This window comes from Mesorhizobium sp. P160927, assembly GCF_057766385.1.
Map to the genome: position 1 here is coordinate 2386941 of NZ_JBYMDW010000001.1, position 57671 is coordinate 2444611.

At 62.4% G+C, this 57671-nt stretch carries 46 protein-coding genes and 1 tRNA gene (2 of these 47 cut by a window edge); 21 read left to right on the forward strand and 26 right to left on the reverse strand.

Translation table 11 applies throughout. The annotated features are described in order from the left end of the window. Both AC3CB8_RS11545 and AC3CB8_RS11550 read left to right on the forward strand, forming a co-directional pair. A protein-coding gene (locus AC3CB8_RS11545; protein ID WP_032922464.1) for a GlxA family transcriptional regulator crosses the window boundary here: on the forward strand, positions 1-4 show its end. 995 nt of this gene lie to the left of the window's left edge; 4 of the gene's 999 nt are visible here — the last part of the coding sequence; its start codon lies off the left edge, out of view; the stop codon is at positions 2-4. Positions 5-116: 112 nt separating this feature from the next. Then, positions 117-1781, forward strand: a complete 1665-nt coding sequence (locus AC3CB8_RS11550) for a vWA domain-containing protein (protein ID WP_352565912.1) — start codon at positions 117-119, stop codon at positions 1779-1781. A gap of 66 nt (positions 1782-1847) precedes the next feature. On the opposite strand, the gene edd is transcribed toward AC3CB8_RS11550, so the two are convergent. The 3 genes from edd to zwf form a co-directional block, all read right to left on the reverse strand. Further along, positions 1848-3671 carry a phosphogluconate dehydratase gene (gene edd, locus AC3CB8_RS11555; protein WP_023772819.1) on the reverse strand — a complete coding sequence of 608 codons (1824 nt, stop codon included), beginning with the start codon at positions 3669-3671 and terminating at the stop codon, positions 1848-1850. A gap of 73 nt (positions 3672-3744) precedes the next feature. Beyond that, positions 3745-4461 carry a 6-phosphogluconolactonase gene (gene pgl / locus AC3CB8_RS11560; protein WP_352565910.1) on the reverse strand — a complete coding sequence of 239 codons (717 nt, stop codon included), beginning with the start codon at positions 4459-4461 and terminating at the stop codon, positions 3745-3747. Further along, complete coding sequence (zwf, locus tag AC3CB8_RS11565) at positions 4443-5912, reverse strand: glucose-6-phosphate dehydrogenase (RefSeq protein ID WP_023772821.1); 1470 nt, start codon at positions 5910-5912, stop codon at positions 4443-4445. Before zwf ends, pgl begins: the two co-directional genes overlap by 19 nt. A 309-nt stretch (positions 5913-6221) precedes the next feature. On the opposite strand from zwf, the gene AC3CB8_RS11570 reads away from it, so the two are divergent. Next, a complete protein-coding gene (locus AC3CB8_RS11570) occupies positions 6222-6968 on the forward strand; it encodes an SDR family oxidoreductase (protein WP_031241153.1) in 747 nt (248 codons plus the stop codon). Between the two features lie 92 nt (positions 6969-7060). Next, positions 7061-8365, forward strand: coding sequence for a Mur ligase family protein (locus AC3CB8_RS11575; protein ID WP_352565907.1), 1305 nt, complete (start codon positions 7061-7063; stop codon positions 8363-8365). Between the two features lie 42 nt (positions 8366-8407). Here AC3CB8_RS11575 and AC3CB8_RS11580 read toward each other — a convergent pair whose 3' ends face one another. From AC3CB8_RS11580 to AC3CB8_RS11590, 3 genes are all read right to left on the reverse strand, one after another. Then, positions 8408-9289 carry an SH3 domain-containing protein gene (locus AC3CB8_RS11580; protein ID WP_352565905.1) on the reverse strand — a complete coding sequence of 294 codons (882 nt, stop codon included), beginning with the start codon at positions 9287-9289 and terminating at the stop codon, positions 8408-8410. 284 nt (positions 9290-9573) lie between these two features. Further along, complete coding sequence (locus AC3CB8_RS11585; RefSeq protein ID WP_352565903.1) at positions 9574-10860, reverse strand: NAD(P)/FAD-dependent oxidoreductase; 1287 nt, start codon at positions 10858-10860, stop codon at positions 9574-9576. A 6-nt stretch (positions 10861-10866) separates the two neighbouring features. Then, positions 10867-12303: a glutamine synthetase family protein gene (locus AC3CB8_RS11590; RefSeq protein ID WP_023772826.1), complete on the reverse strand. Its 1437-nt coding sequence runs from the start codon at positions 12301-12303 to the stop codon at positions 10867-10869. Positions 12304-12451: 148 nt separating this feature from the next. Here AC3CB8_RS11590 and AC3CB8_RS11595 point away from each other — a divergent pair, with 148 nt between their 5' ends. Beyond that, a complete protein-coding gene (locus AC3CB8_RS11595) occupies positions 12452-13168 on the forward strand; it encodes an HAD family hydrolase (RefSeq protein ID WP_023783704.1) in 717 nt (238 codons plus the stop codon). A 70-nt stretch (positions 13169-13238) separates the two neighbouring features. Here the strand turns inward: AC3CB8_RS11595 and AC3CB8_RS11600 are convergent, their stop codons facing one another. The 3 genes from AC3CB8_RS11600 to aceA all read right to left on the reverse strand — a co-directional run bounded on the left by AC3CB8_RS11600 (position 13239) and on the right by aceA (position 15511). Further along, the gene (locus tag AC3CB8_RS11600) at positions 13239-13652 is read right to left on the reverse strand and encodes a response regulator (protein WP_435053060.1); all 414 of its coding nucleotides are present in this window, start codon (positions 13650-13652) and stop codon (positions 13239-13241) included. A 269-nt stretch (positions 13653-13921) separates the two neighbouring features. Next, on the reverse strand, positions 13922-14164 hold the full coding sequence (locus AC3CB8_RS11605; protein ID WP_127384318.1) for an SMc00767 family acetate metabolism repressor: 243 nt from the start codon (positions 14162-14164) through the stop codon (positions 13922-13924). 57 nt (positions 14165-14221) lie between these two features. Next, a complete protein-coding gene (gene aceA, locus AC3CB8_RS11610; RefSeq protein WP_352565899.1) occupies positions 14222-15511 on the reverse strand; it encodes an isocitrate lyase in 1290 nt (429 codons plus the stop codon). A 225-nt stretch (positions 15512-15736) separates the two neighbouring features. On the opposite strand from aceA, the gene AC3CB8_RS11615 reads away from it, so the two are divergent. The 6 genes from AC3CB8_RS11615 (at position 15737) to AC3CB8_RS11640 (ending at position 22730) form a co-directional block, all read left to right on the forward strand. Further along, a complete protein-coding gene (locus AC3CB8_RS11615; protein ID WP_352565897.1) occupies positions 15737-17185 on the forward strand; it encodes a helix-turn-helix domain-containing protein in 1449 nt (482 codons plus the stop codon). A gap of 136 nt (positions 17186-17321) precedes the next feature. Then, positions 17322-18293, forward strand: coding sequence for a DMT family transporter (locus tag AC3CB8_RS11620; RefSeq protein ID WP_023772831.1), 972 nt, complete (start codon positions 17322-17324; stop codon positions 18291-18293). Positions 18294-18621: 328 nt separating this feature from the next. Beyond that, positions 18622-19719: a polyamine ABC transporter substrate-binding protein gene (locus tag AC3CB8_RS11625; protein WP_023772832.1), complete on the forward strand. Its 1098-nt coding sequence runs from the start codon at positions 18622-18624 to the stop codon at positions 19717-19719. A 75-nt stretch (positions 19720-19794) separates the two neighbouring features. Continuing rightward, a complete protein-coding gene (locus AC3CB8_RS11630; RefSeq protein WP_352565895.1) occupies positions 19795-20937 on the forward strand; it encodes an ABC transporter ATP-binding protein in 1143 nt (380 codons plus the stop codon). A gap of 9 nt (positions 20938-20946) precedes the next feature. Then, positions 20947-21915 carry an ABC transporter permease subunit gene (locus AC3CB8_RS11635; protein WP_031241149.1) on the forward strand — a complete coding sequence of 323 codons (969 nt, stop codon included), beginning with the start codon at positions 20947-20949 and terminating at the stop codon, positions 21913-21915. Continuing rightward, positions 21912-22730 carry an ABC transporter permease gene (locus AC3CB8_RS11640; protein ID WP_352565892.1) on the forward strand — a complete coding sequence of 273 codons (819 nt, stop codon included), beginning with the start codon at positions 21912-21914 and terminating at the stop codon, positions 22728-22730. The genes AC3CB8_RS11635 and AC3CB8_RS11640 overlap by 4 nt, the downstream gene beginning before the upstream one ends. 25 nt (positions 22731-22755) lie before the next feature. On the opposite strand, the gene AC3CB8_RS11645 is transcribed toward AC3CB8_RS11640, so the two are convergent. Then, complete coding sequence (locus AC3CB8_RS11645; RefSeq protein WP_023772836.1) at positions 22756-24609, reverse strand: AsmA family protein; 1854 nt, start codon at positions 24607-24609, stop codon at positions 22756-22758. 204 nt (positions 24610-24813) lie between these two features. Here AC3CB8_RS11645 and AC3CB8_RS11650 point away from each other — a divergent pair, with 204 nt between their 5' ends. Then, positions 24814-26772, forward strand: a complete 1959-nt coding sequence (locus AC3CB8_RS11650) for an acetoacetate--CoA ligase (RefSeq protein ID WP_023783700.1) — start codon at positions 24814-24816, stop codon at positions 26770-26772. A 245-nt stretch (positions 26773-27017) separates the two neighbouring features. On the opposite strand, the gene AC3CB8_RS11655 is transcribed toward AC3CB8_RS11650, so the two are convergent. Beyond that, entirely contained in the window at positions 27018-30914 is a 3897-nt protein-coding gene (locus tag AC3CB8_RS11655; RefSeq protein WP_023783699.1) for a PAS domain S-box protein, read from the reverse strand. Positions 30915-31156: 242 nt separating this feature from the next. On the opposite strand from AC3CB8_RS11655, the gene AC3CB8_RS11660 reads away from it, so the two are divergent. The 5 genes from AC3CB8_RS11660 (at position 31157) to AC3CB8_RS11680 (ending at position 34742) form a co-directional block, all read left to right on the forward strand. Further along, positions 31157-31615 carry a phasin gene (locus AC3CB8_RS11660; protein ID WP_023772839.1) on the forward strand — a complete coding sequence of 153 codons (459 nt, stop codon included), beginning with the start codon at positions 31157-31159 and terminating at the stop codon, positions 31613-31615. 350 nt (positions 31616-31965) lie between these two features. Then, a tRNA-His gene (locus AC3CB8_RS11665) sits at positions 31966-32042 on the forward strand. Positions 32043-32215: 173 nt separating this feature from the next. Beyond that, positions 32216-32383, forward strand: coding sequence for a hypothetical protein (locus tag AC3CB8_RS11670; protein WP_023772840.1), 168 nt, complete (start codon positions 32216-32218; stop codon positions 32381-32383). Positions 32384-32410: 27 nt separating this feature from the next. Next, the gene (locus tag AC3CB8_RS11675) at positions 32411-33490 is read left to right on the forward strand and encodes an OmpA family protein (RefSeq protein ID WP_023772841.1); all 1080 of its coding nucleotides are present in this window, start codon (positions 32411-32413) and stop codon (positions 33488-33490) included. Between the two features lie 7 nt (positions 33491-33497). Beyond that, complete coding sequence (locus AC3CB8_RS11680) at positions 33498-34742, forward strand: caspase family protein (RefSeq protein WP_023772842.1); 1245 nt, start codon at positions 33498-33500, stop codon at positions 34740-34742. Positions 34743-34748: 6 nt separating this feature from the next. On the opposite strand, the gene AC3CB8_RS11685 is transcribed toward AC3CB8_RS11680, so the two are convergent. Continuing rightward, entirely contained in the window at positions 34749-35321 is a 573-nt protein-coding gene (locus AC3CB8_RS11685) for a DUF6931 family protein (protein WP_198030222.1), read from the reverse strand. 188 nt (positions 35322-35509) lie between these two features. Here AC3CB8_RS11685 and AC3CB8_RS11690 point away from each other — a divergent pair, with 188 nt between their 5' ends. Continuing rightward, positions 35510-36046 (forward strand): OmpA family protein, encoded by a 537-nt coding sequence (locus AC3CB8_RS11690; protein ID WP_352565943.1) that lies wholly within the window; start codon positions 35510-35512, stop codon positions 36044-36046. 314 nt (positions 36047-36360) lie between these two features. Here the strand turns inward: AC3CB8_RS11690 and AC3CB8_RS11695 are convergent, their stop codons facing one another. The 9 genes from AC3CB8_RS11695 to tagH all read right to left on the reverse strand — a co-directional run bounded on the left by AC3CB8_RS11695 (position 36361) and on the right by tagH (position 50111). Beyond that, complete coding sequence (locus tag AC3CB8_RS11695) at positions 36361-36939, reverse strand: caspase family protein (RefSeq protein ID WP_352595208.1); 579 nt, start codon at positions 36937-36939, stop codon at positions 36361-36363. Beyond that, entirely contained in the window at positions 36855-37055 is a 201-nt protein-coding gene (locus tag AC3CB8_RS11700) for a hypothetical protein (protein WP_352565888.1), read from the reverse strand. The genes AC3CB8_RS11695 and AC3CB8_RS11700 overlap by 85 nt, the downstream gene beginning before the upstream one ends. 196 nt (positions 37056-37251) lie before the next feature. Then, positions 37252-39669 carry a M23 family metallopeptidase gene (locus AC3CB8_RS11705; RefSeq protein WP_023783694.1) on the reverse strand — a complete coding sequence of 806 codons (2418 nt, stop codon included), beginning with the start codon at positions 39667-39669 and terminating at the stop codon, positions 37252-37254. Further along, positions 39666-40076 carry a DUF1036 domain-containing protein gene (locus tag AC3CB8_RS11710; protein ID WP_023772850.1) on the reverse strand — a complete coding sequence of 137 codons (411 nt, stop codon included), beginning with the start codon at positions 40074-40076 and terminating at the stop codon, positions 39666-39668. The genes AC3CB8_RS11705 and AC3CB8_RS11710 overlap by 4 nt, the downstream gene beginning before the upstream one ends. A 108-nt stretch (positions 40077-40184) precedes the next feature. Next, on the reverse strand, positions 40185-42758 hold the full coding sequence (locus AC3CB8_RS11715) for a serine/threonine-protein kinase (protein WP_352565885.1): 2574 nt from the start codon (positions 42756-42758) through the stop codon (positions 40185-40187). Further along, a complete protein-coding gene (locus AC3CB8_RS11720) occupies positions 42758-43537 on the reverse strand; it encodes a PP2C family protein-serine/threonine phosphatase (protein WP_023783692.1) in 780 nt (259 codons plus the stop codon). The genes AC3CB8_RS11715 and AC3CB8_RS11720 overlap by 1 nt, the downstream gene beginning before the upstream one ends. 159 nt (positions 43538-43696) lie before the next feature. Next, positions 43697-47260: a type VI secretion system membrane subunit TssM gene (gene tssM, locus AC3CB8_RS11725; protein WP_352565883.1), complete on the reverse strand. Its 3564-nt coding sequence runs from the start codon at positions 47258-47260 to the stop codon at positions 43697-43699. Between the two features lie 22 nt (positions 47261-47282). Continuing rightward, positions 47283-48767 (reverse strand): type VI secretion system protein TssL, long form, encoded by a 1485-nt coding sequence (gene tssL / locus AC3CB8_RS11730; protein WP_023783690.1) that lies wholly within the window; start codon positions 48765-48767, stop codon positions 47283-47285. A 294-nt stretch (positions 48768-49061) separates the two neighbouring features. Continuing rightward, a complete protein-coding gene (tagH, locus tag AC3CB8_RS11735) occupies positions 49062-50111 on the reverse strand; it encodes a type VI secretion system-associated FHA domain protein TagH (protein WP_023772856.1) in 1050 nt (349 codons plus the stop codon). A 250-nt stretch (positions 50112-50361) separates the two neighbouring features. On the opposite strand from tagH, the gene AC3CB8_RS11740 reads away from it, so the two are divergent. From AC3CB8_RS11740 to AC3CB8_RS11750, 3 genes are read left to right on the forward strand one after another with little or no spacing between them, the layout of a single operon-like run. Continuing rightward, positions 50362-52689 carry a type VI secretion system Vgr family protein gene (locus AC3CB8_RS11740; RefSeq protein WP_352565880.1) on the forward strand — a complete coding sequence of 776 codons (2328 nt, stop codon included), beginning with the start codon at positions 50362-50364 and terminating at the stop codon, positions 52687-52689. 9 nt (positions 52690-52698) lie between these two features. Next, positions 52699-53127 (forward strand): DUF6484 domain-containing protein, encoded by a 429-nt coding sequence (locus AC3CB8_RS11745; protein ID WP_023772858.1) that lies wholly within the window; start codon positions 52699-52701, stop codon positions 53125-53127. Then, positions 53127-53462 (forward strand): hypothetical protein, encoded by a 336-nt coding sequence (locus AC3CB8_RS11750; RefSeq protein WP_023772859.1) that lies wholly within the window; start codon positions 53127-53129, stop codon positions 53460-53462. Before AC3CB8_RS11745 ends, AC3CB8_RS11750 begins: the two co-directional genes overlap by 1 nt. Before the next feature lie 66 nt (positions 53463-53528). Here the strand turns inward: AC3CB8_RS11750 and AC3CB8_RS11755 are convergent, their stop codons facing one another. Next, on the reverse strand, positions 53529-54434 hold the full coding sequence (locus AC3CB8_RS11755) for a hypothetical protein (RefSeq protein ID WP_023783688.1): 906 nt from the start codon (positions 54432-54434) through the stop codon (positions 53529-53531). 53 nt (positions 54435-54487) lie between these two features. Continuing rightward, positions 54488-55555, reverse strand: coding sequence for a PAAR-like domain-containing protein (locus AC3CB8_RS11760; RefSeq protein ID WP_023772861.1), 1068 nt, complete (start codon positions 55553-55555; stop codon positions 54488-54490). Further along, the gene (locus tag AC3CB8_RS11765) at positions 55552-56577 is read right to left on the reverse strand and encodes a beta-ketoacyl synthase N-terminal-like domain-containing protein (protein ID WP_023772862.1); all 1026 of its coding nucleotides are present in this window, start codon (positions 56575-56577) and stop codon (positions 55552-55554) included. Before AC3CB8_RS11765 ends, AC3CB8_RS11760 begins: the two co-directional genes overlap by 4 nt. Further along, a complete protein-coding gene (locus tag AC3CB8_RS11770) occupies positions 56574-57671 on the reverse strand; it encodes a DUF2169 family type VI secretion system accessory protein (RefSeq protein WP_023783687.1) in 1098 nt (365 codons plus the stop codon). The genes AC3CB8_RS11765 and AC3CB8_RS11770 overlap by 4 nt, the downstream gene beginning before the upstream one ends. After that, a protein-coding gene (gene tagF, locus AC3CB8_RS11775) for a type VI secretion system-associated protein TagF (RefSeq protein ID WP_023783686.1) crosses the window boundary here: on the reverse strand, position 57671 shows a 1-nt sliver of it. The gene runs 542 nt beyond the window's last position; only 1 of the gene's 543 nt is visible here; its start codon lies beyond the right edge, outside the window — the gene reads right to left on this strand; its stop codon straddles the right edge of the window (only 1 of its three bases is visible, at position 57671). Before tagF ends, AC3CB8_RS11770 begins: the two co-directional genes overlap by 1 nt.

The window sequence follows — 57671 nt, forward strand, 5'->3', positions numbered from 1 at the left end:
CTGAATTGGGTACGCACGGGCCCCATGCGGGCTATCGTTGATAGCGGTGGCTTGTGTCCCGGCACGCGCTCAAATAGCTTCGGCCAGCGGACGGGGTGGCTACTCAGGAGATTTCGATGGCGATACTTGCGCGGAGCATCGCTGCGGCGATCCTCCTTTTGTCGACGACGACATTCGGCTTTGCCGCAAACAAGGTCATCATCATCCTCGACGCGTCGGGATCGATGTGGGCGCAGATCGACGGCAAGCCCAAGCTGGAAATTGCCCGTGAATCGCTGAGGACCGTGCTTCAATCGGTTCCCGTCGACGACGAGATCGGCTTCATGGCCTATGGCCATCGCGAAAAAGGCAGCTGCGACGACATTCAGCTGATCGTGCCGCCCCAGGCGGGCTCGGCAAGCGCCATCTCGGCAGCCGCCGACAGCATGAAGTTTCTCGGCAAGACGCCGCTGACGGCAGCCGTCAAGCAGGCGGCCGAAGCGCTGAAATACACCGAGGACAAGGCAACTGTCGTTCTTATCACAGATGGGCTCGAAACTTGCGGCGGCGATCCTTGTGCGCTTGGCAAGCAACTCGAAGCCTCCGGCGTCGATTTCACCGCCGACGTCGTCGGCTTCGGCCTGACCGCCGACGAAGGCAAGCAGATTGCCTGCCTCGCCGACAACACCGGCGGCAAATACATCCAGGCTTCCGATGAGAAGGCGCTGCAGGAAGCGCTGGTCGAGACCGTCGCGGCGCCGGCACCAGCGCCCGAGCCAGCACCAGCCCCCGCTCCGGCGCCAGCGCCCGAGCCGGCCAAGTCCGAGTTCAATTTCATGCCGACCGTGGTGCTGGCCGAGGGCGGCGATCCTGTCATCGAAGGCAATGCCTGGGAAGTCTACAAGGCCAAATCAGACGGCACGCGCGGCGACAACGTCACCACCGAATATGGGGACTACAAAGCCAATCTGGAACCGGGCGACTACGTCGTCGTCGCGCGCGACGGCGAGGCCAAGACGGAGCAGAAGATCAAGATCGAGGCGGGCCAGGTCTACAAGCCGCTGTTCACCTTGAATGCCGGCACGCTCATCCTGCATCCGCGACCGAGCCAAGGTGCCGATGTGGCCAGCGGGGCCTCTGTCGTGATCGCCTATCCGGGCGTCGACAACCCTCCGACCTATTATGGAGACACGAAAGTCGTGTTGCCGGCCGGCGACGAGAAAGTGACCGTCACGATCGGGCAGGGCGTGGTCACCGAAACGATCCCGCTCGCCGCAGGCAGGGTGATCGACAAGGACATCATCGTGGGCGTGGGCCATGTCGTTGCCAACGCATACTATGTGGCCGGCGGCGACAAGGCTGACGGTTCAGGCACCGGCTTCAAGGTGCTCAAAGCCAAGAAGAAGATCGATGGGACCCGCGACGAGGTCACCTATGCCTATGGCCCCGACAGCAAGTTCGATCTGCCGCCCGATGACTATGTGCTGATCGCGACGGTCGATCTCGCCGTCGTGGAACAGCCTTTCAGCGTCAAGGTCGGCGAATTCCAGGACCTCAAGGTCGCCATGAATGCCGGCGTGCTGGCAATCACGGCGCCCGGCACCTCCAAGATCGAGATCTTCGAGACGAAGAAGGACATCAATGGCAATCGCAAGTCGATCGGCTATGCCTATGACGAGAAGTATCAGGCCGCGATAACGGCGGGCGATTACGCGGTGGTTTCGGAGAAGTCGGACAACAGCAAGAAGGAAGGCGCAGTGACCGTGAAGGCCGGAGAGCGGGTTGAACTGACGGTGCAATAAGGATTGCGATTTCGACGGGCAACAAGGGCGGCCGCGTGCCGCCCTTTTTATGCCGGACAGAATGCGTCAGGCAGTGCCGAACGCGCTGGCACCGTGATCGGCGCGGCCCACCAATTGACGGAAGCCGGCGAACAACTCGCGTCCGAAGCCGAATTCATTGCCGATGAGATCGACTTCGGCCGTGCGGCGCAGCGCGAATTCGGTGCCTGGCACCAGCACTTCCAGCGTGCCGGCATCGGCGTCGAGGCGGATGATGTCGCCGTCATGGATCCGCGCGATCGGCCCGTCCTCGACCGCTTCCGGCGTCACATGGATTGCCGCCGGCACCTTGCCGGAGGCGCCCGACATGCGCCCGTCGGTGACCAGCGCCACGCGCTGGCCGCGATCCTGCAGGATGCCGAGCACGGTGGTCAGCTTGTGCAGTTCCGGCATGCCGTTGGCCCTCGGACCCTGGAAGCGGATGACGGCGATGAAGTCGCCGGTGAGTGTGCCCGCCTTGAAGGCGTCGTTCAGCCCCTGCTGGCTGTCGAACACCTTGGCCGGCGCTTCGATGACACGCCGCTCCGGTTTGACGGCTGATGTCTTGATGACGGCGTGGCCGAGATTGCCCGCCAGCACCTTCAGTCCGCCCGTCGCCTGGAAAGCCTTGTTGAACGGCGCCAGCACCTTTTCGTCGCCGCTTGCACGCGGCGAAGCCTCGCGCAGCACACCGCCATCGGCGCCGAGCTTTGCCTCGACCGCATAGGGCCGCAGGCCTTCGCCCCACACCGTCCGCACATCCTCGTGCAGCACCCCTTCGTCGAGCAGTTCGCGGATCAGGAAGCCGAGGCCGCCGGCGGCATGGAAATGGTTCACGTCGGCAAGTCCGTTCGGATAGACCCGTGCCAACAGAGGCACCGCTTCCGAGAGGTCGGAAATATCCTGCCAGGTCAGCGCGATGCCGGCGGCGGCCGCCATGGCGATCAGGTGGATGGTGTGGTTGGTCGAGCCGCCGGTGGCATGCAGGCCGACGACGCCGTTGACGAACGAACGTTCGTCGATCATCCGCCCGACCGGCGTATAGGCGTTGCCGAGCGCGGTGATCGCCAACGCCCGTTTCGTCGCTTCGCGGGTCAAGGCGTCGCGTAGCGGCGTGCCGGGATTGACGAAGGACGCGCCCGGCGTGTGCAGGCCCATGATCTCCATCAGCATCTGGTTGGAGTTCGCCGTGCCGTAGAAGGTGCAGGTGCCCGGCCCGTGATACGACTTGGACTCGGCTTCCAAGAGCTCGGCGCGGCCTGCCTTGCCCTCGGCATAGAGCTGGCGGACCTTGGCCTTCTCATCGTTGGGCAGGCCTGTCGTCATCGGGCCGGCAGGAATGAACACCGCCGGCAGATGGCCGAAGGTCAGTGCGGCGATCACCAGCCCCGGGACGATCTTGTCGCAGACGCCGAGATAGACGGCGGCGTCGAACATGTTGTGCGACAGGCCGATCGCGGCTGCCATGGCGATCACGTCTCGCGAAAACAGCGACAGCTCCATGCCGGGCTGCCCTTGGGTCACGCCGTCGCACATCGCCGGCACTCCTCCGGCCACCTGGGCGATGCCGCCCGCCTCGCGCGCGGCCTCCTTGATCAGGGCAGGGAAGGTTTCGAAGGGCTGATGCGCCGACAGCATGTCGTTGTAAGAGGTGATGATGCCGAGATTGGGCACCTTGTCGGCGCCGAGCGCCAGCTTTTCCGAGGGGCTGCAGACCGCAAAGCCATGGGCAAGGTTGCCGCAGGACAGCACCGACCGGTTGGCCGTCTGGTTCGACGCTTCGGCGATACGGCTGAGGTAGCGCTCCCGGCCCGGTTTGGAGCGCTGGCGTATCCGTTCGGTGATGGCTTCGATATCGCGTCTTGCGGTCATGGGATCAGGTCCTTTCAGGCGAGGTCCCGGAAACATCCTCCCGCCGTTGCCGGGACCACTTGTAAGATTGCAATCAGGGCGCCCAGAAAACCTCCACGGGCTTGGGCGATGCGTCGAGCACGACACGGATCGGCTTTCGCGGCCCTGGCGCGGCCGCACCGTCGAAGGCGGTTCGCTTGTCCTCGCCCTCGATGTGCAGCGCGATGAAACCGGCGTCGATGATCCGCGCCAGGGTCAGGGTCAGCCGAGGCTCACCCGCACTTGCAGCATGAACCGGCAGGATGATCCTGTCAGAGGCGGGATCGAGCAGCTTCGGCAGATCGTCGGCATCGGGAAAGAAGGAGGCGGTATGGCCGTCAGGCCCCATGCCGAGGATCACGACATCAAGCGGCCAGGGCAGGGATCGCAGGGCCGCATCATCGGATGCCGCGGCATCCTCGATGCCGACCGCCTCGTGGTAGAGCGGAACGAAGCGGGCCGCCTTGGCCGCGTTCTGCAGCAGGTTGGCGGCAACCAGCCCGGCATTGGATCGCGGCGAGGAGGCCGGCACGAAACGTTCGTCGACCAGTGTCACGATCACCTTGTCCCAGGCGATCGGCGCCGCGGAGAGCGCGGCTAAGAATTTTGCCGGTGTCGTGCCGCCGGAGACCGCCAGCAATGCCGTGCCGCGCCCGGTGATCGCCTTGGTCAGGGCATCGGCGACGCGGCCAGCCAGCGCCGAGGCCAGTTGCGAACGGTCGGGAAAAGCGTTCCAGTTGTAGCTGGCGCTGTTCAATTGCTCTCGTGCCATGTCCGCCCGTCACGTTCGATCAGTGCTATCGAGGCCGACGGCCCCCAGGTGCCTGCCGTATAGCCCTGCGCTTCCTGCTTGGCGCCTTCCCAGGCATTCTGGATCGGGTCGATCCATTTCCAGGCGGCTTCCACCTCGTCGCGGCGCATGAACAGCGTCTGGTTACCGCGGATGACATCCATGATCAGCCGTTCGTAGGCGTCGGGCGCGCGGCCGTCGAACGATTGCGCGAAACTCATGTCGAGCGAGATCTGGCGCAGCCGCATGCCGCCCGGGCCTGGGTCCTTGATCATGATGAACTGCTTGACGCCTTCATCCGGCTGCAGCCGGATGACAAGTTGGTTGGCGAAGATCGGCCCGGCGCTGTCGCCGAAGATCGAATGTGGGATCGGCTTGAACTCGATGACGATTTCCGAAACCCGGGTCGCCAGCCGCTTGCCGGTCCTGAGGTAGAACGGCACGCCCGCCCAGCGCCAGGTGCCGATCTCGGCCTTGATGGCGACGAAGGTTTCGGTGTTGCTGTCCTTGCCGAGTTCCTCGACATACCCTTTCACCGGTCCCCCGGCCGAGGCGCCGGCGCGGTACTGGCCGCGCACGGTGTGCTTCGGCGCCTCGTTGCCGTTGATGCGCTTCAGCGCCCGCAGCACCTTGAGCTTCTCGTCGCGCACCGCGTCGGCGTCCATCGACGAGGGCGCTTCCATGGCGACGAGGCAAAGCAGCTGCAGCATGTGGTTCTGCACCATGTCGCGCAGTGCGCCGGCCTTGTCATAATAGGTGACGCGGTCTTCCAGGCCGACGGTCTCGGCGACCGTGATTTGCACATGGTCGATGTGGGCGGAATTCCACAGCGGCTCGTAGAGCGCATTGGCAAAGCGCAGCGCCATCAGGTTCTGCACCGTCTCCTTGCCGAGATAATGGTCGATGCGGAAAATCTGGCTTTCGTGGAAGTCGTCGCCGACCAAGTCGTTGAGCGCCCGCGCCGAGGCAAGATCGCGGCCGATCGGCTTCTCCAGCACGATGCGCGAATTCGGCGTGATCAGGTTATGCTCTTTGAGCTTGTGCGAGATGTCGCCGAACAGCGCCGGCGCCACGGCAAGGTAGAAGGCGCGGATGTGGTCGCTTTCGCCGATCGCCTTTTTCAGCTTGTCGAAACCGGCGCCGCTCGTTGCATCGGCCGGGACGTAGGAAAGCCGGGCGAGGAAGGTCTTCAACTCCTTGGCATCGATATCGGCCGGCTTGACATGGTCCGAAATCGCCTGCTTGGCGAAGGCTTGGAACTCCTCGTCGCTCATTTTCGAGCGCGACGTCCCGATGATGCGCGTCGGCTCGGAGAATTGATGGTCGCGCTGGCGATAGTAGAGCGACGGCAGCAGCTTGCGTTCCGACAGGTCGCCGGTACCGCCGAAAATGATGAAGTCGAAAGGATCGACGGGAATGATCTGGCTGGTCATGGTCTGTCCGCTTTGACGCCGGTCGCAAGTACGCGGATGATATATTCTAATCGATTTAAATTTTCCAGTGCCATGGTGTCACATCGAGGACCAATCGCTGGATATTGATTGAGTCCACCTGTGCGCTTGACACTGGCGCCAGCCGGAGGCTTGTCGATGAACGAAGACTCCGGAAGCTTTCGCAGTTGCAGCATAGAACGTGAATGTGACGAAAGCTAAGGGAGAAATGGGCGCTTGTCTGTCGCGGCGTGGGCCACGGCCGTCGGCAGCCTTGTTGGTCGCGGGAAGATATCGATGAGCGGGGAAAGCATGCGTCTGGAAAACAAGGTCGCCATTATCACCGGGGCGGCATCGGGCTTCGGCGAAGGCATGGCCAAGCGCTTCGCGCAAGAGGGCGCCAGGGTCGTTATCGCCGATCTCAACGCCAAGGGTGCGAAACGCGTCGCCGATGAGATCGGCGAGGCGGCGATCTGGACGCAGACCGACGTTTCGTTGCGCTCCGAATTCGACGAAATGGTCTATGCCGCAAAAAGCGCCTTCGGGCACATCGACATCATGGTCAACAACGCCGGTTACACCCATCGCAACGGTGACATGCTCGAGGTCGATGAGGAGACCTTCGATTTGATCACCGCCGTCAACATGAAGGCGATCTATCATGCCGCCCTTGCCGTGGTGCCGATCATGGAGCGGCAAGGCGGTGGCGTCATCCTGACCACGGCCTCGACTGCCGGGCTGAGGCCACGACCCGGCCTTACCTGGTACAATGCCTCGAAAGGCTGGGCGATCACCGCCACCAAGTCGATGGCGGTGGAGCTCGCGCCGAAAAACATCCGCGTCAACTGCCTCTGCCCGGTCGCCGGCGAAACCGGCATGCTGGAGAAATTCATGGGCGCCGACACGCCCGAGATCCGCGAGGCGTTCCGCGCCTCGATCCCGCTCGGGCGGCTGTCGACCCCGCTCGATATCGCCAACGCGGCTTTATGGCTGGCCTCGGACGAGGCCGCTTTCATCACCGGGGTCGCGTTGGAGGTCGATGGCGGGCGCTGCATCTGAGGCAATCGCCGACTTGACCGCGACTCGGGCATCGACTTGACTTGAAGTTACGGGGCCTCAAGTTCTTTCCGGGGAACGGGATTGTTGGCGCGATGAAGTCGAAATTACGCAAAGCTTTCAAAGATCTGCGGTGGCGCGTCAGTGTCTACAGGGCGAAGCGTGCCCGCGCGAAAAGCAAGGCGACTTTCATCGGCGTCACCGGCAGCTCGGGAAAATCGACCGTCACGGCACTGCTTGGGCACATATTGGCCGCTCATCGACCAGTCTACACGCAGGTTCTGGCCAACACCATCCATTCGGTCGTCAGCACGCTCTACAGGCGCATGAAGCATGTGGAACAGGCCGACTATGTCGTAATGGAAACCGGGGCGTACGGCGTCGACACGATCCGGCCAATGGCGGAAATGCTGCAGCCGCATGTGGCTGTCGTCACCATGGTTCGTCTGGAGCACGTTGCCAGTTTCAGGACACTGGAAAACGTCGCCATCGAAAAGCGTGCATTGGTCGCGGCATTGCGTCCGGGGGGCCTTGTAGTCCTTAATGCCGACGATCCCTATGTCGCTGACATGGCTACCGGCGCTGGATGCCGCGTCGTCACCTTCGGCGCGGCACAGATGGCCGACTATCGTGTGACCGACATCCACGCCGCCTATCCGGACCGGCTAACCTTTTCGATCCATTGGCGAGGAGGGCTGCTGCAAATCCAGACGTCTTTTCCCGCCGAATATTTCTGGCTACCCACCGTTGCCGCCGTCGCTACGGCGCTCGAACTCGGTGTTCCTCCACACAAGGTTGTGGCCCAGGTGGCAACGTTCCAGCCAGTCGTGAATCGCTGTGCCGTGCTGATCACCGAAGGCGGTCCGCAATTCATCGTCGATGCCGCCAAGGCGCCCTGGCACTCGATCAATCTTGCCCTGGACATGATGGCCAAGGCTACTGCCAGCCGCAAGCGCATCGTAATTGGCCAGATTTCGGACTACACAGGCTCGTCCAGGAAATACGCTCACGCCTACCAAACCGCGCGGGAAATCGCCGATCAGGTGATCTATACCGGAGACAACGCACATCGCTCGCGTGCTAGTCAGAGCGATCGCGACAACGGCCAGTTTGTCGAGCTTCGGACGGTGAAGGAAGTCTCCGACCATATCAAACGGACGGCGGTGCCCGGCGAACTGATCCTCGTCAAAAGCTCATCCAACCTTCACCTGGAGCGCATCGCGCTCGCCTGGACGCATGACGTCAAATGCTGGATCCCAATCTGTGGCAAGAAGGAAGGCTGCCAAACCTGTGGTATGTATGAATTGCCCTACGAACAGCATCGCGCCCACGTCATGCTCCGCAGGCGCACCAGAATGTGGCGGCAGTTCCGCGGCATGTTCAGAGGCAGGTCGTCATAAGGCTGGGCCCGGCACCCAAGCCGGTCCAAACGCGCCCTCACATTACGTGCCGGGCTTGACGTAGCTCTTGTACACCCAGCCGTGCTTGCCGTTGTAGACGATCTCGCACCACTTCTTGCAGCCCATCAGTTGCACCGAGGTCCGGGCAGGGACCGTACCGATGGGGGTGGCACCCTTCTTTGGAGCACTGCGCATGGTCACCGCTCTCAGGATGCGTCCGTTGCCGGCCGCTGTCACCATGCGCGGATTGGCCTTGGCCTTGCCGCCATCGTCATCGGTCGCCGCCGGCTGCTGTTCCGGTGCTTGCGGCTGCGTCTCCGGAATGGCGGCGGTCTGCGCGCCATCGGGATTGCTGCTATCGGCAGGCGGGCTCGGTGCGGCGACCTTGGCAAGTTCGTCGGTGGCATCGGTATCGGTAGACGATTGGGCGAATGCCGCCGCTGTTTTGTTTGGCGCCGGCTCGGGCTGCTTGGCTACCTGGCTGGGAGCCGCGGTTTGATCGGGATCAGTTGCCGCGGCAGCCTTCGGCTGCGCCCCTGTCCAGCGCGGATCATTGGCCGCAAGCGCTGGTATGTTCACCGCCGCCGCTGCCGTGGTCGGTGACACCTGGCTGGACTTGCGCTCCGCCTGAGGCGTCACGGCAGCCGCCGTCACCGTCGTCCCCGAGGAGGGAACTTTCGTCGTTTTCACCGGAATGGTCGGAATGCTCTGCTCGGGACTGGCGGCTGCTTGCCTCTCGCCGGTCGGCAACGCCAGCCAGAGCGCCACTGCGGCAACGCCAAGCAGTGCCGCGGTGCCTATTGCCGCAATAACCAGGTGCGAGTTCGAACGGACGCCCTGCCAGAATGACGGGCGCATGTCATAGCCGAACTGCATGGCGAAGCGCCGACGTTCCGGAGCACCGAAACTGAAGGGCTCTCTCACTCCTGCCACCTCCATAAGCGGGCCGGTGTTCTTTCGATCAAATATCGCAAGTCACGCGTTCGATCAGCATCGGTCCCAAAACGCGGGCGGGCCCGCAACATCTCCGAACAATCGCCCAGATGCGGACGTTTCGCCCGCGATTGTGGCGTCAGTACGCCATTACCAGGGGTTCTGCGCCTTTGCCGGCATTTCCGCAATGTGCCGCTGAGGCAACAAATGTTACAATGAATATACAATATCACATCAGCTCGTGACGGTTTGGGATCGTGGCGATCCGATGTCGCCTAGATTCTGTCGCGCAGAGCGAACCAGTTGAGCGCCAGGAAAAGCAGCGGCGCGCGGAAACGGCGGCCGCCGGGAAATGGCGGAATTTTCAGGTCTTCGATCAGCTTCAGCCGGTCGCGATTGCCGGCAATCGTTTCGGCATAGAGCTTGCCGAAGAAGTTCGACAGCATGACGCCATGGCCGGAATAGCCGCCGGCCGAGATCACATTCGGCATCACTTCGCGCACGAACGGTTTGCGCGGCACCGTGATGCCGACATAGCCGCCCCAGCCATGCGTGATCTCGACATCCTTCAATGCCGGATAGAGCTCCGCGATCTGACGGCGAATGTGGATGTGGATATCTTTGGGATCGTTGACGCCGTAGACCTCGCGTCCGCCGAACAGCAACCGGCCATCCCTGGATTTGCGGAAATAGCGCACGACGAAGCGGGAATCGTCGACCGATTCGCCCCCCGGCAAGATGTTCGAATCCGGCCCCAGCGGCACGGTCGCGCCGATGAAGGATCCAATCGGCATGATGTGCGCGGCACTCACCGGCTCGAGCGTGCCGCCATAGGCGTTGACCGCGATCAGGCATTTTTGCGCCGAGATCGTCCCTCTTGGCGTGGAGACCTTGACCTTGCCGCCCGCCGAGACGATGCCGGTCGATGGCGTCCCTTCGAACAAGTGGGCGCCGGCTTGTGCCGCCACCCGCGCCGTGCCAATCACCAGCTTCATCGGATGGATATGGCCGGTCCCGATATCGCGCGTGCCGCCGAAATAAGCGCTCGAGCCCAATCGATCCGCCGTCTCCTTCGCATCCATGAAGGAGATGTGCGGGTACGAGAAGCGGCCGGCCATGATTTCGGCATGCGCCTTGTAGTCGTCGACATAGCGCGGCTTGTGCGCGACCGAGAGCTGGCCCGGCATATAGTCGATATCGATATGGTTTATGGCGGCGAAGTCGATGAGATGCGCCTTCGCCTCTTCGGCGAGATCGAACAGTGCCCTGGCGCGGGACAGACCGTATTCGGCCTCTAGGTCCTCGGCCCAGGCACGCTGCCCGGTGCCGAGCTGGCCGCCATTGCGCCCCGAAGCGCCGTCGCCAAAACGATATGCTTCGATCAGGACAACGTTGCTACCGGCCTTGGCCAAATGCGTCGCTGCCGACAGGCCGGTAAACCCGCCGCCGATAATAACGACGTCGCAGGTCCGATCACCGTCGAGCGTTGGATATTCGGGCCGCGGCCCAGCCGTGTCCTCATACCAGGATCGGCCGGGGGAAATGGGCGATTGGTAGTTCATGATTGGTCAGACGTTGAGCAGCAGATATTCCCGCTCCCACGGACTGATCACTTCCATGAACGTTTCGAATTCCGCCCGCTTGATCGCCGCATAGGTGGCGGCGAAGGACTTGCCCAGCAATGCGCAGAGTTCCTCGTCGCCCTCGAACAGGTCGACGGCTTCGAGCAGGCTGCGCGGCAGGTCGATCTCGTGTGCGTTGGCAGTGGTCAGCACGGGAGGCTCGGCCTTGATCTTCCCGGTGATGCCGATCAGCCCGCAGGCAAGCGAAGCCGCCAGCGCCAGATAGGGATTGGCATCGGAGGACGGGATGCGGTTTTCAACGCGCCGCGCCGCAGGGTCGGAACGCGGCACGCGGAACGCCGTGGTGCGGTTATCGTAGCCCCATTTGTTGTTGACCGGGGCTGAGGCCGCCTGCGTCAGCCGCCGGTAGGAATTGACGTAGGGCGCGAACATAACCAGCGCATTCGGCACGTGCTTCTGCATGCCGCCGATGAAATGGAAGAAGTCCTCGGTCTCCGAACCATCCTCGGCCGAAAAGATGTTCCTGCCCGTCTTCTTGTCGACGATCGACTGATGGATATGCATGGCGGAGCCCGGCTGGCCCTGAATCGGCTTGGCCATGAAGGTCGCGTAGATCTCATGCTTGAGCGCGGCTTCACGAATGGTGCGCTTGAACATGAATACCTGGTCGGCGAGCTCGATCGGGTCGCCGTGGCGCAGATTGATCTCGAGCTGGCCGGCGCCCTCTTCGTGGATGAGCGTGTCGATCTCCAGGCCCTGGCTTTCGGAGAAATGGTAGATGTCGTCGATCAGTTCGTCGAACTCGTTGACGCCGGCGATCGAATAGCCGGCGCCGCCGCCGATCGCGCGCCCCGAGCGGCCGACAGGCGGGGTCAGGGGATAGTCCGGGTCTGGATTCTTGCGCACGAGGTAGAACTCGATTTCGGGTGCCACGACCGGCTTCAGCCCAAGCTTGTCATAGGCCGCCAGCACGCGCTTCAGCACATTGCGCGGCGTGAACTCGACCGAGCGGCCGTCCTGGTGGACGAGGTCGCAGATGACGGCGGCCGTCGGGTCTTCTTCCCAGGGCACCACGGTCAATGTCGACAGGTCCGGCATCAGCTTGAGGTCGCCGTCGTCTTCCGGATAGTGAAAGCCGTTGCCGTCCTCCGGATAGCCGCCGGAAATCGTCGTCATGAAGACGGCCGAAGGCAGCGCCAGTGAGGTGTTGGAAGTGAATTTCTTCGAAGGCATCATCTTGCCGCGCGCCACGCCAGCCTGATCAGGCGTGATGCATTCGATATCCTCGATGCCGCGCCATTCCAGCCAATCGCTGACCTCCTTCCAGTTCTTCACACCTCGCAGGTTTTTCACGAAGGCAGGTGTGCGCGTTCGTCCTCCGCGGCTCGACGGACGGACTTCCTTTTTTGCAGGCGGCATCATTCACCAGTTTGGGTTGCGGATTTTCAAGTATAGCCGTGCCGTGCGATGGAAGGGAAGGGGAGCCGCCGCTGGCATTTGCCGTCTCGGGTTGAAAACCGATTGCCGGTCGGCATAGGTTTGGCGTCTTTCCGCACTCGAGAAGCCGGCGATGAGACCCAGCAGCGAACTGACCACGATCGGCTTCGATGCCGACGACACGCTTTGGCAGAACGAACGGTTCTTCCGAATGACGGAAAGGCGCTTTGCCGCCATGCTGGCCGATCATGGCGAGGGCGAGCAGATCTCGGCTCGACTGTTGGAAGCCGAGAGGCGCAATCTCGCGATCTACGGCTTCGGCATCAAGGGATTTACGCTCTCGATGATCGAGACGGCGATAGAAGTTACCGACGGGCGCGTGCCGGCTTCCGTCATATCGGAGATTCTCGACGCCGGCCGCGAGATGCTGGGCCATCCGATCGAGCCCTTGCCGCATGCACGCGAGACGGTCGAGAAGCTCGCCGGCACTTTCCGCCTCGTGCTGATCACCAAGGGCGATCTGTTCGATCAGGAGCGCAAGCTAGCCGGCTCCGGGCTGGGCGAGTTGTTCGATGCGGTCGAGATCGTCAGCGACAAGACCGCCGCGACCTATGCGCGCCTGTTCAACCGCCATGGCGATGGCCCGGCAAGGGGCATGATGGTCGGCAATTCGCTAAAGTCGGATGTGGTGCCCGCCATCGAGGCTGGCGGCTGGGGTGTCCATGTGCCACACGAATTGACTTGGGTGCTCGAACATGTCGAGGCGCCGGTTGCCGAGCCGCGTTTCCGCCAGATATCGGATCTCAGCCAATTGCCCGCGCTGGTCGAAAGCATCAAAAACAGAGTTTGATCGTTGACCTCCGGCTGATTTTTCGCGCAGTCCTGGATGGAAAAACGGTTCTCGCCTTTTTGGAATCGTTTTAGCGGCCGGTCAGGCGATCGATGACCGGTTGCAACCGTTCGGGGGTGATCGGCTTGGCCACCACCACGTCGACGACATGCGCCAGGCCCAGGCTCTCCGGCGTGTCATTCTTGGTTGAAAGCAGGATCACGGGAGGAAGTGCCTTGCCCGTGGCTCGCCGCAACGTGTCGATGCTGGACATCAGCGTGTCGCAGTCTTTGTTGTCGGGGCCACCATCGAGGACAACCGCCCCGGGGATAAGCGAACGCAAGGTCTTCACCGCCATTTCAGGCGATTCCGAGAGTGGCTTGAGCCCGGAACGCTCAACGATTTTAGACACCACGACGCGATTGATCGGCGACTTCCCGACAACAAGCACCCGCGAGGAATCTCGGATCGTCTCAATGTTTGCCCCCCGAGTCGCCAGATTCAGATGTGTTGTACTCTTCCCCTTGTCACTCACTGGGCACCCAAGTCGGCCAAGAATCTCGCCCCTATTTCAATGCAGAGTTGAATCTGGGGACAATTGGCGTGAGATCGCGCCCTATGTCAAGTTGAAATAAAGGACTTCTGAAAGCATCTCCTACACAGTGGATTCAAGCAACAGCACTGTACTACCCTGTACATAGCTTGGTTACATAAAAATAAAATTCACCTGCGCATACGCGGCGCGGGCAAATGGCCGGTTGTAGCGCTTCCGGGTCAGCCATGGCTTTGTTGCGTAACGATCACCGGGATCAGCAGGTCGCCCCAATTGCCGTCGCCGCCATGGTGCCTCGCGGAGCGCACGAGCTCCACCGAGACGCCCGCCTCGACCGCCTTCATCACCGACTGGTTGAGCCTGTGCAGGTCGTTGGCCAGCATGCGGATTGTCGCCTGCTGGTCGACGTTCATCGTGGTCGATTGCTCTTCGGCCCGTTCCTTGACGCGACTTATCGATGCCATTGGTCTTCTCCTATGTCTGAGGCCCTGTTGGGCGTTTCTTCGGTATTCCCCTGGTCGCTATTCCGCGGCCGGTTTGAACTGCGCGTGCTCGGTTGATTCATGCATGGCCGTGGTCGACGACCGGCCGCCGGTAATCGCCATCGAGACGGCGTCGAAATAGCCGGTGCCGACCTCACGTTGGTGCTTGGTCGCGGTATAGCCATTGGCTTCCGCCGCGAATTCCGCTTCCTGCAGCTCGGAATAAGCCGCCATCTGCCGCGCCTTGTAGCCGCGGGCGAGTTCGAACATGCCGTAGTTGAGCTGGTGGAAGCCGGCCAGCGTGATGAATTGGAACTTGTAGCCCATGGCGCCCAGTTCCCTCTGGAACTTGGCGATCGTCGCGTCGTCGAGATTCTTCTTCCAGTTGAACGACGGCGAGCAATTGTAGGCGAGCAGCTTGCCCGGATGGTGCCTGCGCACCCCCTCGGCGAATTTCTTGGCCTGCGCCAGGTCGGGCTTCGAGGTCTCGCACCAGATCAGGTCGGCGTGCGGCGCATAGGCAATGGCCCGCGCGATGCAAGGCTCGATGCCGTTCCGGACCTGGTAGAAGCCTTCCACCGTGCGGCCGGCATCATAGTCGACGAAGGGCTGGTCGCGCTCATCGATATCGGAGGTCAGCAGCTTTGCAGCTTCCGCGTCCGTGCGTGCCACCACCAAGGTTGGCGTGGCCATCACGTCGGCCGCGAGCCTCGCCGCGTTGAGGTTGCGGATATGCGCCGCGGTCGGGATCAGGACCTTGCCGCCGAGATGGCCGCACTTCTTCTCAGACGCCAACTGGTCCTCATAGTGGACGCCAGCGGCACCGGCTTCGATGAACGCCTTCATGATCTCGAAGGCGTTGAGCGGACCGCCGAAGCCGGCTTCCGCGTCGGCAACGATCGGCGCGAACCAGGTCTCGACAGAAAGCCCCTTGCCTTCGGAGGTTTCGATCTGATCGGCGCGCTGCAGCGTGCGGTTGATGCGCTTGACCAGTTCGGGCGCCGCATTGGCGGGATAGAGCGACTGGTCCGGATACATCGCCGAGGCGGTGTTTGCGTCGGCGGCAACCTGCCAGCCCGACAGGTAGATCGCCTTCAGTCCGGCGCGCACCTGCTGCATCGCCTGGTTGCCGGACATGGCGCCGAGCGCGTTGACGAAGTCCTCCTCGTGGATGAGCTTCCACAGCCGGTTGGCACCCATTTCGGCAAGGCTCTGGCGAATCTGCACCGAACCGCGCAGCCGCTTCACGTCCTCCGGCGAATAGGGACGCTCAATCCCGTCGAAGCGACCGTCAGGCGCCGAGGGGACAAGGTTGTAAAAATCAGTCATTAGTCACTCCGAAGGTTTCTGCACAGCCAATTCTCGGGGCCGCTTCTATGTGACTGAATTTACATATTGCGGCAGCATGAGCCAGAACAATTAGGAAAACTGGACGCATATAAGAGAAAACCTGTGTTGTGTTTGACAGAAGGGCACTGTAAAGTTGTCAATCCTGTCAAGCGAAGAGGGGTGGGATGCAGCGAACGGTTTGTAAATTGCTGTCAAGGATTGGCGATGGCTGACCAGAAGATTTTCGCTGGGCCGCGCATCCGCCGCATCCGCGGCGCCAAGGGCCTGACCCAGACGGCGATGGCCGAGGGGCTCGGCATCTCGCCGTCCTACCTCAACCTGATCGAGCGCAACCAGCGACCGCTGACGGTGCAACTGATCCTGAAGCTCGCCTCGGTCTACAAGGTCGATCCGCATGAGCTTCAGGGCGAGGCAAGGGGATCGGTCGCTGCCCTCAAGGAGGTGTTTACCGATCCGCTGCTGGTCGGCGAACTGCCGGGAGATCAGGAACTGATCGAGTTTGCCGAGGCGGCGCCCAATGCCTCCGCCGCGGTGATAAAACTGTTCCGAGCCTATCGCGAGCAAGCCGAGCGGCTATCCGATCTCAACCAGCTTCTGGCCCGCGAGGGTCGGGCGACCGCCCTCTCCGGCGCCCGCCTGCCGATCGACGAGGTGCACGAGATTTTCGAGCGGCGCCCGAACCATTTCGCCTCGCTCGAGGAAGAGGCCGAGGCGTTCACGTCGGTGCTCGATCCCGGCGACGACTTGTTTGGCGCCTTGAAGGCATGGCTGAAGCGCGAATACGGCATCGTGGTGAAGGTTCTGCCGGTCGCCACCATGCCGAACTGGCGCCGCCGCTACGACCGCCACTCGCAGCGCCTGTTCCTATCCGAGCGTCTGTCGCCGTTCGACCAGTTGCGTGAAGTCGCAATGGAGGCCTGCCTGATCCGTATGACGGTTGCGGTCGCCGGCGAGATCGAGGCGCTGAGGCTGACCACGGACGAGGCGCGCCGCCTTGCCCGCTTCGAACTCGGCCGCTACGCCGCCCATGCGCTGATGATGCCCTATCAGCCCTTTCACGCGGCGGCCGTTCGCTCACGCTACGACATCGATGTCCTGCGCTCGCGCTTCGGCGTCTCCTTCGAGCAGGCGGCAAACCGGCTGACCATGCTGCAGCGGCCAGGTGCTTCCGGCGTGCCCTTCTTCATGCTGGAGATCGACAATGCGGGAAACCGCTTCCGCAAGGCCGGCAGCCAGGGCTTTCCGCAAAGCCGCTTTGGCGGTGGCTGTCCCAAGCTTCCCGTGCATGTCACCTTCACCCAGCCGGGCCAGATATTCGTCGAGGCGGTGGAAATGCCCGACGGCGCCGAATTCCTGTGCATCGCCCGCACGCTGGAGGGGCCGAAAGGCGCATTCTCCGAACGACCGCGCCGCACGGCACTGCTGCTCGGCTGCGACATCGGCTTACGCGACGACATCGTCTATGGCACGGTGCTGCCTGGCTCGGCGGCCGGCGCGAAGATGGGGGCGGGCACCGTCGTGGCGACGCCTGTCGGCCCCGCCTGCCGGCTTTGCGAGCGCGTTGGCTGCCTGGCGCGCGCCGAGCCGCCGGTGACGCGACCGCTCGGCCTCGACGAGATGGTGACCGGCTTGAGTGCCTTCGACTTCCAGTAACGCCGCAGCAAAGGTGCCACAATCGTCGCCGGTCTCTGGATCACCCACGCCTTAAGTCTTTGCGTTACGCGAACACACCAGTTTTTTGTCGTCTCTTGCGCATCGTCCCGTCAACAAAAGCTCGACAGTCGCGCCCATGACAGCCACAGCATCATCGCCGGGCCTTGTTGCGTCGACCGGCCTCGCTACCTCGACAGTCTCGCCGCGCGAGGAACGCGTCGGCATGCTCCTGGTCTTCCTGTCGGCGCTGATGTGGAGTTTCGGCGGCACCATCGCCCGCTTCATCAGCGTCGGTGACAGCTGGACGGTCATTTTCTGGCGCTCTGCCTGGGCTGCCGCCTTCCTGCTCTGCTACATGGTCTGGCGTGACGGCTGGCGCGGCATGGTGAAGTCATTCCGGGAAATGGGCCTGCCGGGCATCGCGGTGGGGTTCTGCTTCGCCATTGCGTCGACCTCGTTCGTGGTGGCGCTTGCTTATACGACCGTCGCCAATATCCTTTTGATGCAAGCCGGCGTGCCGCTTCTGGCGGCTCTGTTTGCCTGGGCGCTGTTCCGCGAAAAGGTAACCGTCGCGACCTGGATAGCGATCGCCGCCGTCATCGCCGGCGTCGCCATCATGGTGTCTGAATCTCTTGACGGCGCCGTCTCGCCCATAGGCGATGGACTGGCGCTGCTGATCGCGTTCATGTTCTCGATCGCCACCGTCATTACCCGGCGCTTCTCCAGCGTGCGCATGACGCCGGCGACCTGTCTCGGCACGATCCTGGCGGCGGGCTTCGCCGCCTCGCAGGCTTCGACCTTCGCGGTATCGGCCGGCGACATGGGCTTCCTCTTCGTCTTCGGCGTGGTCAATCTCGGCCTTGGCCTTGCTTTCTTCGCGACAGGCGCGCGCTTGATCCCGGCGGCGATCGCGGCGTTGCTCGGCACGTTCGAGCCGATCCTGGGGCCGATATGGGTCTGGCTCATCCATTCCGAGGTGCCGTCCGGGCGCACCATCGTCGGCGGCGCGGTGGTGGTTACGGCGCTGCTTGTCCATATCGGGCTCGAATTCAAGCGCCAGGCGCGGCCGCAGCGGGCTGGGGTCACCGGAGTGCCTTCGCCTAATTGATGCGGGCGCCGAAGCTTTGCCCATTGACAATGTCGCTGCCGCCCGGGCAGGCTGGGACCACGGCAACAACAAGACAGGCGTATCTTGCCAAGTCTCCCCGGCGGCCCGATCGCGACCGGACCACATTCTAGTATCCCTGACCGCACGGTGGCGAAAGCTTCTGACGGCATCGCAATTCCTTCCCGCCCCGACCGAGTGGGTGGCCTTCGGTGGTATGCCGAATGGCGGCCGTCGACCTCTGGAAAGCTCAACAGTCTAAACCAAATGCCCGGCCGCGCGAGCATGTCGCGACGCGCCGGCAATGGAACACTCACCAAAGGAGAATAGCATGATCCGCAAAGCACTCTGGCTTTCGGCAACCTCGGTATTTCTGGCGCTTTTGACGCCCGCCGGTCACGCCGCGGACCGCGTCGTCAACGTCTTCAACTGGTCGGATTACATCGACAGTTCGATCATCGATGATTTCACCAAGAAAACCGGCATCAAGGTCGTTTACGATACGTTCGATTCCAACGAGATCCTCGAAACCAAGCTGCTCGCCGGCGGCAGCGGCTACGACGTCGTGGTGCCGAGCGGCAATTTCCTGGCCCGCCAGATCCAGGCCGGTGTGTTCCAGAAGCTCGACAAGTCGAAGCTGCCGAACCTCTCCAACATGTGGGACACGGTTACCGAGCGCACCGCCAAATACGATCCCGGCAACGAATACTCGGTCAATTACATGTGGGGCACGGTCGGCATCGGCTACAATACCAAGAAAGTGCAGGCAGCGCTCGGCACCGACAAGATCGACAGCTGGGATACGTTCTTCAACCCCGATAGCCTGGCCAAATTGAAGGATTGCGGCGTCTATGTGCTGGATTCTCCATCCGACATCCTGCCGGCGGCGTTGAAGTACCTCGGTCTCGACCCCAACAGCACCTCGCCCGACGACATTGCCAAGGCCGAGGAAGCTCTTCTCAAGGTCCGTCCCTATATCCGGAAGTTCCACTCGTCCGAATACATCAACGCACTTGCCAATGGCGACATCTGCCTGGCGGTCGGCTGGTCGGGTGACGTGTTCCAGGCTCGCAACCGCGCGGTCGAGGCCAAGCAAGGCGTGGAAATCGGCTATTCCGTGCCGAAGGAAGGCGCCCAGATGTGGTTCGATCAGATGGCAATCCCCGCCGACGCGCCACACGTCGCCGAGGCGCTTGAATTCATCAACTACATGATGACGCCGGAAGTGATCGCCAAGTCGTCGAACTATGTCCTTTATGCCAACGGCAACAAGGCATCGCAGCAATTCGTGGACAAGGCGCTGCTCGACGACCCCTCGGTCTATCCGGACGCCGCGACCTTGCAGAAGCTCTATACCACCCAGCCTTACGATCCCAAGACCCAGCGCATCGTCACGCGCAGCTGGACCAAGATCGTCACCGGCCAGTAGGCAATCCGACGCGGCCCCGGCAGCCAACTGCCGGGGTTGATTCTTTTGGGGAATAAAAAAGCACGGAGTGGGGATATGAAATCGCTTGGCAGCATCCGCAGGGACTTCGCGCCATGGAACGACCCGAACGCCAAGCCATATATCCAGTTCGACAATGTCACCAAGAAGTTCGGTGACTTTACCGCCGTAAACAATCTGTCGCTGACCATTTTCGAGCGTGAATTCTTCGCTCTGCTTGGCGCATCGGGTTGCGGAAAGTCGACGCTGCTCAGGATGCTTGCCGGCTTCGAGGAGCCGACGGCCGGACGCATCCTGCTCGACGGCCAGGATCTGCGCGGCATTCCGCCCTATCGCCGGCCGGTCAACATGATGTTCCAGTCCTATGCCCTGTTCCCGCATATGACGGTCGAGAAGAACATCGCCTTCGGCCTCAAGCAGGAAGGCATGCCGAAGCCCGATATCGAAAAGCGCGTCGCCGACATGCTGAAGCTGGTCAAGCTCGAGCAGTTCGCCAAGCGCAAGCCGCATCAGCTCTCCGGCGGTCAGCGCCAGCGCGTCGCGCTTGCCCGCTCGGTCGCCAAGCGACCGAAGGTGCTGCTGCTCGACGAGCCGCTCGGCGCGCTCGACAAGAAATTGCGCGAGGAAACTCAGTTCGAACTGATGGATCTGCAGCAGGAGCTTGGTCTCACCTTCGTCGTCGTCACCCATGATCAGGAAGAGGCGATGACGATGGCCGACCGCATCGCCATCATGGACAAGGGCGAGGTCATGCAGGTGGCGACGCCGCCGGAAGTCTATGAGGCACCGACGTCGCGCTTCGTCGCCCATTTCGTCGGCAACGTGAACATGTTCGAGGGCAAGGTTGCCGAACAGGCAGCCAACACGACGCGCATTACAGGTCCAAGCGGCGCTCAGATCGTCGTCGAGAACGGGGGCGCGGCTGCAAAGGCCGATGCGGATATCGTCTTCGCCGTCAGGCCGGAGAAGATCAGGGTCTCGTCTAAGAAGCCGGCCGATGCCGTCAACGCGCTGGAGGGTGAGGTTTACGACATTGCCTATCTCGGCGACATGACTGTCTATCACGTCAGACTGGACGACGGGCAGATCGTGCGGGCAAGCGCCTTGAACGCGGCCCGTGTGACCGAGGATCCACTGACCTGGAACGACCGCGCCTGGGTGTCTTTCCGGCCCGACGCCGGCGTCGTGCTGGCACGGTAGGGGACGGCCATGTCCAACATCGCCGTTACCGATGCCGCCGCGCCACCCACTGCCGCCAATCCGTTCCTGACGCGGCTCGGTGCCGGCTTCGTCAGCCGGCTCGTCATCATCGTTCCCTATCTCTGGCTGCTGTTCTTCTTTCTTGTTCCCTTCGTCATCGTCTTCAAGATCTCGCTGTCGCAGACCGCTATCGCCATGCCCCCCTATACGCCGGTGCTCGATTTCAGGGACGGCGTTTCCGGTTTCTTCGCCGGCTTTCGCGACCTCAACTTCGACAATTATGTCTGGCTGACGCAGGACGCGCTCTATTTCAAGGCCTATCTCACCAGCGTCGTCATCGCAGGCATCTCGACGGTGCTGACCCTGCTGGTTGGCTATCCCATCGCCTATGGCATGGCCCGCGCTCCGGCGACAATCCGCCCGACATTGCTGATGCTGGTCATCCTGCCGTTCTGGACGTCGTTCCTGATCCGCGTCTATGCCTGGATCGGCATCCTCAAGCCCGAGGGACTGCTCAACCAGTTGCTCTTGTCGCTGCACATCATCAACCAGCCGCTGGTGATCCTCAACACCTACACGGCCATCTTCATCGGCATCGTCTATTCCTACCTGCCGTTCATGGTGCTGCCGCTTTATTCGTCGCTGGAAAAAATGGACTATTCGCTGATCGAGGCAGCCAAGGACCTCGGCTGCCCACCGACGTCAGCCTTCTGGAAGATCACTTTTCCGCTCTCGCTGCCCGGCGTCATAGCCGGCTGCCTGCTGGTGTTCATCCCTGCCGTCGGCGAGTTCGTCATCCCCGATTTGCTCGGCGGCTCGCAGACGCTGATGATCGGCAAGACACTGTGGAACGAGTTTTTCGCCAATCGTGACTGGCCGGTGTCGTCGGCCGTCGCCGTCATCCTGCTGCTGCTGCTGATCGTACCGATCGTGTTGTTCCAGCATGCCCAGGCCCGCGCGCAGGAGCAGGACAAATGAATACCACCTGGAGCCGCTTCAACATCACCTCGATCACGCTCGGTTTTGCCTTTCTCTATTTGCCGATAGTGCTGCTCGTCGTCTTCTCCTTCAACGAGTCCAAGCTCGTCACCGTCTGGGGCGGCTTTTCCACCAAATGGTACGTATCGCTGTTCCACAATCAGGGCCTGATGGACGCCGCATGGGTGACCATCCGCGTCGGTCTGATTTCAGCGACCGTGGCCACCGTTCTCGGCACAATGGGGGCCTTGGCGCTGACCCGCTACACACGCTTCCGGGGCAGGGTCCTGTTCTCCGGCATGATCTTCGCACCATTGGTCATGCCTGACGTCATTACCGGCCTCTCGCTGCTCCTGCTGTTTGTCGCCATCGGCATGGATCGCGGCATGACGACCGTGATCCTCGCGCATATCACCTTCACGATGTGCTTTGTCGCTGTTGTCGTGCAGTCGCGGCTTGTCAGCTTCGATCGCTCGCTGGAAGAAGCCGCCATGGATCTTGGCGCGCCGCCCTTGAAGACCTTTTTCCAGATCACCCTGCCAGTCATTCTGCCGGCGATCGTGTCCGGCTGGATGCTGGCCTTCACGCTGTCGCTGGACGACCTTGTCATCGCCAGCTTTGCTTCGGGCCCCGGCGCCACCACGCTGCCGATGAAGATCTACAGCCAGGTCCGCCTCGGTGTGACGCCGGAGATCAATGCCGCCTGCACCCTCCTGATCGCGATCGTCACGATTGGCGTCATCATCGCTTCGGTCGCCAATAAGCGGCGCGAGGTGCAGCGGCAGCTTGACGAGCGGGCCGCGCAGCGCGGTTAGAGCGTTTCAACTGAGCGGCCAGGCCTTATTCGCCCGAAACGCCGCGGCTGATGGGTGAAATGAACGGCGTGCTCCACGTGCCGCCGACGAAAAACGACGACTGGTTGGGTCCCTGCTGGCCGCTCTTCTGCGTTGCTGGCTGATCCGGCTGGATAACACCGCCCGACAGCGCCAGTCCGCGTCCGGCGTAGGATGCGATGCCGGAAAGCCAGATCTTGTATTTCGCCGAATTGGCCTCGGCCTTGTCCAGTCTGGCCACGCCTCGCGAAATGGTTGCCTTCACTTCGGCGCCATCGATGGGCAGCGTCCCGTCCGAGACATCGTCGAGCGCGAAGAAGCCGCCTTGTTCGGTATGCTTGAGAAAGGCCGGCAGGTTGAATTTGCTGAGCGCGCCAGGGCCAAAGGTCGCCGAGACCGAGCCGTCGGCGTTCTCAAAAACCGAATCCCAAGTCCTTCCTGGTCCCTTGAGGATGACCGAAACGGTGCCCGTGCCGACCGGCACCAGCCGGGTCATCCCGGCCGCGGTGCCGAACGCGCCGCCATCGACATCGGAAGCCAGCAGCCGGATCTCGACCTGGGTGCCCTCTGGCTTGCGGTCGAAGCGAAGGCTGGTCTGGATGTTGCCGCCGAAGGCGGAGGCGTCGGAGATGTCGAAGACGGAAAGGCCGTCCTTGACCTGCGCGGTGGCCGCGACATCGGCAAGCTGGATGCTCCCTGCCGTGGCATGCGCTGCCGACAGCCTGAGATCGAGGTTGACCCGGTCGGCGAAACTTGTGTCGATCTGACCTGGCTCGCCGCTGTTCGCCGGTCCCAGCGACGTGAAGGCGGATAGAAACGACCTGAGGTCGAGCGTGTCGAAGGCCAGCGTGCCCGAGATCACCGGCTGTGCCTCGCCAAGCGACACGTCCAGCGCACCCATGCCCGGATTGTTGTCTAGCGCCAGCGCCGTGTTCTCGAACTTGACGCGTCCGGCCGATGCCGTGACCTTGCTCGAGATGCTGACCGAGCCGATCGCGGCGCTCGGCGCGATGCCGGCCTGCGACCATTCCAGTACGCGGCGCAGCGAAGGAGCCGCGAATTTTACCTGGCCGTCGAAATAGGCGTTTTCGGACATGCTGGCCGTGCCGTCGAAGGAGAAGGTGGCCGGCGCCGCCTTGAAGGACAGGGTCAGCGGCGCCATGCCCCCGGCAAACAGGACCAGCGGCCTCGGCGAGGCGGCGTCCACGGTCACGCTTTCGCCACGCCAGATCCCGGTCGCGGACAGTGTCGCATTGCTGTTCATCGCCGCCCAGGTGGCCTGGCCGCTAAGACTGCTCAGGATCTCTTCATCCTTGCCGTTGACGGACGCCACCATGCGACCGTCCCTGAACTCCACGGTGCCGAAAGTGTCGGCCGGCAGCTTGTCGAGGTCGGGCTTGGCGGGGTCGGCGTTGACCAGGCCGCGAGCCGCGTCGATGGAGCGCGCGATGCGCCCGCCGGTCGGCGCCGTGGGCAGGAACAGACCGTCCGCCGTGCGCTGGACCCGGATCGTCGGCCGCACCAGCCGTGCCGTCGAAAACACCACGTCACCCTGCAATGCCGCCATGGCCGAGAGGTCGACCTCGACCCGTTCGGCTTCGACGACCGGCGGCGCATCGCCTTCGGTCCACTTCGACAGCGTCACATCGGTCAGGATCGCGCGGAATTTTGGCCAGACCTCGATGCGTGGCGATCCCTCGATGGCAACCCGAAAGCCGCTCCAGGCGCTCAATTCCCACGCGATGCGGTCACGCACGATCCGCGTCGAAGCGATCAGCGGCAGCGCCGCGATCACCAGAGCGATGACGATCGCGGCAGCGCCGATCGCCCATACTCCGCGGCGGATCAAGGATGATGGCATATAGCCCCGTATGCTTCCATTCCGACAAAACGAGCGTCCGACGGGTGTAACCCCCTGCCGTCACTACGACTTAGGGCCGACGCATTTCAAGTCATTATGGCCCGGCGATGGCATTTGCGCACACCTGACCGCATCGGCCCAACAAAATCTTGCTCTGCTGCGCCGCGATATGCATAAGCGATGGCGACCGTGGGAGGATCGATCATGGCTGGCGAAGTACCGCTCTGGACCCCGACACAAGACCAGATTGATGCCTCGCCGTTGACCGCTTTCATGAAGGCCGCGGCAGCGAGTACCGGCAGTCCATTCTCGTCCTATGCCGACCTCCACCGCTGGTCGGTCGAGAACCGGGAGGCGTTCTGGGATCTCGTCTGGGATTTCTGCGGTCTTGAAGGCGACAAGGGTGAACGACTGCTGCTCGACGGCGAGAAGATGCCCGGCGCTTCGTTCTTTCCGGACGCGTCGTTGAATTTTGCCGAAAACCTTCTGAAAAAGACCGGCGCCGGCGAGGCTATCGTCTTTCGCGGCGAGGACAAGGTCGAGAGGCGGCTGTCGTGGAATGAACTGCATGGCCTGGTCTCGCGCCTGCAGCAGCTTTTCCTGTCGCTCGAGGTGAAGAAGGGTGACCGTATAGCGGCGATGATGCCCAACATGCCCGAGGCCGTCGCCGCCATGCTGGCCGCGGCCTCGATCGGGGCGGTGTGGTCATCCTGTTCTCCCGATTTCGGCGAGCAGGGCGTGCTCGATCGGTTCGGCCAGATCGAGCCCGTCATCTTCATCGCGCCGGACGGCTATTGGTACAATGGCAAGGCGATCGAGGTCGCCGACAAGGTCAAGGCGGTCGCGGCCAGGCTCGGCGGCGTCCGCAAAGTCCTGCTCGTCGACTATCTCGGCACCTCCGCCGACGTGGCTGATACCATCGACAAGGCGGTGGCGATGGAAGAGGCCCTGTCGCCCTTTGCCGCCAGGCCCGTCACCTTCGAGCGGCTGCCGTTTTCGCATCCACTCTACATCCTGTTTTCGTCCGGTACCACCGGCGTTCCCAAATGCATCGTCCATTCCGCCGGCGGCACGCTCATTCAGCATGTCAAGGAACATCGGTTGCATGCCGGCCTCGGCGATGGCGATCGATTCTTCTATTTCACCACCTGCGGCTGGATGATGTGGAACTGGCTGGTTTCGGGCCTCGCGTCCGGCGCCACGTTGCTGCTCTACGACGGTTCTCCCTTCTATCCTGACGGCAATGTGCTGTTCGATTTCGCCGATGCCGAGAAGATGACCTTTCTCGGTACCTCGGCCAAGTTCATCGATTCCGTGCGCAAGGCCGGTCTCAAGCCGATCCGCAGCCATGATCTGTCGACGATACGGGCCATATCCTCCACCGGATCGCCGCTTTCCCCCGAGGATTTCCGCTTCGTCTATGATGGCATCAAGAAGGACGTGCACCTGGCCTCGGTGTCCGGCGGCACCGATATCGTCTCGTGCTTCGTGCTCGGCGTGCCGACCCAGCCGGTCTGGACCGGGGAGATCCAGGGGCCGGGCCTAGGCCTCGCCGTAGACGTCTGGGACGATGACGGCAAGCCGGTCCGGCAAGAGAAGGGGGAACTGGTATGCACCAGGGCGTTTCCGTCCATGCCGATCGGCTTCTGGAACGATCCCGACGGCAAGAAATACCAGGCGGCCTATTTCGAGCGTTTCGACAATGTCTGGTGCCATGGCGATTTCGCCGAATGGACCGATCATGGCGGCATGGTCATCCATGGCCGCTCCGACGCGACGCTCAACCCCGGCGGTGTGCGCATCGGCACCGCCGAGATCTACAACCAGGTCGAGCAGATGCCGGAAATCCTGGAGGCGCTGTGCATCGGCCAGGATTTCGACAATGATGTGCGCGTCGTGCTGTTCGTGCGGCTTGCCGCCGGTGTCAAGCTCGACGACGATCTCGAAAAGCGCATCCGGGCCAAGATCCGCGGCGGCGCCAGCCCACGCCATGTTCCGGCCAGGATCGTCGCCGTCTCCGACATCCCCCGCACCAAGTCGGGCAAGATCACCGAGCTTGCGGTGCGCGACGTGGTCCACGGCCGCGCCATCAAGAACAAGGAAGCCCTGGCCAACCCGGAAGCGCTGGAGCTGTTCCGCGACTTGCCGCAACTCGCGCAATGAACGCGACCGGCATGGTTAACAAAATAAGCCGCACGAATTTACCTAGATTTCATGAGTGGTACACATTCGTAAATTTTTTGCCGACCCGGTAAGGACTTGTTAAGGCCCGGCGTCGATAGTCGCACGTAACTTGAGGGAGAAATCCCGTTCCTCAGCCCCGAGGATCTGAATTCAGCTCAAGCCCCCGTTGTGACAGCAATCTCATTTCCTAAGGCGTCCTATTGGGCGCCTTTTTTCTTGGCTTGCTATTCCGCCAGCACCCGGGTCGAGGGGAACGCAACCTCCACCAGCGTGCCTTCGCCGGGCGTCGAATTGATGGTGAAGCGGGCGCGGTTGGCCTCCACCATCGCCTTGGTCAGCGGCAGGCCAAGGCCGGTGCCGTCGCCGCGCCCGCGCTTCAGCGCGTTGATCTGCTTGAACGGCTTCAGCGCCTGCTCGATCTCGGCCTGACTCATGCCGATGCCGGTGTCGCGCACCCGCATGACGACGTCGCCCGAGGTCTCGTAGGCGGTCGAGACGATCACCTGACCGCCAGCCTGGGTATAGCGCACGGCGTTGGACAGGATGTTGAGCGCGATCTGGCGCACGCTGCGCAGGTCGGCCACCACTTCCGGCAGCCGCGAGGCGAAGCTGGAGCGGATGATGACGCGTTCGCGGTTGGCCTGGGGCTGCATCATCGCCACGGTTTCGGCCAGGGTATCGTTGAGCGACACCGCCTCATAAGCCATTTCCTGCTGGCCGGCCTCGATCTTCGAGATATCCAGGAGGTCGTTGACCAGATCGAGCACGTGGTTGCCCGAGCGGTTGATATCGCGCAGATAATCGCGATAGCGGTCATTGGCCACCGGCCCGAACTTCTCGTCCACCATCAGTTCGGAAAAGCCGATGATGGCGTTGAGCGGCGTGCGGATCTCGTGGCTGATGCGGGCGAGGAAATCTGTCTTCTGCGAGGAGGCGCGTTCGGCCACCGCACGCGCCTGGGTGAGATCCTCTTCGGCCCGTTTCCACTGCGTTATGTCGCGCACCACGGCACAGAAGCCGCTGTCATTGGGCAATCGGCCGATGGTCATGAACAGCGGGATGAAGCGTCCCTGTGCTTCGCGGCCGATCACCTCGCGGCCGTCATTCAAGACGCTCGCCACACCAGGCTCCGACAGGCCGGTGAGATAGTCGCGCGCCGCGCGCTGGCTCTCGATGGCAAACAGCGAGGCGAACGGCTTGCCGGTCACCTCGTCGCTGTCGAAACCGAACAGCGCCTCGGCCGGGCGGCTGATCGAACGGATGGTGCCGTCGCTGCCGATCAGCACGACCCCGTCGGTGGCGGTGTCGATGATGGTGCGCATCTCGGCGATGCGTGCCTTGAGTTCGGAAATGTCGGGCTGCGTCGGCTCCTCGCCGATCGCGTGCGCCGCCGCCGGCGCATCATCCTCGCCGGAACGGCGAACGACCAGCATCAGGGCCTTGCCGTCGCGCCAGGGCACGGAGCGCAGGATGGCGTCGATCGGGAACTCCTGTCCGTCGCGCGTCTTCAGCCGCAGCGCCCGGTCGCTGCCGTCGGAGGCGCCGTCATCGGCATAGGGATCGGCAAACAAAGCGCCGAGGCCGCCCGCATCCTCCAGGTCCTCCAGCGTCGCGTACCCGGTCAGGTCGAGGAATTCCTCGTTGGCATAGTGCAACTGGTCGCCCGAATGGATGATCAGCGGCACCGGCAGCTTGCCAAGCAGCGATGTGTCGGGCGTCTTGTTTTCTGTGCCGACGGAAAAAGCCGACGGCATGAACCCTTCGGTCTTGAGCGGCGGTACGTGCAGGCGCGGCTGCTGGATGGGCGTCTCGGCCGCATGATGCGTTCTCTCGGTGGCCGCAACAGCATGATCGGCGGATGCAGTTGCTGCGTCGCCGCTCCAATCCTCGTCATCCTCAGCGTCGCGAAAATCGTCTGACGTCATGCTGTCGTCATCCGCCGGTGCCTGGGCAGGTTCTGCCTGCGCCACCGCCTCGCCATTCTCGGTCGTCGCCGCCTCTTTGTCGCTGTCGTCGGCGGCATAGTCCAGCAGGGAGCCCGAGGCCTGTGGCGGCGGGGATCCGGAGGCAGGCGCCTGTTGTTCTGCCTGGTCCGGTTGCGCACCGTCGAGCCGCGCCAGATCCCTCCGATCCTCGGCGTCGCTTGGGGAAAATTCGCCCGCATCCGGCTCGTCTTCCGCATCGGGCGCCGACATCTCATGCGCCGGGTCGCTCGCCGGTTCCTGGTTCGAATCTGCTGGCCCGGCATTCGGTTTGGCGATATCCGCCCGCGGCTTCGCATCGGTCTCCGGCTTGGCCGCGTCGTGCGGCCCGGGCAAAGACCCTGTTCCGGCACCTTGTTCCGCCTGCCTTGCCGGCTCGGCTGCTGCCGGCGGCTCCGCCGTGGAACTGTCTTTCTTCAGCCGCTCGCCGATCTCGCGGAATGCGCTGCGTTCCAGCGAGGACAGCCCCTTGTCGTTGGCAGGCTGCCGGTGTTCGGCCAACCGGATGACCTTGTCGGCAAAGCGCCGCTCCGGCTTCGGGACGATGGTCAGCGCCGGCACTTCGCCCTTGAACGGATCCGATGCCTTTGGCTCTTCGGCCTTCGAGTCTTCCGGCACTGTCTCCATGGCTTCCGGCTTGGGTGCCGCCGGCATTTCGCCATTCGGCACCAATGCCATGCCGATCGCCTCGGGATCGACGACCGCATCCCCGGTTCGCGCGACGCCGAAGCCGCGGAAGCCTTCGAAGGCGCGGCCGCGGCCATAGACAGGCAATGCCGCGAGGTCGACAGGGATCTTCAGGTCGGTACCGACGACCGGCCACAGCACCGAGCGGCCGGACCAAGTGTCGCGCCGCTCCAGCAGGCCGGCGATCTCACCGGATGCATCAAGGCCGAAGGCCGCCGCCACATCCCGGAAGCGCCGGCCGATCACGTCGGCGGCTGGATGGCCGACGAGATCGGCGAATTCTGGAGACAGGGCGCTAAACTTGCCCTCGGCGTCGGTCCGCCAGACAAAACGCATCGGTGCGGCCGAACGGTCTATGGTCCGGGTGGCCATGGTCGCGGTCGGTACTACGGGCGAGGTGGCCTCGTCCTGCTTTACGCTGTGCGCCGCAGCTTCGGTGCCGACCGCCTCTGTCACCCGTTTCGGTTCTGGCAAGGCTGGCGCGTCGTCTTCTCCGGCATTGAAATACCAATGATCGTGCTGGCCCGGCGTGCCCGCAACCGGCTGATCATTGTCGGCGGCAACGGGTGTAGACCCGGCCGGCTCCTCGATTTCCTGCGCTGTCGGTTCCGGCATATCGCCAGCCATTGGCTCGGAAGGGACGTGTTCGTGCTCGGTCGCGGCAGCTGTCGCCCCATTGTCCTGCCGAGGATCGGATCCTGTCGCGGCGGTTGCCGCCATCCGAACGCCAATCTCCTCGGCGCGGCTTTCCGTTGTCGCCGGCGAGCCGTCTGCCGGAGCCGCGCTGTCCTCGAGTTGGTCCTCGTCGATCACCACCAGCAGATGCCGCTCCGGCGTCAGCCGGGCGAGGCCGGCGGGGTAGGAGTTCATGCCGCCCGGAACGAGGCGCTTGACGATGCGCTCGCCCTGGGCCGCGACGTCGGCCACCAGGGCCGCCAATGTCGCGGGCTGGATGTCGAGCGCCGAAAACCCCTCCGAGGCGGCCTCGACATTGCCCTTGCCATCAATGAAGGCGATGAAATGGCCGTCTTCGGTAAAGCCGCTGATTGCCCGGCCGGCGATCTCGGCGGCACTGCGCGAGCCGGTCCGCGCGACCGGTACCGCCAGCATGATGGCATTCTCGCCATCGGGCAGCGTCACGGCACTGGCGAGAAAGCCGACGGCGCGACTGGTCATGCCGGTCGCAAGGCGCACGGTGATCGATCGATCGACGCCGATCTTGGGAAAACCGCTGGTCGCCATGATCTGGCGGCGTGCGATCAGCGGCAGCCGCGCCGAGGCCCCGATGATCGCTTCGATATCGGGATAGCCAAACATGGCGGCGCCTGGCCCGTTGGCCCAGATCACCTGCTCGAGGTCCACCGACAGGATCGCGATCGCGTCGCCGGCGGCAAACCGCAGGCGGACCCCGTCGAGCACGGCGACGTCGAGGAAGGAATATTCGGACGGCATGCGCTTGGCGAACCCTCACGGAGCGGCGAATTTGCAGTTAACGCTTTGTTAATAAAAGCCGCAGCCACGAAGGTCCACAAGCCAGAACGTGCAACGGCTGAATTTTGGCCGTTTGGTTAACGTCCGAAAACATTTTTTGTGCACTGCAACAAAGATATTGCAATGCACAAGATTTGCCTTTATATTGCCATCATACATGAACGAGACGGCTTTCTGTCAAAGCCGCTGCCAAAGGATGGAAAATGTCCAGGACCAAGACCGCCGAGACGATCGAAAACGTTGAATTCCCGAGCTTCGACGCTTCCAAGGCCACCGACCAGATGCGCGCTTTCGCCGAAAAGGGCGTTGAGCAGTCGAAGGAAGCCTACGCCAAGCTCAAGACCGGTGCCGAGGAGACCCAGAAGGCCCTGGAGTCGACCTATGAAACCGCCAAGGCTGTTTCCAGCGACCTGTCGCTCAAGACCATCACCGCGCTGCGCGCCAATGCCGAGGCCGGCTTCTCGCATCTCGAAGCTCTGATCGGCGCGAAGTCGCTGTCGGAAGTCGTCGAGCTGCAGACCGCGTTCCTGCGTAAGCGCGTCGAACTGACCGTCGAGCAGGCCAAGGACTTCCAGGCCGTTGCCTCGAAGGCGGCCGAGGACGTCTCGAAGCCGATCAAGACCGCCTTCGAGAAGGCGATCAAGGAAATCAAGGCCGCCTAATAGCGCATCGTCCGCGGATGCAACAAAAGGTCGCATTTTGTCGGACAAATAGATGTGAGATAGTGGCGATCAAGCGAGAATACCCGGCGAGTGGAACCTCCTCCCTCTGCTCTTCGGGGTGACCAGCCAGCACCTCCTCCCGCTGGCTCGTAACAGGAAAAGGCCGGCACCTCCTCCCGCCGGCCTTTTTCTTTGCCCGGCGAAAGGTGCGCCGCTGTAGGGAAGTGGCCTTTGCTTTGCAAAAGCCTTGAATTAGAATTGATAAGCCCGTAAGGACGCATCGCCGAACGAAAGAGCGGACCGCGGAGAGTGAACCTTCCACCCCGGTCCTCCTACTAACGTTAAGACGTGCCGTTGTAGCTCAGATGGTTAGAGCGCCGGATTGTGGATCCGGAGGTCGCTGGTTCGATCCCAGCCAACGGTACCACTGGTTTTCCATTAAACTATTGAATTATTGTGAAATTTTACCTTTGGCGGCAGGATTTGTATTAAATAGATATCGCAATTGGGACCCTTGCGGTCAGCCTGAAACTCGCGAGCTATCCAGCGACGGGAACCCTGTCCCTGCCGGATCGTGCCCTGTCGCCGGAGTCGAGCCTGATGGCGGATGAGGTCGACCAGCTGCGCTACGAACCCCGGATCGGTGCCGCCCAGCCGGCCGAGGTCGGCTTCGAGATCCGGGCCGACAGCAATTCATCCAGACCCGCCACGATGAAGCTGTCGCCAAGCAGTCGCAAGTGCTCTATGCTCCCGCTTGGTGTCGTGTAGATACGGTGGTCTGGGCAGGGGCGTTCCATGTTCAAAGTCGTCGCATTCTGGTGGAAAACCACAAACGCTCTTGGCGTGATCGTCGCGCTATCCAGCCTATTGCTCGGATCGCAAGTTGCCAGCGCCGCGCCGAACTGGACGCTCGATCCCGCCGCTTCGGTGATCACCTATCAGTCGGTCAAGAAGAACACGATTGTCGAAACCAACAAGATCAGGAACATCACCGGCACGCTTAGCGCGGCGGGCGATGCCAAGGTCAAGTTCGACCTCAATTCGGTCGATACCGGCGTCGACCTGCGCAATGTGCGCATGCGCTTCCTGTTCTTCGAGACATTCAAGTACCCGACCGCCGAGCTGACGGCGAAAGTGGATCCCGCCGCATTCGCCGATCTCGCGACAAAGCGCAGGGTGAAGGCAACCTTGCCGTTCCGTCTCAATCTGCACGGCGTCGACAAGGACCTCGAGGCCAGCGTCGTCGTCACCATGATTAGCGACGCTATGGTGTCGGTCGCTTCGGAGGCTCCGGTCGCTGTCCATGTCGAGGATTTTGGCCTGTTGCCGAACGTCGACAAGCTGCAGCAGGCCGCCAATGTCACTAACATCGTGCCCACCGCGTCGGTGTCGTTCGATTTCGTCTTCACCGCCGACGGCAGCCAGCCGGCCGCCACCCAGGCCGCCGCGGCGAGTTCGGCCGATGTAGGTCCGGTTGCTACGGATGCCGCCAAGGCGAACTTCAGCGACGAGGAATGCCTGAACAGGTTCGCCGTGCTTTCGCGCACCGGCGCCATCTACTTCCGGCCGGCCAGCGCGCGGCTCGATGCGAAAAGCCGTCCCTTGCTGACCGAGGTCGAAGGTGTCGTCGGAAAATGCCCAAGCCTGAAAGTCGAAGTCTCCGGTTATACCGATTCCGACGGCTCGCCGGACGCAAACAAACAGCTGTCGGAGCGGCGGGCCCAGGCTGTTGCTGACGCCGTCGTCGCCGCGGGCATCCCTCGCACGCAGATCACGGCGACCGGCTATGGCGAGGAACGGCCGGTTGCCGCCAACGATACGCCCAAGAACAAGGCTCTCAATCGGCGGATCGAGTTTTCCGCCACCAAGCTCTGAGGTTGCGGTGAGTCCCGACCTGATCGCCCGTTGCGGTGGCCTCTTTCGCGCCGCCGGGCTCGCGGCGCTCGCCCTGCTGTTGACTTTGACCGCCGCCAGCGCCGAGCGCCGCGTCGCACTTGTCCTAGGCAACGCGCAGTACCAGCACGCGGCGCCGCTCACCAATCCGGTGCGCGACGCCCAGGCCATGGCCGAACGCCTAAAGAAGCTCGACTTCGAGGTAGTTTCCGGCTTCGACCTGACCAAGCCGCAGACGCAGGCGACGATCGCCCAGTTCGCAAAACAGGTGCGCGGTGCCGATATCGCGCTGTTCTTCTACGCCGGCCACGGCTTGCAGGTCTCGGGCAAGAACTATCTGCTCCCGGTAGACGCCGCGCTGGAGGACGAGACCTCCCTCGACTTCGAGGCCGTGTCGGTTGATTTCGTTCTGCGCCAGATGTCACGGGAGACCAGCATCAGGCTGGTGTTTCTCGATGCTTGCCGCGACAATCCCCTTGCCGAGGTGCTGGCCAAGACCGCGGGCGTCCAGGGCGCGAGCAGTGGCCTGGCTGAGATCACGATCGAGAATGGTGGCGCCGGCACGCTCGTCGCATTCGCCGCCAGTCCCAATCAACTCGCCTATGACGGGTCGAGTGAACATTCGCCTTTCACCGCCGCACTGCTTCAGCACATTGGCGAATCCAACATCTCCATCACCGAGGCGATGAACAGGGTGACCGGCGACGTCTTCAAGGCAACCGCCGGCAAGCAGCGCCCCTGGATCAACGTTTCGCTGACCACGGAAGTCGTTCTGCACAAGGTCGATCTCAATGCGCCGTTGATCGTGGGCGAGGCAAGCAAACCTCAGACCGAAGGCGGCTCCGATGCCCGCAACACCGGCGCGGCAAGTGCATCAGGCCAAGGTGGCGACCAGCTTGCGCTCGATGTGCTGCGCCAGAAAATCCCCAAGCTGGCGTCGGACGCCCCGATCCTTTTTGACCATCCCATCGATTTCGGCGATGCGGCAATCGACGGCAAGAGCATCGCAGAGCTGATCAAGGGCAAGCCCCTGTTCAGTCCGGTGGAGGGATTGGACAAGTCGATCTGGGAGGGCAAGCATTGCGACGGCTGCCATGAATGGAACGAGGCCCGGCTGTGCGATCAGGCGAAGAATTTCGCCGCCAATGATGTCTCTGTTTTGCGCCTGCAACATCCCCTGGGAACACGCTTCAAGGTGGCGCTTGCCAGATGGGCGCAAGGCGGCTGCAAGTAGGCGGCCCTAATATGCATCCGCCGATTGCCGCAGCGCCTCGATCTCGGCCATCTGGATGCCCATTTCGACAAACGCCGAAAGAACGGCAAACCGGTCCGCGAGAGCGACACGGGCCAGTCCGGCCAGAATCCCGGCATTGACCGCATGTGCAGCAGGAAATGGTTGCAAGGCCGGTGCCATCATCGTGGCCGTGGCCGAACCATCGTCTGGCCATACCGCAGCCAGCGCAATCCAGCCGACCGGCGATGGGGTCGCAGCAGCTGTGCTTAGGACTGCCCGATGGCGGGGATTGTCCGGCTCACTAACCCAGTCGCGAACATGCGCAAGCAGTTCTTGATCGGTTCCATCGAACAGGTCGGTCAGATGGCTGAGGCATTCATGGGCCCACCAGACCCCGGCCCGCTCGGGAAGCAGGTAGGCACAGAAGGTAATCGCTTCCTCGGGAACGCGCCCAGCGAGGAGGACGCGGCAAAACGCGATCGAGTTTTGTTCGGTTGGAAGGGTTCCCATGTCCCGGGCAATAGCGGGACAAGCCGTGAAAAGATCCCGTGCCGTTTTGAATCGGAGCCCATTGGCCATGACCGCCACGCTTTCATCGAGAAGCTCAGGCCACTCAAGCCTCGGGCGCGGCGCGGGTCAAGTCTCAACCGGTGACGCGGCAACAACGGGCGGCACTATCGTGCCCCAGCGTTTATCGACAGACAACTGCCTTGGAATTTGGTATGACAATGTCATTGGAATTGGATGCTCAAAAGGGAGTAACCGCTATGCAGTGGGGCAGTTCAGCCTTTGTGTTGGCGGTCGTGTTTTTCTCGACCCACGCTTCCGCCGACCCCATTCAGAAATCAGAAGACATCGTGAAGTTTTTTGCCGGCGCGGCCGATCTCGGCAAGTCGCGAGGAATTTGTGTCGGCACCGAGGAGGAGTGCAAGAGCAAGACCAAGGCAAATGACGCGCCGGGAGAAAAATCCAGCCTCGATATGCTGATCAATTTCGGTCTGGATTCGGCTGCACTCGACACCACCGCACGCGCTGAACTCGACGAGTTCGCCAAGGCGCTGAAGGACAGCCGGCTGAGCACATTCAGCTTCGTCGTGGAAGGCTACACCGACGCCACCGGCACGGTGCATTACAACGAAGGCCTGTCGCAACGGCGAGCGCAATCGGTGGCAGCCTTCCTGACGGCCAGCGGCGTAGAGGCTTCCCGCATCAACGCGATCGGCATGGGCGAAAAGAATCCGCGCAGCCCCAACCCGTACGATCCGCTTAACCGCCGCGTGGAAATGCGGATAAAGACGCAGTAGCGCGGGGCTCTCACTGCTTGAGTACGCTACCCACGGCCACACCGGCGCCGAAGATTAGCGCCTTGGCGAGGAAGCTGTTGTCGTCGCGCGGCGGCGGTCGATCATCCTGCTGCACTATGATCTCGCGGTCGCGCCACTTGTGGGCGATCTGCCGCTGTTTGCCGGGTTCCGTGCCACCGGCCCCAGCGAGCGGACCTTCTGCACCACCTGCTGTTTTGGCTGCGCCGCCCGGGCTTGATCGGCAGCATATCTGGCACGCACGGCCTCCATCATCGGATCTGTCTGGATCACGAGGAACGCCAACTGCTCGCGCGTCAGATAGGTGGTTTGCGGCAGACCGCTCTTGGCTTGCCAGATACCGATCGCCTGACGGGTCTGGGGGCCTCGCCGTCGAAGGCGATGGGGCCCGGATCCGTAGCATAGGCAATCAGCAGGCCGCCCGTACCGACGCCGTCCGATTTTGCTTCGACCGGCGCCAGGCCGGCGCCTAGTGAGGTGGAGCGGCTTTTCGGCAGCGAGGCCGCCAGCGTCCTTGCCAGCGGATTGTCGCGGCAGGCATCGAGGATGATGACGCCAATCGCCGGGTCGGGCGGTAACGCAGCCATGAAATCGTCGATCTGGATGGTCCGGGTCTTGAGATAGGCCGGCGACGTCAAATCGGCGTCGATCGGTATCAGGTAGTTCTTGCCGTCGACCTGCATGCCATGACCAGCATAGAAAATGACCGCGAGGTCCGCATCGTAGGCTTGCTCGGTAAACCGGCTGATGAGGCTGTGCATTCCAGCATTGTCCTGGTCGACCCCTTCGATCACCTCGAACCCGGCATTGTGCAGCGTCGATGCGATGAGGTGGGCATCGTTGGCGGGATTGGGCAGGCAACCGCATTGATATATTTGCTGTTGCCGATCACCAGCGCCACGCGCTTGGCGTCAGGCGCGGCGGCCTCGGCGCCGAAGGCGGCAAGGAAGAACAGGATAATCCCGCTCAGAAAAACCGCGAACGCTTTCATGGACCAGCCCTCTATCCGCCAGGGTGCAGTGTTGATGTCTGCGCAGCTAGGTTTCGTCAGCGACTGCGTCGCCTGCCAAAATTAGCTCCTGAGCGTATGTGATCTTGACCGCGGTTTTGGTTCACAAAAGTTCCCAAAAAAGCTGGCATAGGCAACACCAAAAGTGGCTGACAGACTGATGTCGTGACGGGCAGGTTCAAAGCGTGGTCTGAATCGAGCTGATGAGGGCGGTGACGGCCTGCTTGTATTTCTGGAACTCCGCCGATGTCTGACGGATCTCCGTGGTCGGTGGTGGCGGGGTGGCGTCGGTGGCCACACGGCTCAGCTTCTGGCCCATCTTCCTTTCGGCCCAGTCCACCACATAACTGGCTGTCTTGCCGGTGAGAAACGGGTTGGCCTGGATGACGGCCGACCCCAGCACGGCGCTTAGTTGCGCCGAACCCGACGCCGACAGCACCTGATGCGCGCCTTCCATGCCCAGGAAATGGCAGAGATAGAGCCGGCCGGCAGTGATCTGGTGACCGCGCGCCCGCAGATAGGATTCGCCTTCGCGCGCCAGATTGCGCACCATCTCACGCGAGATCGTGGCGTCGTAGCGCAAAGCCAAGAGGTCGGCGGTCGACAGTGTGCGCGCAAGCTCCGGACGGTAGGTATTCATCATCCGGATCCAGGTCTTGGTTATGAACTGGCCAGCGCCGGTCGCTGAAGAATTCGGGTTCTTGGCGCGGGCGCTGCCGCCACTTTCGACATGAACGATACGCTCAGTCAGCGTTTCGACGGCAACATCGCCGGAATCGCCAGAATTGCCAGTATCATAGGTGGCGACCGTGGTGACCGTCCCCAGCGGATCGATCGCCTCGCCGTTCTGGTAGAGTTCGAAATGCAGGTGTGGGCCGGTCGAAAGCCCGGTGGTGCCGATATAACCAATGACGTCGCCGGCCCTCACCTTGGTGCCGACGCCGCTCGCGATGGAGAATTTTTGCATATGCGCGTAGCGCGTCTCGCGCCCGTTCGCATGCGAAATCTTCACCAGATTGCCATAGCTGCCGCCATCGCCTTGGAAGCTGATCTCGCCGTCGAAGGCCGCCATGATCGGCGTGCCGACAGGGGCTGCCCAGTCGACACCCTTGTGGATACGAACGACGCCGAGGATCGGGTGCTTGCGTGGGCCGAAGGTCGAGGTCATGACCCCGTTCACCGGCGTGACCATGCCGTTGGCGACAGTCAGCGAACGCACCTCGTCATTGCCGGTGACGCAGGCGAACTGGCCGTCGCTCTGCTGGAAGACGAAACAGTCGATGGTCTTCTCACCGCCCTGGACGCCAACATAAAGGACCCGCCCGGCCGTCTCGTCCTTGCCGCGCGGCGTCTGCGAGTAGATCAGCACCAGGCGCTGGTCCTCGCTGGCGAAAGCGTCGAGGTCCTGTCCTCGCGATAGGTACATGATCGCCTCGCCGATGACGCCGGTTGGAACCTTGTTGCGCGCAGCCGTCGAATAGATCGCGTCGAGCAGGCGGTATTGCCGCTTGGGCCCGCCTTGATCGGTGCCGGAATAGTTGAACAGGTCCTCGCGAACCCAGGGATCGACACCCGACACGAACGCGCCCGCGGCGTTGCGCGTCAGCGTGCCGACAAAGACGTTCTTGGCGTAGATCGACACCTGCATGAGCGACATCGTCGTCGTCTCGCGGTTCGGCCGGAATCCGCGCATGGCAATGACATAACCCGGTTCCAGACCGTCCCGGTTGAAGAGCGTCTTCAGCGCTTCACCGGCCAGCTTGGCGTCGTCGGCGGAGAAATGCGCGTCGACGGCGACGCTGTCCAGGCTGCGGTCGTTGAGGATCTTCACGAATGTGTCTTCGGTCGCCTCGAAGCGCTGGTACTCGCTGGTCTCGGTCGTGACGGTCGTATTGTTCTCTATCTGGGTCTTCTTGAAGGCGGGCAGCGCTGCCTCGCCCTGATCGATGGTCTCTCCCCATCCTGCCTCCGGGTCGTCGGCATCCGGCTTGGGCATCGAGCCGGCCGGGGCTTCGCTCGCATCGGGTGCCGCCAGGTCATTATCCAGGTCGCCCTGCTGGTCGTCCGGTGCCGCCGCCGGGGCAGGCGGAGCGGTCTGGTCAGTGGGTGCGGCGGCCGCCGGAGATGTCGGAGCGGTGCGCCGCTGTGCCTGAAAGAACGCGAAGTCCTCCTGCGTCGACGGGATCGTCGTCATGAACTTTTCGCTGGCACTCAGCATCACGTCGGAGAGGATCTCGATCTGCGGCGAGGCGCCGGAACTGTCGAGCTCGGCCGGGCGCACTACTGCATGGCCCTTGCTTGCCGTGTCGGCATCGGGCGCAAGCGTGATCCACATCGGGTCTCCCGCCAGATCGATAATGGCCGGCACATAGACGGATGCATCGGCCGGCACGTCGTCCGCGCCTTCGACCGCGTGCAACTCCTCGTCTTCGTCGCCGAACGACCAATAGTCCGCCGTGAGGTAGAAACCGGCGGCGATCGAAAGCAGGACAATTACAGCGAAACCGGCAATGAGCCTGCGCCAAAGCGTGCGCCTGCGCAGCGCGGCGCGCGCCTGCTTTTTCTCTCTGAAGCTGGTGTCGATACTGTGCGTCACGGATTGCTTCCGGTCAGAAAGAAGGTCCACCGCACCTGTTCAAGCGTATCGACTTCGAGAAATTGCGCCGCGATATGGCCGCGCTGCCAGCATTCGTCGATGCCGCGGATCGAAAAACGCCGCCGCTCGATGCACATCTCGGTCGACCCGGTGAGGATCGCATGCCCAAAGACGTCCGTCGCGTAGATGTAGATGTAGCGGTTTGTCAGTTCCTCGCGGATGACGTTCACGCATTGATTTGCGCCAATAGTCCACCAGCCGTCGGTCTGGTCGGCATTGTCGACCTTCTGGCCGACGGTGAGATTGACGACATCGAGTGTCTGGTTGCAGACCGTGAATTCGGCGTGTGCTTCGCTGGACGCCAGCACGGCCAGCAATGCCGCTCCCGCTATGACGGCAAGCTTCATCCGGCCTGTCAGGGCGAGCAGGGCTCGAGCTGGATCGCGCTGCCTTACGGGCAAGCCGGCAGACGAGTGAGGCAAACGCGCGTGGCGGAGTTCCATCGGGCGCTCATGCTATCCGCCGAGCCGAAAGTACTTGGCAGTGGCTGAAAATTGCGATCCGTCGGTTTCGATCTCTTCGAGAATTTTGGGCAGCAGCACCGCAGCCGGCGTCGGCGTCGAGAACGCTGCCGCCTGGATATCCTGTGGCCCCGTGATCACCATGATGATCTGCGGCACGGCCTTCCCGGCGACCTTGTCGGCGGCGCCGAGGCCAATCGGGATGCTGAAGGTAGCCTTGTCGGATTGTGCGACGATGCGGTCGTCGAGATTGAACACCATGCCCTTGTGATCGATCAGCAGCACGCTGGAAATCAGCCCCCCGTGCGTCACTAGCGTGCCGCTGATCGGCGTACCATCGGGCACCGATGTCCGGTCGAGAACAAGCTGCGGCTTGTCGGCCGCGGTCTGCCCCAGAAAGCGCAGAAAGTTAGTGACTTCGCATTGGCTCGGCTCGATGAGGCGGACGCTGATGTCCGGCTCGACATGGAATTTAGCCTGGAAATCACCCAGCATCCGTTCGAATGGCTGGACCGCCGGACCAAAACCTTCGATCGCGGCGGCCTTGTCGGTTGGCGACGTCATGTTGGCGTAGAAACAGTCGCCGCCGCCGAAGTCGCGAACCCAGGAGACACGTTGCGCGATGTCGTCGACGACCGGGGGTATCGCCGGTTTGGGCACGTTCAAGGCGACGACGGCCTGGTCCGGCTTTTTGGCCGGCGGTGACGAGGCGTTTTGGCCTTCGGCGTTCGCGGCATCCGCCTGGCTCGCAGAGGGCGTTGGTACGACCGCCTTGGGCACCGCCGGCTGGTTGATCCGCGGCTCGGGCTTTACGGCCTCCACAGTCTTCGGCTGGGTCGGCGGCGGCGTTGAGACCTTCTCGGCTGGCGGGGTCGGAGCTGTCGCCTCAGGTGCCGGAGCCAACGTTTGATTGTTGCTGGCCATCGTATCCGGCTGGGTTGCCGGCGCTGTCTTTTCCGAAGGCTGCGCGTCCGTTGCGGAAGGCTTCAGGGGGGCCTGGGTTTGCGAGGGAGCAATGGGCTTCGCTGGCTCGGGCGCTCGTACCGGCTTTGCATCTGCCTGGCTTTCAGCCGGCGGCGCGCTCCCCTCTGTTTGCGGTTGCGCTTCCATTGCCGGCGGCTTCGGGGGTTCCGAGGCCGGCGAGGGGGCTTCGGCGGGCTTGGCCGGCCGCGGCTTTTGAGCTGCCTCTGCTGCTGGTTGATTTTCGGCCGGCGCTACGTTGGCTTCCGGCTGCTCTGGCGGAACCGGCCTTGCCGGCTGCAGGTCGTTCGCGACTTTGTCCGCCGCGATAGGCTTTGACGTTTCCGCTGCAGGATTTGGTGGTTCGGGTGAAGGCGATGTCTTGCCGGCGGACGGCGTCGCCGGCGTCATGAAGCCGCTCAGATAAAGGCCCGCACCTGAGGCGACAGTCAACGCCGCCAAGACAGCGATCGCGATGGTTCGGGCCTTCATGGATTTTCCAGGTAGATCCGCCGCGACGCGCGCACGCGACGGCTGGGCGACCGGCGAAGGCTGCGGTTCGGACAAATGCGCGGGCCGGACATGCGGGACGAAGCGTTGCTCGCCCGGGCCCGTTGCCACAGGCGCGCTCTGTCCGGCGACATTGAATGGCTGGGGCTGTGCCCGGGGATCAGGAACAAGGGTATGTCCCGCCGCTGGCAAAGCCGGCCGGTCGCGAGGTATCCTGGATGGCGGCGGCGTTGTTGCTTCGTCTTCGTCGCGCGTCATCCTGGCGATATCAGCCATGCTGACCGGCCGGTCTTGCGGATCCGGCTGCAGCATGGCTTCGACAGTGTCGCGAAAATCGTCGTCGATGTCTGAGAGATCAGGAACGGTGCGGCGCTTTTCGATGATCTCGTACTGCGATCCGCTCATGTCGATCGGCTTTCCGCGCAGAGCGGCAGCCAGCACCAGCCCAAGGCTGTAGATGTCGGACTGTTCACTGACGTCGCCGCTGTACAGCCCCAGCTGTTCGGGCGAAACATAGTTGTATTTTCCGGCGAACTTTCCGCCGATCAGCGTCTCCCCGCCTACGGTCGCAGATCGCGCTATACCGAAATCGATGATCTTTGCGCGGTCGACCCGGCCCCCCGGAAGGATAATATTGTCGGGCGAGAGGTCGCGATGGATTGCTCCCGCTTGATGCACGGCGCTCAGGCCGGATGCGAGGCGATGGCAGAGCTTGCGCACCTCTTCCGTCGGCATCGGCCCACGCCGCATGATGTCGTACAGCGACTCGCCGTCAACGAATTCCATGGCAAGGTAGGGACGGCCGATTCCGGGATCGATGGTGAAGACGTGGTATCGCACCACCGCGTCATGCGACAAATGGTTGAGGATCGAGGCCTCCTTGCGGAACAAGGACAAGATCGTCTGGTCACGGGCAAACTCGGGCAGGACGATCTTGATCGCGACATGGTCGCCGGTCTGGATGTTGTGGCCGCGATAGACCTCGCCCATGCCGCCGAATGCGATCCGCTCGTCAAGTTCGTAGATGCCGCTGAGCTGTGTACCGACGGCGGTGTTGGCCACCTGCGGCGATATTCGCGTCTTGTCATCGGCGCTCATCAGCCTCGGCCCTCCGCTCTGGACAGATCAGGGTGGATCGATTGTCCATTGCGCCCGTTTCCGATCTTTACCAGCACAATGGTGACATTGTCCGTTCCGCCTCGCGCCAGAACCGTTTCCAGCAGGTTTTCTCCGGCCGCCTGAGGTGTTGCCGACACCACAGCGGCCTCGATCTCGGCGTCGGTGACATGTGCCGTCAGCCCATCGGTGGCCAGCACGAAAATGTCTCCCGGCTTCAGTTCGCCCTGCTGGAAATCGATGACGAAGTCGTCACTGACGCCGACCGCATGCGTGATGACATTGCGGCGTGGCCAGGTGAGCGCCTCGGCCGCGCTGATCATGCCTCGATCCAAGAGTTCCTGCACTTCGGTGTGGTCCTTCGAAATCTGTGAGATCGCGGCGTTGCGGATCAGATAAACCCGGCTGTCGCCCGCCCACAGGCAGGCAAACCGTCCGTCCATCGCCAGCAGGGCGGCGACCGTCGAGCCGATGGTTATGCCGCGCGATTCCGATATGCTGCGGATTTCGGCATTTGCCCGGCTCAGCCTGTCCTCGAAACGCGCCCGAAGGTCCGGAGCCGAGCTTGCGATGCCGATCGTGGCTAGATGGTCGACAATGCTGGCTGAGGCGACCTCTCCGGCCTCATGCCCTCCCATTCCGTCGGCCACCACCCAAAGGCCGGTACGTGGCTCAAGCAGATAGCTGTCCTCATTGTGCTCGCGCACACAGCCTTTGTGGCTCACGCCGAAACTCTCAAAGGGAAGGGCGACATCGCTCAACTTGCCACCAAGCGCTTCTTAGGCGTCCTCTGCGGCGCGCTCCCAGGCACTCGCTCGCGCCACTTTGCCACAGGCTCGGCCATTAGAGTATCGAAATTAAGGTCTGGGCGCCCGCGGCTCATACAGGGTGTCACCGCGCTGAAGAGTTCGAAGCCCATCTCAAAATGCCTTCGGACAGCTGAATCCGGAAAGTGCGGCAAGCAAGAAGGGGTTGGGGCCGGAACCAGTCTGGATCGTATAGGCGACGTCCCGCCCGCCGATTACGAAGCGTGCTTCGACATTGCTGTCGTTGCCGGTGACGGTTGCCTTGTCCAGCAGCCGCTTCAGCGCCCACGGCCCCTCGAACTTGATGGCGGATTCGCGGCCCGGCATTTCCGGCGTCAGGCTCAAGCTGGCGGACCCTGAGGCCGTGCCGCTCGGCCAGGTCACGGTGCTTGGGGCGTTGCCTGCTTGGCTGCTCTGGACGGTCTGACCATCGACGTCGAGCACTGCCGCATCGGCATCGCCATGCAGTGAGAACGGCGTGAAGGTGATGCTGATCGCGGGCGCCGAACCGCCCTGGGGAAAGAACGCGCTGCGGATTTCGGCCGCCTGCTGGAAGCTTTTCAGCGTCGATTTCGACAGGTCGCGGCCGAAGCGCGCATCCTGCTTCCAGCTCCAGTCCTGACTGCTCATGTCGATCAGCGATGCGAGATTTTGCGCGAAGAACCGGTCCATCAGCCCGCCCGGAGCGAACAATTTCGCGAAATCCGCCATCGCCATGTCCTCGGCGCCATTACCGGAGAACGGATAGCGGCCGTTGACGACGGCCTCGCACGGAGCCGTGACCGTCTGGTCGAGCATCTGGTTCAAATTGGCCACCGACGTCTCGGCGACGTTGCCTTCGAACTCGTCCGCCGTCGCATTGACCATTCTGGCGAGTGGTTTGGGCAGTCGCGAGGAATTGGCACGAAGGGTGGCGATCTGCAGCTGCAGATTGGCGTTGACGCGTTCCGTCTGCGAAGGCACGTCGGCAGCCAGTTGCAGGCTCTGGTAGATGTCGCGGAAATTCTGGGTCAAGGCATCGATCGGGCGGCGTCCGGCAGGGCCGCTCACCAGGGCCTGGAACGACCTGAACTGCGCTTCGATGTTGGCCCCGGGGCTCTGGTTTTGCGCTGCTGCCGATCCCGTGCCGGCACGGCTTTGCGATTTTCCGGTGGTGATTTGTATGCCGATGCGAGCCAGACCCTTGGCCATCCTTGCTGCGTCTGGAGACTGGCCCTGAACCGTGCCTCCTTCAACCCCGGTGCTCGTGTCTTGTCCGGAAGCAGCGTCGCGCGTCAGCACTGTTTCGTCGGCGATCGCCGTAAACAGCTGTTCGATCGGCGAGGTGGGCGAGGCGACGGCGGAAAGCACGACATAGTGCGGCTTGTCCTTCAGCATCGCTTTGAATTTCAACCCGTCGAGAACGCTGTTCCACGCTAGTGCGAACTCCTTGCCGTAACGATCGAGAAGTTCGGGGCCGAGCTTGAGCAACTCCTGATCGATGCCGCCTTGCTCACCGCCGCCGCCAAGCACCCATTGGTCGTCGACGAGCATCTGCGCAATGTGTGAGAGCTGTCCGAGATAAAAATGGTTGAAGCCGTTCCAGCTATAGAGGCCGGGAACACGCAGGCCCGACAGATCGCCGCCATCGACACGCTCGAACAGCAGCCGCGCTTCCGGGCCGCCTTTGACGGAAACGGAAAAATCATCCAGCGCTGCCGAATAAACCGCGGACTTGATCAATGCCGAGGCGCGGTCGGTAAGGCTCATGCGCCCGAGCGAGCGCTGAGCGGCTTCGATGAGCGGCTGGTTGAGTTCGAAAACCGGATCATAGGCGTCGTCCAGAGCAAGCATGGCCCGCAAATGCTTTTCGAGCTGCTCGCGTCCTTCTCGGTTGTTTTCGCCTGGATAGCGGTTTTGTTCCCAATCCTGCTTCATCCACGAAACGATCAACGCGTCGTCGACCTTCGGTGCCTTGCCGCCAAGCATCAGATAGATTTTCAACGGCTCGTAGAGCGCGGCGGGATCGGCCATCTTGGCTTGGATCGTCCGCTCGGCCTGGATCAGCAGGCGTGATCGCAACATGCGTTCCAGGGCCTGCCGGTAGGCTGTCTTCGATGCCGAAAGCAGTCGCTCCCGCTGGCTGAGGCCGAGTGTCTCCTCGATCGGTGTCGGCGCGTCGCCAGTTTCGAACCCGGCCGGAAGATCGCGCAGCTGATCGAGCGGGCCAATGACGTTTTCGAGATCGACATCGGTCACCTCCGTGCTTTTGAGCAGTGTGTCCGCCGTCGTACGATACTGGCCCATGGCCTGCGTGGTGGAGGCGATCAGCGACCGGTTGGCGGTGAAGCTCAGGGCGAGCGTTCCGAGAGCCGCCGCAGCGATCAACGCGATGACGCCAAGTCCGGCAAACCGGGCGATCGCCACACGCCTTACCGCCAATTTGTCGTACGAAACCCATCCGGATTCGGCAAAAATGACGCCCGTCAGCAGATCATGCAAAAAGAAGCTTTTGCCGCTTCCCGACAGATGGGCGCGGGAATTGCTGCCGAAGCTCCGGCCGATCGCACCCAACACCTGATCGATGGGCGTTCCCTCTTGGGTGCCTGACGAGAAATAGAGCCCACGCAGGCTGGCATTCACCTGGCTGCGGGTCGGATCGAACAGGCTGTCGATAAAACTCGCAATTCGGCCCTTCAGCGCGCCAAACTGCGCCGGAAAGCCAAAGACCGATATGCGCGCGACTGGATCAGCCTCTTCCTGAAGGCGGTCGGGCATCTCATCGACCAAGCGTTTTGCCAGCGCATCGAATTCGGCCGGGGTCTCGGCGGCCATGTTCTTGGTGCGATCGGCGGTCTGGAATGTCGCGCCCCAGACCTTGCGCCGGCGTGGCTCGTCGAAACCGCCGAAATAGTCCATGAACCCGACAACAAGATCAGCCTTGGTGAAAAGCAGATACACCGGAAACTGGATTTTCAGCGTCTCATGGATTTCCCGCAGACGGCTCCGTATCTCGACGACGTGGGCGTCAAGCTGCTGGTCGTCGAGGCCAATGAGATCGGCAAGGCTGATCGCCAAGATGACGCCGTTTATCGGTTGGCGTGTGCGGTATTTCTTCAGCAGCGACAGGAAGGCGAGCCAGCTCTTGCTGTCGCTCTTGGCATTGGAATCCTGCGTCGTGTAGCGTCCGGCGGTGTCGATCAGCACGGCCCGGTCGGTAAACCACCAGTCGCAGGCGCGTGTTCCGCCAACGCCAGCGACCGGCTGGGCGTCACCCGAACCGGCCAGCGGAAAATTCAGGCCCGAATTGACCAGTGCCGTTGTCTTGCCTGCGCCGGGCGGACCGATGATGATGTACCAAGGGACTTCATGGAGGAAGTTGCGCTTGCCGCTCGACCGTTTGAGCGCGGTGATCGCCTCGTTCATCCGCGTCTCGAGCAACCGCGAATCGTCATCCCAGTCGTCGTTGCGGGCAACGGCCGTCTCCAGCGCCTTTTGCGCCTTGCGCATCCGCCAGAAACGCAATCCATAGAAGAGCGCCAGGGCCGCCACGATCACGCCGATGATTGTCGCGCGCAGCCACGCAGGCCCGAGAGGACGGCTGTCGGCGAAGCGGACCAAAGGTCCGGCAAACCACACTGCCGCCGAAAAACCGGCCAGCGCGATCATGCTGAATATCCGCGGCAGCCAACGCGTCATCGGCGCTTCCAACCGACCTGGCTCACAATGTTTCCTCCTTGGCGATCATCACATCGACACGGCGGTTCCTGGCGCGGCCTTCCGGCGTCGCATTGTCGGCGATCGGCTCGTCCTCGCCCTTGCCGTCGACGGTCAGTCGCGAGGGATCGCGGAATTTCGGAGCCATCATCGTTGCGACGGCCTTCGCCCTTGCGACGGACAGGTCGAAGTTGGACTTGAACGGGCTCGATTTTCGCGGCTTCACGTTGTCCGTATGGCCGACGATCCTGATCGGTCCGCGCTCGGGTTCCAGGGCGGCTGCGATATCAGCGGCTATGGGCTGGAACTCTGGTTTCGCATCGGCCCGGCCGGACTGGAACAGCACGAGATTGTTGATTTCAAGGACGATGAAGTTGCCCTTCGTGCCGACGGTCAGCCCGCCGTCTTCGACGTCCTTGGCCAGTGCCGAGCGGATGCGGTCGATCTGCGTGGTTGTGGCGGCGGGAGGGGTGACCTTCACCGATTTCGCCAACGGCGCCACGCTGGCGCGCTCGATGGCGATCGGAGTCGATGGGTTGAGCGCCAGCAACTCGCCAGCGGTGGCATCGCCTTCATTGGTGATGAAGACCCGTAACGTGAAGAACGCCGCCGTCAGCAGTGCCGACGCCGCTGCCGCGACGGCCCAGAGCGGCAGGCGTGTCGAAGACTGCGTCATAGTCGCCGCCAAGCCCTGCCAGCGGGGCGAAATGTCCTCGTCGGCGCGAGGTTTGAAATAGCGAAGCGTTTCGTAGACGTCGCGCCGAACGCGTTCGAGATTGGTGTCTTCGCGCGTCAGGCCTCGATATTGGCCCTCATACCCCAGCGACAGGCAAACATACATCAATTCGAGCAGATCGTAGTGCGCCTCCGGGCTGGCCAGGATCTTGTTCAGCACTTCGAAAAAGCCCGTGCCGTTGGGCTCGACGTGGAAGAACTGCGACAACATGCTGTGCTGCACCCAGGCGTCTTTGGTTGGCCAGGGCAAGTTACCGATGAGATCGTCGGCTGTTTCGCAGAGGACAAATTTCGCAATCCGCGCATCCTCTTCGGCAACACCTGCTCTCTCCAGTGCCCTGTCAAACGTGTCGATTGCCTCAGTGACATGTTCGGCCAGCGGCCTCGCCTGTCTCTCGACAGGGACAAGCCTGAACTGGCCGAACAGCATCAGCAACGGTGCGGCCGCGGCAAGGATCGGGTTTGCCGCGGAATATCGGACACTGTCGGTGACATTGAGCAGAACCTCCTGCCGCACAGCCGACGTCGGCGCCGCCGCGGGAGTTCCCTGATAAAGCACGGTCCCGGATGTCCAACCCGGCGGTGTATGCCGGCCGACGCCGGGATCGAACACGGTCGATTCCTTGATCGGCGAGGGTTGTCCACCATCCGTGACGGGCTCCTCGGAGACGGGCGCCGGCTTTCGCTCACGCCGTGGCGTGGCGCGAATGACGGTCTTGCCCGCCGGGCCGAAAGGATCGTCCTTCGAGCTCATCGTCGGTCGTCCGTCCGCGCGTGGCGCCCGCGATCTCGCCGGACAGGCGCAGAGCGGTTCGCGGTCAGGTAAAGCAGGGGCAGGCCCTGCCGGTCAGGGCAGTGTCTTGAAGACGGTCGGCTACTCGTTACTATCCCGCCGTAAGATGACATTTGCCCCAGACCCCCAGGTCGATCAGCCTTACCCGCTTGGCCAATTGTCGTATGCGATCGTAATCCCGGAAACTCTTGATTGGAACTGGATACCGCGCGCCGAAGAGGTATCTTCGTCGGCTGCAACGCTTCCCCGAAGCGCCTATTTCTGCTTGTCGGCCTTGGCATAGGCTTCGCTGAAATAGGCCAGGAATATATCCAGCATGCCGTTCTCGTGGGCTTCCTCCATGGTTCGCCAGGTCGCGACAAAAGCATCCCAGGCCTGGCTCTTTTTCGACGAGAACGACGTCGGCGCAAGCTTTCTTCCGATCGCTTCGGGAGACAGGTCGTCAAGCAGCCGCGACAGCGCCGCCTGCATGGCGGCATAGGTGGCGAATTCGTGCGTCTTGAGATCGCGGAAGGCATCTTCGATGCTGCGCCTGGCGTCGAGATAGCCGGCACGGCGCCGTGCGAACATGATTTCGAGGATATCGTCGGTTCCCGGAACGAATTTCAGCGGGTTGTTGTCGGCGGCGCTGATCATCGTTCGCTGCGTGCTCTTGGCCAGCATTTTCGCCGCCGCGCGCGCTTTCAGCAGCAAGGTCAGTTCCTCGACCACCGTGCGCAGCACCGCGCCGATTTCGGCGGCAACTTCATGCGGATCGCGCGATTGAAGCAATTCCGGTGAAATGCCGGCTCCGATCGCGATCTCCCGCAGCACTTCGTCCTTGGTCGAGGGGAGAGGCGCGGGTTGCGACGAGAACGCCGGAGCAGGAACCCGCTGCCCGGACTGTCGCTCCACCGGAGCGAAGAACGGCTCGGCGGCGAGCGGCCGGCCTGTCGCGGCCGGCATTTCTCGCTGAGTCGCGCCGCGACTGGGGTGACCTGTCGCGGCGCGCTCCTCGTCGATCGACACGAAGATGACATAACGGCCGATCAGCATCCGGTCGCCATGGCCCAGTTGATGCGGGCCGGTCATGCGTTGGTTTGATCCGTTGATGTAGGTTCCATTGCGCGAGACATCGTGGAGCCAGAACGCGCCTGCCTCGTATCGAACCTCGCAATGTCGGCCCGAGATGAACTTGTCGGGATCCGGCAAGGTCCAGTCACAAGCCTCGCGTCCGATTTCGAAGCTGCGATCCCGCGCCGCGTAGCCGGTCGAAATGCCAGCTGGCAGCGCGTCGACATTATTGACTTGCAGACTAATGTACATCCAGGATCGCCATCGAACGACTGATCGACACTCCAACATCCTAGCAGCTTGCGCGCAAAACAGGACAGCGGCGTTTCGAGCCGATGCATCGACGGGGCAAGCTCCAATCACTGTCGCCCTCTTGGGTCGGCGGGACAACATGTGGTACGCTCAAAATGGCCTGGTGCGGCGGGTCCGAAAAGTTTCCGGAGAGATACCGGGACCTTCAAATCCACCGTGCCGGCGGCCGCGTCCAGGAGGGGCACGACCCATGCCGAACGAACGTGCCACCGTTGTCCAGACACCGGTTGGCTCTGAACTGTTGACCTTCACCCATCTTGTCGGACGCGATGAGATCAGCCGCTGTTTTGCTTACACGGTCGGGTTCGTGAGCACGGATCACGATATCGATCCGCTGAAGATGCTGGGCGGTATGGTTTCGGTCGAAGGTGAATCCGATCCGAAGCGTTGGTTCAGCGGCCTGGTGTCGGAATTTCGCCTGACCCGCATCGAGGACCGGTTGGCCTACTACGAAACGGTCGTCAGGCCGTGGCTCTGGTTTCTGGGAAATGCGACCGATTGCCGGATATTTCAGAACATGACCGCTGTCGAGATCGTCGAAAAGATCTTCTCGAAATACGGCACGGCGAAGTTCGAGAAGCGGCTGCAAGGGTCGTACCCCTCGCGCGAATACTGCGTGCAGTACGACGAGAGCGATCTGGATTTCGTGCAGCGCCTGCTCGAGCACGAAGGCATCTTCTATTTCTTCGAGCATGACGAGGGCAAGCACACGCTCGTGCTGTGCGACGCGATGAGCAAGCTGAAGCCGGCGCCGGGCTACGAGAAGATACCTTACAATTTCGAGGGACATGCCTCTCGGCGCGATGTCGAATACATCACCGAATGGATTCCGGGCAGTTCGGTGCGGCCGGGGGCCTATGCCCATACCGACTATGATTTCCAGAAGCCCGGCGCCGATCTGATGGCGAAGTCCGCTGAGCCGTTCAGCCACAAGGAAGCCTCCGGCGAGAATTATCGCCAGCCCGGCGCCCATCTCGATGTGGGGCGCGGCGACACCCTGGCCGGTATCCGGCGCGAGGAACTCCAGGCCGTGCACCAGCGCATCACGGCGGTCGGCACCGTTCGCGGCCTCCATTCTGGCTGTACTTTCAAGCTGGAAAGCTTTCCGCGCGACGACCAGAACCAGGAGTATCTGGTGGTCAGCGCCGAATACAGGCTGTTCGATCCCGGCTACAGAACCCAGAACGAAGCCCACAGCGAGAATTTCAAACTCGTGCTGGGTGTTGCGCCGACTGCCTTGCCCTATCGCCCTCCGCGGATCACGCCGCGGCCGATCATGCGCGGGCCGCAGACGGCGACGGTGGTCGGCCCTTCCGGCGAGGAGATATTCACCGACAAATATGCCCGGGTGAAGGTGCAGTTCCACTGGGACCGCCTGGGCAAGAAGAACGAAAACAGTTCCTGCTTCGTCCGTGTCTCGCAGACCTGGGCCGGCAGCGGCTGGGGCTTCATCCAGATACCGCGCATCGGCCAGGAGGTGATCGTCGACTTCCTCGAAGGCGACCCTGATCTGCCGATAATCACCGGCAGGGTCTACAACGCCTCGCAGATGCCGCCCTACGGCTTGCCCGGCAACGCAACGCAATCGGGCTGGAAGTCGGACTCCTCCAAAGGCGGCGGCGGCTACAATGAGCTGATGTTCGAGGACAAGGCCGGCTCCGAGCTGGTCAACTTCCAGGCGCAGAAGGATCACAACCTTCTGATCAAGCACGACCGCACCAAGCTGGTCCAGCACGACCAGTCCGACCGCATCGACCACGACGCCAAGCACTCCGTCGGCCACAACCTCGATGAGGACGTCGGCAACAACAAGACGGTCAAGGTCGGCGTCGACCAGACCACGAATATCGGCAACAACGACACCGAGACAGTGGGCAAGAACCGGTCGCTGACGGTGGGGTCGAACGAGACGATAGGCATCGGTTCGAACTCGACGGAGACGATCGGCTCCAACCACTCGCAGACCGTGGGGATTGTCCAGACGGTGACTGTTGGCGCTGCCCGCATCGATACGGTCGGGGCGTCCGAGACACGAAGCGTTGGCGGGCCGCAAACGAACACCATTGGCGCGACGCGGTCGGTGACCGTAGGCGCAGCGCAGAGCCATGACATCGGTGCGTCCGATAGTTGGAATATAGGTGCGGCGCAGAGTGTGAATGTCGGCGCAGACCAGAGTTTTGCGATTGCCGGGAGCCAGGTTTCTCAGATCGGCAAGGATCGCAACACCAAGATCGCGAGCAACGAAGTCACCGAAATTGGCGCGGCCCATGAGCTCAAGGTCGCAAAAGGCAGCATGGTCCGGGTCGGCGAGGACGCGACCATAAATGTAGGCAAGACGTTTGTGCTCGAGGCCGGCGATTCCATTGCCCTGAAATGCGGTTCCGCGACGATCACGATGAAGAAAGACGGCACGATCACCATCGAGGGTAAAGACATTTCCGTCAAAGGCTCAGGCAAGATCAATATGAAGGCCTCGAGCGACATCACCATGAAGGGCTCGGAAATCAAGCAGAATTGAAGGCAGGCGATGACACGAGTTGTAGAGCGAATCGAAGGCGTTGTGATCGGCATATTCCTGGGTTTCGGGGAGGACGCGCCACTGGTCGTATTTCCTGGAAATCCGCAGGAAACAGCGATCCCGGCGCGTAGCCTGACCGAGCTGACATCGGCCATGATCGGCGCCGAGGTGGCGCTGCTTTTCCAAGAGGGCGATCCGAACCGACCACTCATCGTCGGCCGGATTGTCGAGCCGTCGCGCAAGTCTGCCGGCGCCGCCCAGGTGATACGCGACGGAGAGCGCGTAACCATAACGGGTGACGAGCGCGTGGAGCTTCGCTGTGGCAAGGCGACGATCATCATGGAGAAGGACGGCCGCATCACCATTCGCGGCACCTATGTGACGAGCCATGCCAGCGCCACGAACCGTATCCGGGGCGGGTCGGTGAACCTAAACTGATGCCGAAGGTCGTTCTGCGTGAGATTGTGCGACAGCATGCGGAAATGGCGGCATTTCTCTGGACCGTCTACGACCACCATTTGCTGCACCCTGACGAAAATCCCGATATGGACGAGGAGCGGCTCGCGCGCCTCGTCGAAAGGCTGGACGCTCATCTCGATGGCCTTCGGGTCGCTGGCCGGGTGGGGCAGGAGATTGCCGAACTGCTCTATGCCGAATATCCGGAGGCAGGTGAAATGTTCGTGCTCCGCATGCTGGTGAAGGGCGCGCCGGAGCGGATCGCCGAACTCGACCTCGCCAAGGTGCGGGCGTATCTATCGGAGAACGGGCATTAGCAATAATCGGCTCACCGTCCGGCAATTTGCGGGTATCGGACTGATTCTGCGCTCAACCCGGCCGGGTCACGTCAGCCGAAGGCCTTCGTCATAGACTAGAGTAAGCGTTTTCCACTTACGGCCGTCGAAGCGCCAGGCTGTGTCGATGCCGGCTACATAGAGGAATTCGCCATCGGTGCGCAGGTCCGACGCGATACCGGTGTCCTCGAATGGTTCAAGCGCGCCTCCCACCTCGATGTTGAGGCCAGCTTCGTCGCCCCAGTAGGCCTTGCCCTTGAAATTGCGCACGGCGAGATAGGTCATGTCGGCTGCAGCCTCGATCTGGGTCACTTCCTCATCCGCGATGCGCAGGCAGACACCGTGGTCGCCCGCGACCCTAATCTTGCCGTCCGGCGCAATGTCGATGCCGCGAAACCGATCGTGCCGATGCACATCCAGCTGGCGCCAGCCTGTGCCCACCAGCTGGTGAATGGTGCCCAACTCGCCACAGGCGTAGATGCCATGTTTGGGGTGCCCATGAACATCGAGATACTCGTTGGATCCAAGCGGGGTGAAGGGCTGCCACAGCGAGCCGGCTAGCCGGTAAGCCACGCCGTCCGTGCCAACGGCAATCGGTCCGCCGGAATCTTCGGCCCAGACTTGCCTGAGGCTCTTCTCGCTGACCTTGTCACGCGTCCAGTTGGCATCGGCATTGCGCCAGATCCAGGTGGTGGCTTCCAGCGCGAACAGCTCGCCTGAAGGCGAAGCCGAAAGCGACATCAGCCATTCGGAGGTCACCAGGAAACCCCGTGCCGTCTTGGGGTTGAAGTCATCGACGATGAAGATCACCGAGACCGTCGTGACATAGTCGGCATCGCTGAGCAGGAACAGAATGGCCGCCTTGCCTCCACCCAGGGGCGCGATCTGAAGGCATTCGATGTCCGTATCGCTGTCGGTGGCAAATCCCTCGAGGTCTTCCTTGTCCATTTTCATCCGCTTCATGCTCCTGAGATGTGGCTGCGGTTCCCCGAGACCCGGCCGGTCGGCTAACAGGACACTTTCGAGGGAGCGACGTCCGCCGCCGTCACGACCACGGACTCTCCCCCGGCCGCTTTCTTCAAGCGTTTTTTCGCAACCTGCACGAGGCGAGCCTGATCCTTCGCCTTCGGACAATTCCCATGGCAGGCCTTCTTGTCTTTGACCTCCTGCTCGGACTTGTTCATGCTCTTCTTCATGTATTCCATGTTGGCGGTCTTCAGGCACTCCGTGGCGGCGGCCTGCACGGCTGGCGGAATTTTTGGGTCATCCAGGTTCTTGACCGTGCTGTTCACACAGGTGTCTGTAAAATCACCGAGCTTGCCGGCCGAATTGTTGCTCAGCCAGTTGCGGGCATCCGCCGACTTGAAGTTGTGCGGGGTTTTGCGTTTCTTGCCGAGTATCTTTTTGGTCGGCACGCCGGCTGCCTTGGCCTTTGCACCTTCGCCGGCCAGCCATTTCGCCTTCATGCAGATGCAGGGCGCTTCCTTGTCGTCATAGGCCTTGCAGCAATCCAGCGTCAGGTCGCGAACGCCTTCGGCGGTGAAGAACTGGACCTCGACTGTGTGCTCCTTCTCGTAGCCGTCCGGGCATTCCAGCTCCTTGTAAGGCTTGATTTCGAGGTCGGAGCATTTGAACGTCGCCACCGTGGCCGTGGCGACCTTGGGCATTGGCGGTCCGCCGGCGGTAGGGGAGGCATGATCGTTCGACGAAATGTCGCTGAAACGGCTGATCGGCTCACCATCCATTTTGACGTTGCCCGACCAAGCATGGGCGTATTCCTTGCCCGTGTTCACGGAGGTGATGATGTTCTTCTTGGGCGCACAGCCGGCCTCGTTGCCGGTGCATTTGGTGTAATAGGATTTGTCCTTCTGAGTGACCGTCTTGCCGCCGATCTTGACAGTGCCGGTGCCGCTGTCGGTGTCGCTGTCCATCCCAAAGGTCGGATAGGGAACCGGAACGCCGGGTGGGGTTGCTGGCGTTTGCGGCGGCGTGAAGCAGACGTAGGGAAAAGCCGCAATAACCTGGTTCGCTTGCGCTTTGCACGCAACCTCGAGCCCATTGGCATACACCGTCATGCCGTTCTCCCGTAAGCGAACACCGCGGCGCCGCAGGCACCGGCATCGGACGACGCCTCGATGAGAACCGGATTGCCGGCGGCATATCCTTTGCCGGCCGCAGTCCACGCCATGCCGACCATTGTCGGAACAGCTGCGGCCCCGATGTTGCCCAGCGACTCCGCCGGTGACCACAGGGCCTGGAACTCGTGGCGCCCACGCAAGAGGCGGATCGAGGCCAGCGCGGTCTGCTTGAACCAATACTGCTCGCCGATCAGGTCGGCGATGCGATAGCCGAGCCGGTTCATCTCGATCCCGGTCTCATGGAATGCCGCATCGTAGGCGGCTGTCATACCATCGGCGCGCAACGGCAAATCCTGTCCGTTGTAGATCGAAGCCGCCTCGCGCGAAAGACCGAGCCCGAAGAGCCTGAAACCACCATTGCGCGGGCGGGTGCACAGAACTGCCGCTGCAGCTTCGCCTGGAATGAAGCCGTTCGAATTGTCTGCCGTCAGCAGGCGGCCCTTGCTGAGATAGTGGGAAATCGTTGGTGCCGTTAGATAGCTGTCGACACCCGCGATCATGACATAGGGAGCTTCGCCCGATGCAATCAGTCTGCGCGCCTGATTGAACGCGACGTGTCCGGACGGACGGCCAAAAGCCACGATGCGAGAGCGCAGATGCGGTTCTATTTCAACGATCTCGCTGATCCGGCGCAGCAGTGCAAGATTGTCCCGCACCGGCCGGCCGGGCCGATCTTCTTCCGCAAGGCAAAGGATCAGCGCCGTCTGCCCTCGCGCTTGCGGGTGATTGTCGTAAGCCTCCGCTATGGCCCCGGCCGCCAGGTGGGCCATTCGTTTCTCGCCGATCCAGTTGCGTGGCAGCGGCACGGGTGCACCCGTAAGCCATCCCGCGGGTGAGCCCGTGAAACGCGTTTCCTGGAAGCCATCGAGCCGGGCGCGCATCGCCGCGCAGGCGGAGGGTGCGTCGAGGCCAACGGCCGTCACCATGCCAACCGAAACGATCTCGATCGGGGAGGTCACGCGTCTTCCTCTTCCGGCGCGGTGCCGTTGGCACGGATATAGGTACGACCTGTCGCGCGCGCCCTCAGCATGGCCGGCGTTGGCGGCCCGACCCAACCTTCCGTGAAGTCGAGGATGGTTCGCTCGATCCTCTGCGACACGCGCCAGACTAGTGAGAACCGTCGGTTCTCGGGGTCGAACAGGATTGTATCCGGATGGATTTCGCCCTCGAATGACTTGGCACGGCCTTTGAACAGGGTGATAGACAGCGCGGTTTTCGGCAGCCGAAAACTCTCTCGGCCTTGCGGCGTCAAGTTCACCAGTTGCACTTCCTCGCCACCTCTCGGCAGATCGATCTGCTGGTCGGACGGCGCCATCTGGAAATAGCGCTCGTCGAAGTCCGGCGGCAGGAACGGAAAGATGTTCTTGGTCCAGTTGTCGTCGTAGGTGCCGCCATATTCGATGCGGCCCGGCCAGCCGCGGCCCATCGGCCCGAAACTCATCGGCTTGTAGTCGCCGAATGGCGAGCGGATCTCTTCACCGACAGCTTGCGTGTTCGGTAGCCGCAGGCCGGGGATGAGGCGCTGGTTCTTGGTCCGGGACCAGCCGGTTCCAACCGGGTTGTATTTGTAGCTGGCGGGGAGCTTGTCCTCCGGATCCAGCCTGTCGACACCACCCCAGGCGACGTCATAGGAGATGGGCAATTTCAGGAAGGGCTGTGGCGATGTGGCGGTAAAAACCGGGCCGATGGAGCGCCATTCGCGGTGGCCGACGACCTCGAACAGTTTCGACCAATTGCCGACCTTGATGCCGACCGGCACGCGCTCGGCCGGGCGCCCGCCCGGCGCGTAGGCGCAACCATTGGCGATCACGTCGCAGCGCTGTTTGCGGAAGGCGAAGTCGGTCTCCCACAGCGTGGCCGAGTAGCCAGGCACGCCGGTTTGTGTGTCGGCCATCACCAGCGGCGCCTGCTCCGCCGATTTTTGCACCAGTCCGCCCGGCGTGGCGGGGAAATCGAACGTGCCTTTGACGACCACGACGATCCACTCATGCCCGGCCTTGTCCATGCCCATGGTGAATTGGTGTGCATAGCCCGTCTGGTTCCAGATTTGCAT

Bases quoted from the DNA above. Each gene is read 5' to 3' on its own strand.
- AC3CB8_RS11690 (WP_352565943.1), top strand. From the start codon at position 35,510: ATGCAGTGGGGCAGTTCAGCCTTTGTGTTGGCGGTCGTGTTTTTCTCG.
- AC3CB8_RS11710 (WP_023772850.1), bottom strand. From the start codon at position 40,076: ATGAAGCTTGCCGTCATAGCGGGAGCGGCATTGCTGGCCGTGCTGGCG.
- AC3CB8_RS11740 (WP_352565880.1), top strand. From the start codon at position 50,362: ATGCCGAACGAACGTGCCACCGTTGTCCAGACACCGGTTGGCTCTGAA.
- AC3CB8_RS11570 (WP_031241153.1), top strand. From the start codon at position 6,222: ATGCGTCTGGAAAACAAGGTCGCCATTATCACCGGGGCGGCATCGGGC.
- AC3CB8_RS11685 (WP_198030222.1), bottom strand. From the start codon at position 35,321: ATGGCCAATGGGCTCCGATTCAAAACGGCACGGGATCTTTTCACGGCT.
- AC3CB8_RS11770 (WP_023783687.1), bottom strand. From the start codon at position 57,671: ATGCAAATCTGGAACCAGACGGGCTATGCACACCAATTCACCATGGGC.
- AC3CB8_RS11625 (WP_023772832.1), top strand. From the start codon at position 18,622: ATGATCCGCAAAGCACTCTGGCTTTCGGCAACCTCGGTATTTCTGGCG.
- AC3CB8_RS11745 (WP_023772858.1), top strand. From the start codon at position 52,699: ATGACACGAGTTGTAGAGCGAATCGAAGGCGTTGTGATCGGCATATTC.
- AC3CB8_RS11700 (WP_352565888.1), bottom strand. From the start codon at position 37,055: ATGAAAGCGTTCGCGGTTTTTCTGAGCGGGATTATCCTGTTCTTCCTT.
- AC3CB8_RS11590 (WP_023772826.1), bottom strand. From the start codon at position 12,303: ATGATGCCGCCTGCAAAAAAGGAAGTCCGTCCGTCGAGCCGCGGAGGA.
- AC3CB8_RS11605 (WP_127384318.1), bottom strand. From the start codon at position 14,164: ATGGCATCGATAAGTCGCGTCAAGGAACGGGCCGAAGAGCAATCGACC.
- AC3CB8_RS11760 (WP_023772861.1), bottom strand. From the start codon at position 55,555: ATGACGGTGTATGCCAATGGGCTCGAGGTTGCGTGCAAAGCGCAAGCG.
- zwf (WP_023772821.1), bottom strand. From the start codon at position 5,912: ATGACCAGCCAGATCATTCCCGTCGATCCTTTCGACTTCATCATTTTC.
- AC3CB8_RS11595 (WP_023783704.1), top strand. From the start codon at position 12,452: ATGAGACCCAGCAGCGAACTGACCACGATCGGCTTCGATGCCGACGAC.
- AC3CB8_RS11675 (WP_023772841.1), top strand. From the start codon at position 32,411: ATGTTCAAAGTCGTCGCATTCTGGTGGAAAACCACAAACGCTCTTGGC.
- AC3CB8_RS11635 (WP_031241149.1), top strand. From the start codon at position 20,947: ATGTCCAACATCGCCGTTACCGATGCCGCCGCGCCACCCACTGCCGCC.
- AC3CB8_RS11750 (WP_023772859.1), top strand. From the start codon at position 53,127: ATGCCGAAGGTCGTTCTGCGTGAGATTGTGCGACAGCATGCGGAAATG.
- aceA (WP_352565899.1), bottom strand. From the start codon at position 15,511: ATGACTGATTTTTACAACCTTGTCCCCTCGGCGCCTGACGGTCGCTTC.
- pgl (WP_352565910.1), bottom strand. From the start codon at position 4,461: ATGGCACGAGAGCAATTGAACAGCGCCAGCTACAACTGGAACGCTTTT.
- AC3CB8_RS11670 (WP_023772840.1), top strand. From the start codon at position 32,216: ATGGCGGATGAGGTCGACCAGCTGCGCTACGAACCCCGGATCGGTGCC.
- edd (WP_023772819.1), bottom strand. From the start codon at position 3,671: ATGACCGCAAGACGCGATATCGAAGCCATCACCGAACGGATACGCCAG.
- AC3CB8_RS11630 (WP_352565895.1), top strand. From the start codon at position 19,795: ATGAAATCGCTTGGCAGCATCCGCAGGGACTTCGCGCCATGGAACGAC.
- tssL (WP_023783690.1), bottom strand. From the start codon at position 48,767: ATGAGCTCGAAGGACGATCCTTTCGGCCCGGCGGGCAAGACCGTCATT.
- AC3CB8_RS11640 (WP_352565892.1), top strand. From the start codon at position 21,912: ATGAATACCACCTGGAGCCGCTTCAACATCACCTCGATCACGCTCGGT.
- AC3CB8_RS11550 (WP_352565912.1), top strand. From the start codon at position 117: ATGGCGATACTTGCGCGGAGCATCGCTGCGGCGATCCTCCTTTTGTCG.
- tssM (WP_352565883.1), bottom strand. From the start codon at position 47,260: ATGACGCGTTGGCTGCCGCGGATATTCAGCATGATCGCGCTGGCCGGT.
- AC3CB8_RS11715 (WP_352565885.1), bottom strand. From the start codon at position 42,758: ATGAGCGCCGATGACAAGACGCGAATATCGCCGCAGGTGGCCAACACC.
- AC3CB8_RS11650 (WP_023783700.1), top strand. From the start codon at position 24,814: ATGGCTGGCGAAGTACCGCTCTGGACCCCGACACAAGACCAGATTGAT.
- AC3CB8_RS11615 (WP_352565897.1), top strand. From the start codon at position 15,737: ATGGCTGACCAGAAGATTTTCGCTGGGCCGCGCATCCGCCGCATCCGC.
- AC3CB8_RS11645 (WP_023772836.1), bottom strand. From the start codon at position 24,609: ATGCCATCATCCTTGATCCGCCGCGGAGTATGGGCGATCGGCGCTGCC.
- AC3CB8_RS11575 (WP_352565907.1), top strand. From the start codon at position 7,061: ATGAAGTCGAAATTACGCAAAGCTTTCAAAGATCTGCGGTGGCGCGTC.
- AC3CB8_RS11585 (WP_352565903.1), bottom strand. From the start codon at position 10,860: ATGAACTACCAATCGCCCATTTCCCCCGGCCGATCCTGGTATGAGGAC.
- tagH (WP_023772856.1), bottom strand. From the start codon at position 50,111: ATGTACATTAGTCTGCAAGTCAATAATGTCGACGCGCTGCCAGCTGGC.
- AC3CB8_RS11755 (WP_023783688.1), bottom strand. From the start codon at position 54,434: ATGAAAATGGACAAGGAAGACCTCGAGGGATTTGCCACCGACAGCGAT.
- AC3CB8_RS11620 (WP_023772831.1), top strand. From the start codon at position 17,322: ATGACAGCCACAGCATCATCGCCGGGCCTTGTTGCGTCGACCGGCCTC.
- AC3CB8_RS11660 (WP_023772839.1), top strand. From the start codon at position 31,157: ATGTCCAGGACCAAGACCGCCGAGACGATCGAAAACGTTGAATTCCCG.
- AC3CB8_RS11655 (WP_023783699.1), bottom strand. From the start codon at position 30,914: ATGCCGTCCGAATATTCCTTCCTCGACGTCGCCGTGCTCGACGGGGTC.